The sequence below is a fragment of the Streptomyces sp. NPDC051018 genome (assembly GCF_044456085.1).
Taxonomy (GTDB): Bacteria; Actinomycetota; Actinomycetes; order Streptomycetales; family Streptomycetaceae; genus Streptomyces.
Window position 1 is genome coordinate 1 of sequence record NZ_JBITFN010000012.1, and the last position, 57473, is coordinate 57473.

Consider the following 57473-nt stretch of genomic DNA (forward strand, 5'->3'; position numbering starts at 1 on the left):
CTTCCGTTTCAGCTTCCGTTTCAGAGCCTTCCGGTTCCGACTCCCACCCCTTCCCGGAGACCCCATGTCCGCCCCCCCCCCCCCCCCCCCCCCCCCCCCCCCCCCCCCCGGCCAACCCCCCCCCCCCCCCCCCCCCCCCCCCCCCCCCCCCCCCCCCCCCCCCCCCCGCCCCCCCCCCCCCCCCCCCCCCCCCCCCCCCCCCCCCCCCCCCCCCCCCGCACTGGGGCTGCCCGCGTCCGGGAGCTGGCTCCCACATGGCTCCCATGAGCTGTCAGCAGCACACTCCTGACGGGGACTCCGCGCGCAAATGGCCGAAGGCCGGGTGACCGGTGCGATCGCCCGGCCTTCGGGTTTCACTCCCCTCGGTAGATTCAGTTCGGAGCCACACTCATGACCGAGGTACGAAACCAGTCCACTGTCGCGGAGACCCCGTCCTCCAGTGCTACCGGTGCCACCGTCGGGAAGAGAGCCCGTAGGCGGCTGCTGTCCGCCTGGGAGTGCGCGACATCTCCGGCGCGAGCGGTCACGTACTCCCGGTGGACGACGCGACCAGTCGCGGTTGCGATCTCTGGGATCAGCTCCAGCAGGGATACGCGGGTCCCGAGGGCCAGGTTCACAGGGCGGGGCTCGACGATTCGGTGGAGGAGGGCCGCGGTGAGGACACGGCAGACGGTGCCCACATAGGTGAAGTCGCGCGTCTGGGTGCCGTCGCCGTGCACGGTCACAGGTCGGCCGTCGAGTGCGGCGCTGATCCACTTCGGGATCACCGCCGCGTAGGCGTGGTCGGCGCGCTGGCCGGGCCCGTAGACGTTGAAGAAACGGAAGGGCAGCACCGGCAGATCGAAGCTGTGGTGATAGGCGCCCAGATATGCCTCCGTGGCGAGCTTGGTCACCGCGTACGGGCTCATCGGGGCCGTGGTGAGATCTTCGTGCTTCGGCAGGCGTGGGTTCGCGCCATAGACGGAGGACGAGGAGGCGGCGATCACATGCAGGCCGCCCGCGCGGCGTGCGGCTTCGAGGACTTGGAGGGTTCCGGTCGCGTTGGCCTGGTGGCTGGCCAGGGGGTCTCGTATTGAACGCGGCACGGAGGGCAGTGCGGCCAGGTGGACGACGGCGTCCGCGCCGCGGAACACCTGATCCAGGAGGCTGGCGTCCTGGATGTCGCCCTCGAAAAAGTCGATGCCGAGACCGGCGATGCTCGTCTTGGAGCCAGTGGACAGGTTGTCGATCACCTGGATTCGGGTGATCTTGGGCTGCTCGGTGAGGACCCGGGTGAGATTGCTGCCGATGAATCCGGCACCACCGGTGATCGCGATCTTCATGCGGCCCTCCTTTCAGAGAGAGTCGACATGGGCGTCGGCGAGCCGACGGCGGCAGTCGAGGATGTAGGGGGCGTACGCGGCGATCAGGGGATAGTCGAAGGCGTCGTGGTCGGCGAGGACGACGACGGCATCGGCTGCCGCGAGGCCGGTGGGAGTGACCTCGACCCGCTTGATGTTCGCCAGGCCGTCGGCGCGAGGGTGGGCGTCGTCGCTGACGTGGGGGTCGGCGGCCTGGACCTCCGCTCCCATGCCGATGAGCAGCTCCGCGATCCGTGCCGCCGGAGTCTCCCGAGCGTCCCCGGTGTTGGCCTTGTACGCGAGGCCGAGCAGTAGCACCCGGGAACCGTTGACGGGCTTCTTGCGTTTGTTGAGCCCCTCAATCAGTCTCCGGACCACATAGTCGGGCATGTGGTTGTTGACATCGTTGGCGAGCTCGACGAAGCGGAAATTCCGGCCCACGGTTCGCTGGACCCGCCAGGACAGATACGAGGGGTCTATGGGGAGGCAGTGGCCTCCGACTCCAGGTCCCGGGGTGAAGCGCATGAAGCCGAACGGCTTGGTGGAGGCCGCGTCGATGGCCGCCCAGACATCGATGCCCAACTCATGGGCGAAGATCGACAGCTCATTGGCGAGCGCGATGTTCACGTGCCGGAAGGTGTTCTCCAGCAGTTTCGCCAGTTCCGCTTCCTTGCAGCAGGCCACTGGGACGACCCTGTCGACGAGGGAGGCATAGAAGCGCCGGATCGTTTCCCTGGACGCCTCGTCGATTCCAGAGATGATCTTCGGGGTGTTCTCCAGCCTCCATGTGTGGTTGCCCGGATCGATGCGTTCAGGGCTGTAGCCCAGGTGGAAATCGGAGCCGGCGGTCAGACCGGAGGTGCGTTCGAGGAGAGGCCCGAAGACCTCCTCTGTGGTGCCGGGGTACGTGGTCGACTCCAGGACGACGGTCGCCCCGCGCGCGAGGTGGTGGCCGAGCAGTAGAGCCGAGTCCTCGACATGTGAAAGGTCCGGAGCTCCGTCGCGGAGCGGCGTGGGCACCGCGACGACCGCTATGTCGAATCCCTCGCACTCGGACGGATCGGCAGTGGGCCGATAGGCACCGGTGGCGAGGAGCGGCGCCAGACGCGCGTCGCTGATGTCCTCGACATAGGACTCTCCGAGCATGAGCCGTTTGACTCGCTGCGCGTCCACGTCGAAGCCGACGACCTGGTGCCCGACCTCGGCGGCCCTCACCGCGAGAGGCAGCCCGACATACCCCTGTCCCACGACGACTACGCGGAGCCGTTGGGCGCCATGCTTCTCGATCATGCTTTCAACCTCGTTGAGTGAGCGCGCGGATGCGTGCGGCGGGCGGACCTGTGACGGGTCGGCGGCTCTAAGATGGGGAGCGCCTCGGCCGTTCGAGACTCGCTTGGCCGCCTGTCTCGAACGGCCGAGTGTCTTTCTCCGCTGCCCGGGTCGGCCGGAAAACCCGTGGGATGGCGCGAGCCCCGGTTCGATACGATGGCGTGGACTTGCAGACTCGAATCGTCACTGTGCGTCACGGTGAGGTGTGATCCAGGTGATCGCGCTGGCTGTAGCTTCCCGACTTGGGCCCGCCGTGGCACTGCCGCCGGCGCCGTACGTACGAAATGGAGCATCCGAGGATGGCTCGACACCTGATCACCAGCGCGCTTCCCTACATCAACGGGATCAAGCACCTGGGCAACATGGTCGGGTCGATGCTTCCGGCGGATGTGTACTCCCGGTACCTCCGCCAGCGCGGTCACGACGTCCTCTACATCTGCGCCACCGACGAGCACGGCACCCCGGCTGAGCTGGCCGCCAAGGAGGCCGGACTCTCCGTCGCGGAGTTCTGTGCGCAGGCCCACGTTGCGCAGAGAGCCGTGTACGACGGCTTCGAGCTGGCCTTCGACTACTTCGGTCGGAGCTCCTCGCAGCAGAACGCCGAGATCACCCAGCACTTCGCACGCAAGCTGCACGAGAACGGCTTCATCGAGGAGCGCGCCATCCGGCAGGTGTACTCGCCTGCCGACGGCCGCTTCCTGCCGGACCGGTACGTCGTAGGCACCTGCCCGCACTGCGGCTATGACAAAGCCCGTGGCGACCAGTGCGAGAACTGCACCCGCGTCCTTGACCCGACCGATCTCCTCGACCCGCGCTCGGCGATCAGCGGTTCCACGGACCTGGAGGTCCGCGAAACCACGCACCTGTTCCTGCTCCAGTCCAAGCTTCAGCAGGAGGTCGAGGAGTGGATCGACTCCGTTAGCGCGCAGTGGCCGCAGCTGTCCACCTCCATCGCCCGCAAGTGGCTGACCGAGGGCCTGCACGACCGCGCGATCACTCGCGACCTTGACTGGGGCGTCCCTGTTCCCGCCGATACCTGGCCGGACCTCGCGGCCGAGGGCAAGGTCTTCTACGTCTGGTTCGACGCACCGATCGAGTACATCGCTGCGACGAAGGAGTGGTCGGACGCCACCCCGGACGGCGAGACCCGCGATTGGAAGTCTTGGTGGTACGCGGCCGATGACACCGTCCGCTACACGCAGTTCATGGCGAAGGACAACGTCCCGTTCCACACCGTGATGTTCCCGGCCACCGAGCTGGGCGTGCGGGAGCCGTGGAAGAAGGTCGACGTCGTCAAGGGCTTCAACTGGCTGACGTACTACGGCGGAAAGTTCTCGACCTCTCAGAAGCGCGGAGTCTTCACGGACGCGGCCCTGGAGATCCACCCCGCCGACTACTGGCGCTACTTCCTGATCGCCAACGCCCCTGAGTCGGACGACTCGTCTTTCACCTGGGAGCACTTCACCGCCACCGTCAACAAGGACCTGGCCGATACCCTCGGCAACTTCGTCAACCGTGTGCTGTCCTTCTCCCGCAAGCGGTTCGGCGACGAGGTCCCGGCTGGGCGTGCCGCCGGTGAGGCGGAGGTGAAGCTGGGCGAGGAGATCGCACGGCTGCTCGCCGATTACGAGGAGCACATGGAAGCGCTCCAGTTCCGCAAGGCCGCCGCCGCACTGCGCGCCCTGTGGTCCGCGGGCAACTCCTACCTTGAGGAGAAGGCTCCCTGGATGGAGATCAAGACCGACCCGGACGGCGCCGCGCTGACGCTGCGCACCGCGATGAACCTGATCCATCTGTACGCGATTGTCTCGGAGCCGTTCATTCCGGCCACGGCCGCCGCCATGCGGGGTGCCTTCGCGCTGGAAAGTGACACCGCGACCTGGGTGACGGCCGAGCAGGCCAAGGCCCTGGATGCTGTACCGGCCGGAACCGCGTTCACCGTACCGCCGGTGCTTTTCGCGAAGATTACGGACGAGGATCTGGAGTCCTACCGTGCGCGATTCGGCAGTGCCCCGGACGCTTGACCGTGTCCCCCGGGCCCGTACCGTCCGCGCTTTCATCGGGCGGTACGGGCATCGAGGAAGCCGGGTAGATTCGCGGGCGGCACGTTCATCAGCCGGATGCGGGAGGCCGTGCCGTCTGCCTCGACCCATGTGACACCAGCTGATCCGGGGACGTGCTGGAGGTATTGCTCAAAGCCGTTTCCCGTCAGCCACAGCAGCAGACAGGCGATGCCCCCACCGTGCCCGACGAGGGCGGTCGTACGGTGTGGTCCGGTGCGGACCTCGTTCCACAGGTCCACATAGCGGGTCTGTACGTCCTCCGACGACTCACCACCCGGCGTGCGGAGCTGGTGGATGGGCGTGCCGTGTCGTGCCGCCTCATCGGCGGCGAGTTCCCTGGGCCGACCGCCGAGGTAGCCGCTGTTCTTGGCTGCCAGGCGCCTGTCCACACGTACGTCGGCCGGACTGAGCGCCGCGGCCAGCAGCGTGACCGACTCACGGCAGCGGGACATCGGGCTGACGAGCATCTGGTCCGCGCTGATCCCGGCTGCTGCGAGGGCGCTGCCGACGATGCGGATGTCGTCTCTGCCCCGCTCGCTGAGCCTGCCGCCGACTGCCTGGCCCTGGTGGATGCCCCGCAGGTTCTCCTCGGTCTCGCCGTGCTTGATCAGGTAGATGTACTTGGTGTGCATGACGTGCGTCCTTTCTCGGGTCAGTCCCAGTCGCGGACGTCGACACGGGCGGAGACCGCTGTGGCGACCTGGTCGTGCTCGGCACGGCTCATGGCGGGGAACCGGTCGTGGTGCCACTCGATGTAGAGGACCGATATGAGGTTGATCGTTCCGTCGTCGAGCAGCTTGGTCAGTACGGGGTACTCAGCGCCTTCGATGTCCATCTTCACGACGACGTGATCGTCGGGACGGATGGTCCGTCGTAGCCAGGTGCTGAAGTCGATGGCGGGCACCGGTACTGGTGCGCTGTAGTCGATCTGCTGGTCGTACACGGGCGGCACGCGCTTGCCGGGCATCACGGTGGAGCTCTCGTGGTGGCCGAGGAAGAGTTCGATCGTTCCGTCATGGGTCCACACCGCGCTCTGGGAGACCTCGACACGGGCGGGGTGATGGGCCTGTTCGACGTACTGGCGGATGGAAGGGAGCAGCTCGGGGTTCGGCTCGAAGGCGTAGAAGTCGTGATCGGGAAGCTCGTGCATGAAGCGGTTCAGTACGACTCCGAGGTTGGTGCCGCAGTCGATGAAGATCTTGCGCATGAGGTGCTCCTGCGGTCGGGTCCGGGTCAGAGGAGGTCGATCTCGTGTACGACGTGGTTGGTGAGCCGGACGAAGTCGCCGGTCGACGGGCGGTAGCAGCGCTCCTCGTATCGGATGGTGATGCGGCGGACGGGTTCGTGGCCGCGGTAGGGAGGGAGGTCGCCCCACTGGTAGAGCTGGCCGCCGGGCGCTTTGAGCCGGCGCAACCACCAAGGCAAGGGGCCTTTCCGCGCACCACGGTTGAGGCAGCTGAACATGGTGGTCAGGAAGACGAAGTGCTCGTTCGCCTGCTGTTCGTCCTTCCATACGCGGCCGTAGGTCTCTTTGAGATGGCGAAGCCTCTCCGGGGCCCCGTCCGCCTGGAGGATGAGGTCGCGGAGCTTCCGGTCCCAGACGATGCCGAGGTGGTCGTGGAGGACGGGTTCGCTGGTCAGGAAGTAGCCCAGGACACGGCCGAACTCCCGCTCGTACGGGCACATGAAGTCGTTGTAGAGGCCCATCCGTCTGCCGGACGCGGTCTCCACCTGCCAGTGGATACGGGCGGTGAACGGGGAGTCCCACCACCCCAGGTGCCAGGGCTGCCACAGCAGATCTGCGGCGCTGAGTATGAACATCACGAGTGCCAGCAATACGGCCGGCCAGCCGAAGGCCGTGCTGTATGCAGCGTCGGGAAGTAGTCCCACGGTGATCGCGAGGGCGATGTTGGCGCTGATGTTCTCCCAGAAGAGGATGCCCGAGGCGAGGACGACGGCAACATTGAAGAGTGCCGTTGCTGCGAGGGCCGCGATCAGAAGACGGCGATCGAGGAACGCGATCAGACCGACTGCTTCCGTCATCATGGTGAGGACGTTGACTGGGCGATCCAGGCCACGTGCGCGGTGCAACACGCGGGACACGGTCTCGGGGCGCAGGAAGCGTGCCCAGCCCCAGGCGTATGCCGAAGCCATAAGGTAGTGCGTGCGGTTGTGCCAGGCCCATGACCAGGGGCGCGGCCCGAGCCGGGCTTTGCTCCACGCCGGCTTCACGTAGTGGGAGAACGAGACGCAGCCGAGTACGAGAACCAGTGCAGCTGCGGAACTCGAGGCCTCGAAGAACGCCGTCACGAGGAACCAGGCGAGGTACGCCTTGAGCAGGCGCAATGGCATCATCGCGTGGTGCTTCCAGCCTCGGAGCCTGCCGCAGTACACCCCCATCCAGGCCAGGAGAGCTGGGGGCCAGAAACAAGCGGCGGCGCCGAGGAGCAGGAGGAGCTGCTTGTCCAGGCGCTGCGGCCCGATGGGCTCCGTCACGTCGTAGTCGCTTGTCGCGCCCTGCCAGGTGAGCAGCGCGATCACGAACATGGCGAACCACCGGATTGTCCCCGGCCCCGACTCGGGCGACGGAAGGAAAGCGGTCAGCACTGCGGGCGGGACGCCCACGATGAGGATCACCGCGGTAGGCCGGCGTGCGACGCCCCGTACTGCGGGCGAGACCACGAATCGGTAGCAGACTGCTACAGCGGCGACGGTTATGGCAGTGTGCAGGTAAGCGGCGAGCGGTGACGTTCCCATGGTGCCTACCGAGTGGACGACGCGAGGGCCGGCGAGCTGACTGCGGGCAGATTCTCCAGGTACGAGGCGATCCGTTCCCGTGGGTCGACTGTGAGGTACTCGCTTCGGTGGCGTACGACATTCGAGCGGAGCTCACGGCTCCTGTTCAGGAAGTCGAGCACTGCTCCGCCGTCGACGCGGGGGGCTGATGTGCCCAGTTCCGCCTCATGGACGACCTTGGCGCACCAGTGCTGGTCGTACGTGGGCAAGGGGATCAGATGGACCGGCTTGCCGAGGACGAAGGCTTCGCTGATGAGGTTGAAACCGGCGTTGGAGAAGACGCCCTCGGATCGCGCCATATCTTTGATGAACGCCGCACGGTCGAAGAGGCGGATCTCGATCTTGCCGTAGGCGTACTGGCGCAACCCTTCGGCCTCTGCCGGCTGTACGTAGATCCGCAGGGCACGGCCCGGTACGTACTGGCGGAAGACGGCGATCAGGTTTCGGACGGATTTCTCGGGTCCGTGGTCGAAGTAGCGCGAGAAGTAGGCTGTGGCGACGGGCTCGGTGGTGACCGGCGTGGAGCGCACTGAGTCGGGGATGACCGGGGCGATGAACTCCACCTTTCGGTCGTTTGGTGCCAGCGGGACGTACGAGCAGATGAAGGACCGGTCGACGCGGGGCGCGAAGTGGCGGAGGCGCTGCTCATCGGCGGTCCGGGCGTAAGTACCGACAGCTGGCAGGTCGAGGTGTCGGTACTTGCTCTGCTGGTCAACGGAGATCAGCGGCCTGTCGAAGTGGTAGGCCAGCCGAGGAATGTTGGGCTCGTAATCGGTGATGAACGCGTCGGGGATACCCGTCTCGCGGATGATCCGGCGTAGCCGCATGTGCTTGGCGAGGCCAACGGGGACCTGCAAGAGGTTCGTGCGGACGGCGTCCCTCGCGTGTATACGGTCCGCGCGGGCGAGGAGTGTCGGCATCCATCCGTCCCACGCGGGGAAGCCGAGGTCGCGGAAGTACTCCACGCGGGCGGAACCGTTGGTGACGATGCGTACCGAGTGCCCGCGGTCGCGGAGATACTGAGCGATCACGCTCTGCCTGACGGAGTGCCCCATACCGATGCCGTTGACACCGATGATCACACTGAGTGGACGTATGTTTCCGGACAAGATCATCCTTTCGGTCGGGAGAGACGAGTGAGGACGTTGCGGGTGATGGCCGCGACCTGCGCATCGGTGGTCAGCAGACGGGCCCAGTCGGTCGTGGCGGCGGTGAAGACGGTGCCGTTCGCCGTATAGAGGCCGAGCGTCGCGGCCCGCGGGCTGTCCACCATCTCCCGAGCAGCGAAGTTCCAGTCGGAAGGCAGCGAGGCGATGCCGAGGATCTCGAAGTCCTTCGGTGTCCCGTCCTGGCCTGTCGGACGAGGTCGTCCGGATGCGGTGAGCTCGTACGCCGCCCCGTCGCATTCGTAGCCGACCAGCGAGCCTTCGCGGCCGATGATGTCGCCCGTCCGCAGGCTCGTGCCGGAGAAGAGCCAGTGGTCCGTGTCCGTGACGGTGAAGCCGAGTTGAGTACGCGGCCCGTCCCAGTGGCCGCCGCCGTTGCGGTAGCTCACGCCGAGGAGGGAGTTCTCGGGCTCCGACTCCCACCAGTGATCCGGGCAGCCGTGCGAGCTGTCAGGATCCGTTCCGGCGGGGGCTCCGGGCGGGAACTTGTCGCAGTGCAGGCCGGACCCGTCAGGGGCCACGCGCACTCGCCACCAGCAGCTATTGGCACCGAAGTTGGCGATGTTGCCCCCGCCGTCCCGAAACGCGGTGACGTTTCGGCGTATCTCGGTGCTCCAGTACTCGTCGTGACCGGCGGCGACCAGGAGGCGGTATCCGTCATGAAGGTGTCGGTCTTCATGAAGGTCCAGATCGGTGCAGTAGTCGCTTTCGATCCGGTTCTCCTCCATCCACCTGATGAAGGGGGCGTCCCAGTGGGCGAACGTCTGCCGCGGCGAGGCGGCGTCGTACGGGTCGGGCAGACCCTTGACGGGGCCGCCGGCACCGCCTCCGGGTCGGAGCATGCTGACGCCGGCGGCGCTGTAGAGACTGCCTCCCCCCGCTGTGTTGTAGGCGTGGTACGTGAAGGTCGGGATCTTGAAGAGGACCCTGCGGCCGGACGGAGCCGACGGTGTGACGACGAAGAGGATCCGAGCCCCACGGGAGTCCAGCGGCGGTATGCCCGATAGCGGCTCCGTGCTCAGCGTCGCGATGTAGACCCCGGACCTCCACTCGGGGGGTACGAGGAACTCATAGGCGGGCCACCGCCAGTCCGCGTCGAACGTGCCCGGCTCCGCGACGCGGCCGGGCCACTCGACGTGCCCCGCGTGGTGAGGCACCGCGCCCCAGCGGTAGAAATTCACGTGGCAGCGCGGGGCGGATGTGGCGATATGCAGCCGGAGCACTTCGCCGGCGCGGACGCTCGACCGGGTCGGGTACCCGTTGATGTCCGTCATTCGCTGGGCCGGGGGCGGGCGACACCAGCGATGTGGAAGCGGTCGACCGGCTCGATCCGGGCTTCCCATTCCAGGTCACGCAGCTGCGACGTGAGGTCGGCGGAGTCCCGCAGTACCTTCACTGCCAGGTGGTGGGACCCGTCGGCGAGCTTGCGGCGCACCGTGGGCACCTGGGCCTCGCCGACAACCTCCTCGATCTCCGCCTTTGCGGGTGCGTCGTCGAGGAACACCACCCGGCCGCCCGGTGCCAGCGCCCACCTCAGCAGGTCCCAGAATGCCTCCATCTCCACCGGCGGCACATGGCTCAGCCAGAAGGCGAAGAAGACGGTGTCGTACCGGCGATCCGGCTCCCAGCCGAATACGTCCGCCTCAAGGAAGCGGGTCGGTGTCCCGTGCAACCGCTCACGTGCCACGGACAGCATCTCCGGCGCGGCGTCCAGCGCGGTCAGGCTACGAGCACGGTCGGAGATCAGCCGGGTCCACTGGCCCGTACCGCACGCCAGTTCCAGCACATCACCGTGGATCGGCAGCCCGTCCAAGGCGTTCGCGAGGCGGGGCATGTGCATGCGCTCGCTGTAAGCGATGTCGTACTCGGCGGCTCGCGCTCGGTAGTACGCGATCTGGTGCTCAGACCACTTACCTGTGTCGCCATGCCGCTCTGTCGTCCCGGTCACTCGGTGACCACCCTTCCGTAACCATGCGGAGCGGTCGTGCTCCGTGGTGAGGAGACTGCCGTGGCATGCCGGACAGCGGGCTGCCGTTGTGTCGCACTCGCGTGGCAGCGCCATCGCGCACATGAGTGGTCGCCAATCCCTGGGCTCGGGCCCGCCGAGGCACCCCAGGTGCTGAACCCGTGCTGAACTCCTGTCGCAGCGAAGGCCCTACGCCGCTGGTCAGACCGCCCTACGCTGTTACCGTCGTTGGTGTCGGTCGAAGGAGCCTCGGTGGCCACAGTGCAGCGCTGGACCGGAAGGGAGGCGCGTGCTCTGCGACTCGCGACGCGTCGGAGTGTGCGTCGCTTCGCCGCCTACCTCGGCGTCAGCGGCCGGACGGTGTCCAACTGGGAGGCCCGGGGGGAGAAAATCGTTCTCGTTCCGGATTCCCAGGCGTTATTGGATACAGCGCTGGAGCGAAGCGACGCGGAGGTACAGCGGCGCTTCTGGGATTCTGTCGGTGCTCCCACTCCTTCCGACGCGCCCACACCGGATCACTACTTCCCCATTCCCGTCCCGGAGCCCGGCTTGGTGCACAGGTCAGATGATTTTGAGAGGCTCGTCTCCGTTCTGCGGGAGGCGTCTGCGGACGCCAGTACCGCCGCAGTCGCCCTGTGCGGTCCCGGCGGGTTCGGGAAGACGACGTTGGCGACGCAGATATGCGACGACCCTCGTATACGGAATTCCTTCTCGGAGATCCTCTGGGCGGAGACGGGCGAGGGGTGCACAGCGGCACGGGTCGTCGAACTGATCTCTGATCTGTGCGTTCATCTGGACGGCAACCGGCCGTCCCTCACGGATCCCGAGCAGGCCGGTTTTCACCTGGCCCGTCTGCTCCAGGGCCGGCGTGCTCTTCTTGTCGTCGACAACGTTTGGTCCGCGGCCGACCTCAGCCCCTTCCTTCTGGGCGGGGAGGACTGTGTGCGGCTCGTCACCACGCGGAACGTGCGCGTATGCCCCAGCGCCGCCCGGGTGGTGCAGCTGGGACCCATGGCACCGGGCGAGGTCAGGGAACTGCTCATCCGCACCGTCGGCACCTTGGACGAGACCGAATCTGCGCGGCTTGCCGACGTGTGCGGTGGATGGCCCCTGCTGGCGTCGATCGTCGGAGCGAATGTCTCACAGGAAGTCGTCTCCGGCGTCCCGGCCGGCCGTGTGGTCGCGGAGACAAGCGCGACGATCCGCGCGTACGGCCCCCAGGCATTCGATGTCTGGGACTCGGACCAGCGGAAGAACGCCATGGGGCAGGCACTCTCGTCCAGCCTCCGCAGTCTCGAGGAGAGCGTCTCGATCGCCGGGCACTCGGACCTCCGGGATCGGTATCTTTCGCTCGCGGTCTTTCCCCCGTCGGTGCCGATCCCCATGTCGGTACTCACCCACTGGTGGCAGACCGCACACGGGTGGGCGCCTCACGTCGTGCGGCAGTTCTGCCGACTGCTGTCCGACCGCTCCCTGATCAGCGCATATCTCGCCGACCGGAACGCCATTGTCCTGCACGATGTGTTCCGGTCATATCTGCGGCATCTGATCGGCGACCGCTGGGCGGCTCTTCATCAGTCCCTGACCGACGCGTACCGGCGGAGCACCGAGGGCGCGTGGACCACGCTGGACGGAACCGAGGGCTACCTCTGGCGACATCTTCCCTACCACCTGCGTGAAGCTGGCCTCGACGCCGAACTCGTCAGTCTTCTGGCCTCTCCGGCCTACGTCATACGCAAGGTCGGTCTTGTCGGACATCAGGCCCTGACCAGGGACGCCGCTGTGCTGGACGCTCTGTCCGGCCAGCCCGGCTCCGGCCATCCTCAGCACCAGGAGTGGCTGATCGCCCGTGCCCTGACCGGTGCCGGATACCTGCTGAGCGGAGTGGAAAGCCCGGCAGACATCGCCTCGACGCTCTCCATCGTGTTGCGGCGCTCTCCTCTGACCGCGGCCACCCGAACCGTCGATCGTGCCATCGGTGCGGAGGCCGTGTTCACCCCGAAGTGGCTGCTGCCGCCCGAGAGCGACAGCACGGAAGCGTCGGCACCCGGCCATATCGGCGCGGTCGTCAGCGTCTCCGCTGCCCGTGACCTGGTGGTGTCGGGCGGCGAGGACGGAGTGGTCAGGTTGTGGAACGTCAGCACCGGCCGATTGCTCCGAGCCCACCATGCCCACACGGGGTGGGTGTTCGCCACCGTGCTCTCCGCGGATGGCCTGGTCCTCGCGTCGGCGGGAGACGACGGGGCGATCCGGTTGTGGCGTACGGACACCGGGGACCCCATCGGGGTGCTGCCTGGGCACAATCGCCGCGTGCGGAGCCTCGCCTTCTCCCCCTCCGGACCCACCCTGATCTCCGGAGCCGAGGACGGAGCTGTGCATGTGTGGGACACGGACAGACTGGTGCTCGTGCGTTCGATGCGCACGGTTGGCACTCCCGTCTGGTCCGTGGCGGTCGGAGGAGACTCCCACTCGTTTGTGGCCGTGGCCGGCGAGGACGAGTTCGTCCGCCTCTTCGATCTTCGTACAGGCCGTCTCCTGGACGAACACGCGGCTCACCGGGGCTGGGTACGCTCCGTGGCCTTCGCGCCCGAATCCTCTGTCCTGGTCTCCGGATCAGGAGACCGCTCCGTCATCGTGTGGGACACGGCGGAAGGACGACTCACGCTCGTTCGCCGGATCGCTGGTCTCAAGGCACGCGTGCGCGCCGTCGCTCTGACTCCGCACGCCGACATCATCGTCGCCGCCACCGAGGAGCCGAGAATCCAGGCGTTCGCGGCGGAAGGCCCAGCGGGCGAGACCCAGCCGCCGCCGGGTGTCGACTGGGTGCGCTCACTTGCCAGAACCGGCGGCCGCACCGTGATCGCGGGATGCGAGGACGGCGCTGTTCGTGTCTGGACCGTGGGAAAAAGCAGGCTCAGTACGCTGGCCAGCGGTTCGAACACCGTGTGGTCCACACAGTTCGCCGCCGACGGCCGTACTGCTGCGGTCGGCGATGGAGCCGGTGGCGTCGGCATCATCGATACCTCGACCGGGACGGTCAGCCGGAGGCTTGCGGCGGCCCATGGGCGCGTCTGGTCCCTGGCCGGTGGCATGGAGCACATCGCGGCTGCGTGTGGCGACGGGGCGGTCAGAGTGTGGTCGCTGCTCGACGCGACATGGTCACTCACCCTGAATCAGGACACCTCGCGTACGTGGGCCGTGGCAATGGCCCGTTCGGCACCGCGCCTTGCCGCGAGTACAGGCGACGGACACATCCGGTGTTGGGACTTCTCCACAGGGGCACTGCTGTGGGGCCAGGATGTCCATGCCGGTCGACTGCGCTCGTTGGCCTTCGACGACAGCGGAGACCTCCTTGCCGCATGTGGCGGTGACGGTTCTGTACGTGTGTGGCACGCCCCCACCGGCGAGTTCAGAGGCCGCTTCTCCAGCCCCAATGGGTGGGCCCGTGCCGTCACTGTGGATGGACCGGGGCATCGCGTGGCGGTCGGGGCGGGAACCGGTGATATCGCGGTGCGACACCTGGGTACGGACAGGTTCACCTCTCACCTCTCCGGGCACACCGGACGCATCCTCATGCTCGGCTTCGTCGGCGACGAGGACCGCTTGGTGTCGGCTGCGGCGGACGGGACCGTGCGCCTGTGGTCGCTCAGTGAGCAGCGCCAGATCGCCAAGGTCAGGGTGGATGCCTCCTTGCACTGTGCGGCCTTCGAAGCCGGTACGGGCGAGGTGCTGGTTGGCAGCGCGGCGGGGGTCGTAGCCCTGGAGATCAAGGATTCATGAGCGATAAGCGAAGGGCTTGGACACTATGCCAGAGAACACTTCCCGCACTTCGGACGAAGGGGCCGACCGTGATTCCGGCCCGGCGGACGAATCCGGCTCGTCGGTCATCCTGAGCGACGAGACCGGCTCGTTCGCCTGGGGAGTCCTGGCCAAACGCCATCCGGCCCTGATCCAGCAGGTACGGGATGCCTTCCCGTACGGCCGCCGACAGCACGCGGCCCTCGATGCCCTGTTGGACGAGATCACCAACGGTGTCGTCGAACCGCTCGCCCCTTCGGCGCACGATCACGGGCAGTGGGCGGAATGGGGGCGGGGGCACTTCGGGCGGCCGTGGTTCGACGCTCCGTTCCTGTGGGCGGAGAGCTACTTCTACCGCAGGCTCCTCGGGGCCGTCGAGTACTTCGGTACGGGCCCGTGGCAGGGTGTCGATCCCTTCGCCCCCTTCAAGCAGGCGGAACTGCGTACTGCGGTGGTGGACGAGGAACTCGGGGCGCTGGACGCACTCGCCGACGTTTCGGCTGAGGAGAGGGCCACGGCCCTGCTCCACGCCTCGCTCTGGGGCAACCGCGCTGACCTGGGCTTCCGTGTCACGGAGGGGGATCCGGCGCCCGGAGATGCTACCGACGGCTTGGTCGCCGATGATGCTGCCGTGCTGTGGCGGCTTCTGCCTGCTGGAGCCGGTTCCACTGTCGCTGTGGTGGCGGACAACGCGGGGCGAGAGTTGATCCCGGACCTGATCCTCATTGACCATCTTCTCGTGCACCGGCACGCCAAGCGGGTCGTGCTCCACGTCAAGCCCTCTCCGTACTACGTGTCCGACGCGATGACGGCGGACGCCGTCGACTGCCTCCGCCGCCTCACCGAGGCACCTGGAGAGGCCGGCCGGATCGGCAACCGTCTCTGGGAGGCCGTGGCGACAGGCCACGTGGAGATCCGCACCCACCCGTTCTTCTGCGCGCCGCTGCCGTACGCGGAGATGCCGGACGATCTGCGCGAGGAGTTCGCGGCCGTCACCCTGACCATCCTGAAGGGCGATCTCAACTACCGTAGGCTCGTCGGCGACCAGAGGTGGGACGCGAGGACGCGATTCGCGGACCTCACGGCGTACTTCCCCGGGGCTGTAGCGGCGCTCCGTACCCTGAAGTCCGACGTCATCGTGGGGCTGGAGCAGAAGACGCTGGATGCTCTGGAAGGGTCCGGGAGGGCTTGGCGCACGAGCGGCACTCATGCCCTGGTGCAGGTCCGACGGTAGACCTGATTTCCGCACGACTCCTCGCTCACTCCATGAGCGGCTGGGCGCGGTATGTCCGGCCGCTCGATCTTCCACCAGGCGTCAGCCTCCCGTCGGAATCCCGGCGGGAGGAACAGACAGGAGGCAGTACGAGGTGGTGAGTACGCGGCATCGCCGTCGGCCCGGAGCAGGCCTCTGGGAGCGATCGAGCGGTCGGTCCGCTTGAAGCTCCGCAGTGATCTGCTGAGCCACGTGCCCCCGTGTGGTTGGGGTGGTCCCCAGAGGCTATCGGCGTGGACCGGACCGTGTCGTTGGGCTCAGTGGCGTTGCCGGGGCAGGCTCGGTCTGGTGCTTTGCCATCGGCCTTGGTGCTGTGGTTGAGCGTGCTTGGGCGGCGAGGGCACGGGTGCTGGGTGGTGGCCGGTGGGCGAGTCGGTGGATCTGCCAGGTGAGTACTTCTGCGGGGGAGTGAGCGTCGTCCAGCGTGCGCTGGTCGGCGGCGTTCTGAAGGAGGCGTCGGGGGTCGTGGCCGGAGTTTTCGGCTTCGGAGAGCGCGGTGGCCAGCGATGCCCAGGCGGGGTCGGTGAGGATCTCTTTGCTGTGGTCCGGAACGCTCGCTCGGATGTGCCGGGCCATCCGTTCCACGGTGCTGGCCGGCGGCTGCCGTGTGGCCAGGGCGGTGAGAGGTGCGGTGGCCGCCTGGCCGTAGGCGGCTCGGAGATGGACGAGGGCCTGTTCGGCGGCTACGACTTGCTGGTCGTGGTGGCGAAGCCGGTGCCAGCGGATGGTCGCGATGACGGCGACCAGAGCGATGTCGAGGAACATCGCCAGCCCGCTGCCGTCGCCGCCGGCTGGTGCGGTCCGCAGGGCGCGGATGGCTCCACGCAGGGCTCGGGCCTGGTCGTGCTGGGCTTGGATCCGAGATCGGGTCGCCCGTTCGAAGGCTGTGGCGGCCTGGCGGAGCTGGGGGCGGAGGCCGGCGGGGGCGACCAGGGGCAGGGCGTCGAGCGCTTCACCGAAGGCAGCGATGTGAGCCTGGGCGGTTCCGTCGTCGGCTTGGTCGAGGCGGTGGGGGATGCGGTCGGTCGCGGCGGTGGCCTGGTGCCATGCGTCGGGCTTGCGGTGGGTTCCGGCCGGGCCGGTCGATGGTGCTTCGGTGGCGTCGAGGCGTCGGCGGATCTGCGGATAGGAGAGGTCGGGGGCGAGTTTGGAGCCGGAGAACCAGATGGGTTCGCCCTGGGCGTTGGTGTCGCCCTGGAGAGCGATCTTGTAGCCGCGTACGTCACCTGAGGGGAAGCGCTGTACTTCAAGGAGGACGCCCTCCACGCCGGTCAGCACGCGGATGAACTCCTCTGGGCTGGTGGCGACGGCGACCACCGTGCGGACGGCGGTGCGCAGCTGTTCGCGGGTGGTCGTCTGCCGACCGTGGCGGCGGGCTTTCTCCTGTTCGGCGCGGGTGGGGCGTTTGGCGGCGGTGCGGTCTCCGCGGATGACGCGGTGGAGGCCGTATTCCTTTTCGATGGTGGCGAGTTCGTGGTCGGCGTGGAGGTAGTTGTTCCAGTGGCGGGCGGTGCGCAGGTCGCCCCGGACTTTGGTGGCGGCGATGTGGATGTGGTCGGGGGCATGGCGGACGGCGACCCAGCGGCAGCCGTCCGGGTCGCCTTCGGGGGCGATGCCGGTGGCGTGGACGATGCGGCGGGCGATGTCCGCCCATTCGTCGTCGGTCAGGATTCGGTCGTCGGGTGCGGCGCGGATGGAGCAGTGCCAGACGTGCTGCTCGGGTGCCCGGCCGAGGCGCCGAGCCTGCTTCACCCTCAGGTCGAGGTCGGCGACGAGGAGCTTGCGGGCGGTGTCGAAGTCGTCGGCGCGGCCGGGGTCGGGGGCGAAGCCGTCCCAGGAAGTGACCAGGTGAGGGTCGGTGTGGTCCTTGTCCTTCTTCGTGTCGAACAGGTACCGGATCAGCCCCATGGTGCTCTTCCCGCTGCTGATCTTCGCGATCATCCGGCCGCCTTCCCGATAGCGGCCTGGTTCGTGGCTGCCGCGATCTGGCGGACAGCGGTGCAGACGGTGGTCAGGGTCCGTTCGGCCTGGGCCAGGGTCGAGGCGTCTCCGGGGTGTGGATGGCTGCCGGAGTTGAGCTTGCGGGCAATCTGGTTGACGTTGTGGCCGATTTTGGCGACCTCGGTGCGGAAGGCGGTCAGCTCGTCGATGTAGTCGTCGAGCGGGGTGCGCTGGCCGGGAAGGGTGAGTTCACCGTCGAGGTAGGCCATGACCGAGGCACCGACCAGGTGGGCACCGGCGATGTTCATCGAGGCGGCCTTGGCGAGGATCTTGCACTTCTCTTCGATGCTGTAGCGGACGTCGACGCGCTCTTTGCGCTGGACGTCTTCACGGGTTCGGCGGCGGGCGACGCGACGGAGAGCGGCTTCGTCAGCGGCACGCACGAGCAGCGGTTCGGCGACGGCGACGGACTTCTCCTCCTCGGGCACCCCCTGGTGCCCAACCGTCTCCGCCGCCCCCGGGGCGGAGACGATCGCGTTGGACCGACCCTTGGACGGTCCAACGCCATACCTTGCTGCGCTGTTGGCTGAGGCCGTGGTCATCTCGGCCTGACCACCGGTATGTTCGCGCTGCGGGTCTTGCACGGGTCGGCTCTCCAGCGTGGTGTGCGTCGGACGGCGTCCATTGGATGTGGTGCCGTGGGGTTGAAGGGTTAGGCGGCTTCGGCTTCGGTCCTCTCCTGCTTGGCTTGGAGACTGCGGACGGCCTCCTCCGCGCGGTCCTTGCTGACGGCGAAGCCCTTTTCCCGGACCGCCTTCTCGACGGCGGGGCGTGAGACCCGGCCGCCGTGCTTCTCCGACATGGCGTGGACGACGGCGGTCAGTTCAGCGTCGGGCACGCTCGGCCGTCGGCCCACGGGTTTGGTGGGCGCCTCGTCGGTGGTCGCGGGCGTCGTCGTGTCCCGGGGCGGCCCCCCTGAGCCGTCTGCCGACAGTGCCGTGGGCTGGTGGCGCTGCGGCGCATTGCCAGGGCGTGTGGCGGGTCCGCCATGGCGGTGTTCCCTGGCGCGCTCGTCCTGAGCGAGGGGCCTCCGCTGGACGATCAGGTAGAGGTGGACGGCTCCGGCGAGGGCGAGTGGCGCGATGGCGGACAGCGCGCCGACGGTGAGGTCGTCGAGTCGCAGGCCGGGATGGCGGGTCTGCTGGTTGATGCGGACTGCGTGCAGGGCGTTGGCCCAGATGCTGGTTGCGGTGGCGAGGCCGACGAGCATCCACACGTATAGGCGGGAACGCAGTGGGGCGGTGCGCAGGATGAGCAGGGCGCCGATGCCGATGGCGATGAACCCGTCGATCACGAGGGGGAAGAGGTAGGTCAGCGGTTCGCTGATGTGCATGGCGGCGGCCATCCGGCGCAGGGCGTCGTAGGAGAGGGCGAATCCGACGGTGCCGAGGAGGGCGATGCCGAGGCGGATCAGGCTGGTTCCGGGTGTTGCTGAGGGCATAGCGGGGGTGTGCTCCGGGGTGGTGCGGGCTGTGGGCGGGGCCGGGGCGCTTACGCGACCCCCTCTTTAGGGAGGGGGCCGCGCGTAAGCGGCGGGCGCCGGATGCGCCGTACAGCAGTGCGTACGCGTTTGACCTGCTGTTTTGCGGGATTCGTACGCGCTGTGAGCGGTGCGTGGGCGCTCGGCGGGGGACGGGGCGCGTACGGGTGCGTGTACGCGCCCCAGGGGGTCAGGAGACGACGCTGATATGGCGCGCGGTCGCCCGCCATCGGCTGGCCTGGCCGCCTCCCGCGCCGCCGCCGGTACCGCTCTCCTGCGTTGCGTGGCCGCTCTTGGCGAGGGCTTCGAGCCGCCGCCTGGCCTTGGCGACGTCGGCGGGCCTGGGGTTGCGGTCGCCGGTGATCTGCTCGGCCAGCTGGCGGGCGGTGAGTCCGCCCGTGGTGGCTTGGCGCAGCAGGGTGAGCGGGTCGAGAGAGGTGTCGACGCGCGAGGTGCCCCGGGGGTGGTCGTGGACGACGGGGAAGGGGCCGATCTCGCCGTTGACGGTCTTGAGGTGGTGGAGCTGGACGATCGGGTCGCCCGCCGCGCCGCTCAGGAAGAGGACACTGCCGGCCCCGGCGGTGAACCAGGCCGAGCCGTAGACCTGGTCGAGGACGGGGCGCTGGTTGCGCGGGGTGTCCTGGCCCTGTTTGCGCTGGTGGTGCAGCTCCAGCAGTTCGACTCCGTCGCGCAGGAGCTGCTGGCGGGCGTTGTTGTAGGCGAGGCCGGCCTCGTCGTCGGTGAGCTTGCCGACCACGTCCTTCAGGCTGTCGATCACCACGGTGTCCGCGCCGTGCTGGGCGGCCAGCTCGGCGAGAAGCTGGGGCTCAGCGTTGAGAGACGCGGGCAGCGGGCCCGACCAGAAGACCAGCTTCCGTCGCAGGATCGCCTCGTCGGCAGGGCGCACGATCCGGGAGAAGGCCCGCGCGAGCTGGCTGGGCCGGTCGGCGGCGATGTAGAGCACCTTCTCACCCGGCTGTACGGGCATATCCAGGACCATGGAGAGCAGGCCGAGGCGGCTCAGGACGATCTGCTGGGCGATGGTGGACTTCCCGACTCCGGGCGGTCCGACGAGCATCAGGCTCTCCCCGGACGCCCACGCGGCTTTTCCCGGCTCACCCCAGATGGGGGTGGCGTCGGTCGCGGTGTCGGTGACGAAGGACCAGCCGTCCACGGCGTATCGCTCCAGCCGCCCGCCCGAGCTGCGCCGGGAGCGGTCGGAGACTTCCTGCACCGAGTGGTTCATGAGGGCGCGGACCTCATCGGGGTCGGCGCCCTCCGCACTCGCTCCCTGAAGGAGCCGTACCGCCATGGCCTGCATGGCGCGGAGGTCGGCGTCCTTCCGGACGATGTCGGCGTAGTACTCGGCACCCGAGCCTGCGGCGGCGTGGGACGCGAGGGCGTGCACGTACGGGGAACCGCCCACCCGAGTGAGGTCGCCAGTGCGCTTCAGCTGATGACAGACGGCGATGGGGTCGGTCGGTGCCTCCAGCCGCCGCAGCTCCAGCAGGGCGTGCCAGATGGTGGTGTGGGCGGGCCGGTAGAAGTCGCCCGGCTCCAGAACGAGGCGGACGCGATCGACGGTGTCGCCGACGAAAAGGCACGACCCCAGAACAGCCAGCTCGGCATCCAGATTGTGCGGTGGGTTCAATGTCGAGCCGGTGCCGCCCGGTGCCGACAGGGGGTGGGGGAAGGACGCGGTCAGGGGTGCGTCGCCGGGCCCGATGGCCGTAGGCTGGGGCATGGATTCCCTTTCCGGAGTGCATACGGCCCTGGCAGGCCGCACTCCGGTTGATCGTCTTGATGGGTGGTCATGCTGGGGTCCACGGCCCTCGGTGCGCTAACACCGGGGGCCACTCTTTTGGGCCCAGCAGGATGATCACCACATCCGCCCCGCACAGTCAAGCGCACAAGTTGATTGATGGAGAGATGAGTATTGTGCTCACGGCGCACAACATTCTCTTGATCTTGTGTGTTCGTCGAGCTAGCGTAGAGGTATGACGCAGAACGACTGGCAGGGACGGCTGACGGGTCACGTGGCCGACACCGTGCGCCGCCACCGCAAGGAGCGGGGGCTCAGCGCACAGGGCCTCGCGGACGCCTGCGCCGCCCTCGGTTACGAGATCCCGCGTACCGCGATCGCCAACCTGGAGAACGGACGTCGTTCCAGCGTGGAGATCGCGGAGATCTTCGTGCTCGCCAGGGCGCTGGGCATTCCGCCGATCGTGCTGTTGCTGCCCATCGGGACGGCCGGGGCCGCAGAGGTGGTTCCCGGGCAGTCCCTGCCGATCTGGGACGCGGTGGCCTGGTTCACCGCCGAAACGCTCATCGGCGACGAGCCCGAGCCGGGCACGGTCGACGAGATCATCTTCGAGCTCCGCTCCCATGCCGCTGGGCTCAACTCCCTGCGGAAGGCCATCGCCTTCGCCGAGGAGACCAGACGCGGCACCAGCTTGATGCGCGATCCGGCCCAGCGTGCCCGCAACGCGGACATGCAGGCCAAGCTGGACGACTACGTCCGCCAATACATCATCGATGTGCAGGACTTCCGCGCGAGACTGCGCCAGCGTGGAATCGAGCCCCCGGTCCTCCCTGAAGACCTGGACTACCTCGACCTGACCGTCGACACGGACGGCGAGATCCATTCCGTGGACGGCACTCGCTAGTACGACTCTCCCGGGAACTCCACCTGTCTCGCCTCGGTGTTAGCGCGCCGTGGGGCAGGCGGCTTCCTCATGACCACCCATCACACGATCACGCCGCAGGGGTGCCAGCCCCTCGCAGGCGGTGAGGACTCCCATGTCTTCCTCCAGCGCGCCCGAGCGCTATCTGACCGTCGCCGAAGTCGCCGAGGTCCTCGGCACGACCGAACGGTTCCCCCGGCGGCTCATCGCCGAGCGCCGTATCCCCTTCGTCAAGGCGGGCAAGCATGTGCGCATAGCCCGCAGCACGCTGGACTCCTACATCCAAGCGAACACCGTGCCCAGCATCACCCCGCGCCGGAACGGCCTGCGGAGGACCGTCTGATGGCGAGGAAGAAGGCACCGACCCGCCGTCGGTTCGGAGCGATACGCCAGTACCGCTCCGGGCGTTGGACCGCCAGCTACCGCGACCTGTCAGGCCGACTCCACCGGTCGCCCGAGACCTTCGAGACCAAGACCGACGCGGGCGTCTGGCTCTCCCAGATCGAAGCCGACCTCACCCGTGGCACCTGGATGGACCCCGATGCCGGGGCGATCAACTTCGATCGCTACGCACTGCGCTGGGTACAGGAGCGCGGACTGATGCCGACCACGGACGAGCTGTACCGGCGGCTGCTGCGGCTGCACATCCTGCCGACCTTCCGTGACCGCGATCTCGACCAGATCACCGCGCCCATGGTTCGCACCTGGCGCACCGAGCGACTGGACACCGGTATCGGTGCCACGACCGTCGCGAAGTCCTACCGGCTGCTCAAGGCGATCCTCCAGACCGCCGTCGACGACGAGGCGATCCGCCGCAACCCCTGCCGTATCCCGGGCGCGGGCAAGGAGAACGCCGACGAGCGCCCGGTCGCCACCGTGGAACAGGTATTCGCGCTCGCCGAGGCCATCGGCCTCCGCTGGCGCTTCATGGTCTTCCTCGGAGCGTTCGCCACCCTCCGCCCGGAGGAACTGGCCGAGCTGCGCCGCGCGGATGTCGACCTGGAGAACGGCACCCTGAAAATCACCATGGCCTCTCCCGAGCTGACCAGCGGCAAGCGCGCGACCGGGCCGACCAAGTCGGCCGCCGGCAAGCGCACAGTGGTCCTGCCCGAGTTCCTCCACACCGAGCTGCGCCGCCACATGGCCTGGTACGCGGAAAAGGAACCCGATGGCCTGGTCTTCGTCGGTGAGAAGGGGGCGCCCTTCCGCCGGTCCACCTTCGGCCGTATATGGCGGGCGGCACGGGCCACGGTCGGCATGGAGCAGGGCTTCCGCTTCTACGATCTGAGGCACACCGGCAACACCCTGCTCGCCGAGACCGGGGCCAGTACCAGGGACCTCATGGTCCGGATGGGCCAGTCCTCGGTCCGGGCCGCGATGATCTACCAACACTCCACGGCCAAGCGGCAGAAGGAACTCGCGGGCAAGCTCGACGACCGCGTGCGCACCGAGATCGGCCGCTCCCGGCCGGGCGGGGACGCACCCGTCAGTGGTGCGCGAGTGGTGCGGCCTTCCTGACGACTCCGCCAAGCCGCCCAGGGCGCCGGATCAGCCGTGCTCTGGGCGGCTTCGCGCTGTCCGCGATCGGGATGTCGGAGACTGCGCTCAACGGGCGAGGTCGGCCCTGACCTGCGAGGTTGAGTGAGGGAAGCAGCGCCGACGGGCCCTCACGCACCCGCCTGCGGACGCTGGTTGCTGTGGTCGGGGTCACATGAAATCGATCTCGGGATGCGAGATATCGGCGGGGAAAGTCGCCCGGCGGGATGCCCCGCACCTCGCTGTGAACGCTCCCCGGGTGCTTAGTGGTGCGCCAGTGGTGCGAGGTCCTGGAATTGGTCTAGACAACAAGAAAGGCCCCGGTCGCTGACCTGGGCCTTATTCGTGGAGCGGGTGACGAGAATCGAACTCGCGCTCTGAGCTTGGGAAGCTCATGTTCTACCATTAAACTACACCCGCGCGGCGGGCCGGGATCGGCAGCCGCAGCGTCGCTCACTCTACCCCATTGCAGGCCCCTGGAGTATGACTCCCAGGGGCCTGAGTGTTGTCCGGGCGGGTGGGCGGGGGCGCGTCGGGGGTGCGGCAAGGGGCGAGGGCCGAGGGGGAGGGGCTGTGGGGGATCCGGCTCGGGAAGAGATCGGGCGGAGAGTGGACAGGGGTGCGGGGGTGGGGAGTTGAGGCGTAGCGTGGCGCGCGGAGTGCCGCTCGGTGGTGGGGCGGGTTCATGCCTTAATGTGGGCCTTCGTCCGCATTTGTTGGGGAAGGGGCCCGATGGATTTGATGGAGCGCACCGTCGTCCGCTGTGCCGAGGGGCACGTTTTCACCACTGCTTCGCTGCCGATGCAGCAGCTCGGGGCCCGGCGGATCGGGCCCGGGAGGCTCATCAGGTGTCCGCGCTGTGCTCGGTTGCGCAATGTCGTGCGGGTGGAGGCCGCCAAGTGACACAGGACGGCAGGGCGCGCGCCGGTCGGTAGCGTGCCGTGGAGGCGCACGGGCCGTCCGAGTGGGGTGGCTCCGTGCGCTCTGCGTATCCTCGGGGGGTGCTTCTCTCAGACAAGGACATCCGGGCCGAGATCGACGCCGGACGGGTGCGCATCGACCCGTACGACGAATCCATGGTGCAGCCCTCGAGTATCGATGTGCGGCTCGACCGCTACTTCCGGGTGTTCGAGAACCACCGCTATCCGCATATCGACCCCGCCGTGGAGCAGGCCGATCTGACGCGTACGGTCGAGCCGGAGGGGGACGAGGCGTTCATCCTGCACCCCGGCGAGTTCGTGCTGGCGTCGACGTACGAGGTCATCTCGCTGCCCGACGATCTGGCGTCCCGGCTGGAGGGGAAGAGCTCTCTCGGGCGGCTCGGGCTGGTCACCCACTCGACCGCCGGATTCATCGACCCCGGGTTCTCGGGGCATGTCACGCTGGAGCTGTCGAATCTGGCGACCCTGCCGATCAAGCTGTGGCCGGGAATGAAGATCGGCCAGCTGTGCATGTTCAGGCTCAGCTCGCCCGCGGAGTTCCCGTACGGGAGCGAGCGGTACGGGTCGCGCTACCAGGGGCAGCGGGGGCCGACGGCCTCGCGGTCGTTCCAGAACTTCCACCGGACGCAGGTGTGACGGCTGTGGGCGCCGTACGGGAGAACCTGACGTACGAGCGGTTCGGGACCGCGATCCGGGAGCTGGCGCAGAGCGTCGCGGACGACGGGTACGAGCCGGACGTCGTGCTGTCCATCGCGCGGGGCGGGGTCTTCGTGGCGGGCGGGCTGGCGTACGCCCTCGACTGCAAGAACCTCCATCTGGTCAACGTCGAGTTCTACACCGGGGTCGGGCAGACGCTGGAGATGCCCGTCATGCTGGCGCCGGTGCCCAATGTCGTGGACTTCTCGAACAAGAAGGTCCTCATCGCCGACGATGTCGCCGACACCGGCAAGACCCTCAAGCTGGTGTACGACTTCTGCCTCGACCATGTCGCCGAGGTGCGCTCGGCCGTCATCTACGAGAAGTCGCACTCGCTGGTGAAGTGCGAGTACGTCTGGAAGCGCACCGATGACTGGATCAACTTCCCGTGGTCCGTGGAAGAGCCCGTCGTACGGCGTCCGGGGCAGGTCCGCGACGCCTGACCCCGGTCTCCTGTCCGGGGGTCCGCCGTCCGGTCGGGGGCCCGGTCGGTCTGCCTGCGCCCGGTGGGGCCCCCAACCTGGTGGGCCCGGGCTCGCGTAGGGCGGCCGGTGGGACCCGCAGCCCGGTTGAGCCCGGGCCGGGTGGGCCCGCGCCCGGCGCCCGCGCCCCGTGGAGCCCCGGCCCGGCGCCTCGGCCGGGTGCCCCGGTGCAGCGGCACCCGGCGGAGCATCGTTCGGAGGCGCCCCGGCCCGGTCAGATCGTGCCGAGCTTGATGATCGACAGCAGGGCGATCAGCTGGATCGCGGACGCGCCCAGGGCCTTCGGCCACGGCAGGTCGTGTGACTTGCTCACCATCGTGGTGAACAGGGCGGCCGCGCCCAGCCAGGTCGCCCAGCCGATCAGCTGGACCAGGGAGTTCTCGCCGCCGAGGAAGAGGGCGAAGACGAGGCGCGGGGTGTCCGTGATGGCCATGATCAGCATGGAGAGGCCCACCGTCGGCTGCCATGCGCCCGTGCCGCCGAACTGGCGGGCCAGGGTGTGTGTGACCGCGCCGAGCATCATCGAGCCGATGACGAACGCGACCGCCGTCGTGAGGACGAACGGGATCGCCGTGGACAGCGTCGCGTTGATCGTCTCCTCGCGCGGCTTGTCCAGGCCGAAGATCGCCAGCAGGCCGTAGAGGAAGGTTACGGTCAGCGCCGGGCCCCAGACCGGGTAGTCCCGCATCTGGAGGAACGTCTGCCCGGGGCGCAGGACGACGCCGCTCAGCAGCTGCTTCCAGTGCAGCCGGGGGCCCACGGGCGGGGCGGGGGCACTGCCCGCCTGGTAGGTCGCGCCCTGGCCATAGGGGTCGTTGGTGCTGAACACCTGGGTGTGGCCGGGGTTGTTGGCGTACGGGTCCTGGTAGGGGGCGCCCTGGTGCTGCTGCTGGTACGGATCGCCGTAGTACTGCGGTTCTCCGTACGGGTCCTGGGGGTGATGTCCGCCGGGGTGGCCGCCGCCGGGGTGCCCGCCCGGGTGGCCGCCGCCCGCCTGGGGAGGCCACGGCTGCTGCCCGTGAGGCGGCGGTGCCTGCGGTTGCTGCTGCTGCGTGCGGTTGTCCCGGCCGCGTCCGATCCTGAATCCAGCCACCTTGTGAACGTACCCGGTCCCGCTGTGCGGCGGAGCGGCCGGACAGTGTACGTGGCCCTTTGCGGCCGACCTGTGACATCCCCTAAGGGGTCCCCGGGGGGTTGTCCCCAGGCTCCCGGGACCCCGTCGGATCAGGTCCTCGGGGGCGGGGGAACCTGCCCGGGGGCGTGCGCCCGGTCGGCGTAACCGGAGCGGGTACGCGCAGCCGGAGCGGGGCTGCGTACGGGCGCCCGGCCCCTGCCCCGGAGAGCCGCCCCGGAGAGCCGCCTCGGGAGGGCGGGCCCGGAAGCGGGCGCAGATACGGGCGCGGGCCCCGGCCCACGGAGAGCCCCCGTCCCGGAAGGGCTCGAAAGGCGGGCGAGCCCGCTCACCGAGGTGAACGGGCCTGCCCACTGTCCGCGGGGGAGTCCGCGGGTACGGATTCAGACGCGCCCGCCGCCGGTACGTACGGGACACGGGACACGGGACACGGGGACACCCGGAGGTGTCCCCGTGTCTCCGGCTCCCGCGGTGTCACCCGCTCCGGCGCGCCCTCACGTCACCGGCTCCGGCTCCGGCGTGCCCTCCGGGGACTCCGATTCGGTCGGGTCGGCCGGGGGCGTCTTCACCGAGTCCAGGAGCAACTGCGCCACATCCACGACCTGGAGGCTCTCCTTCGCCTGGCCCTCGTTCTTCTTGCCGTTGACCGAGTCGGTGAGCATGACCAGGCAGAACGGGCACGCCGTGGAGACGATGTCGGGGTTGAGGGACAGGGCCTCGTCGACGCGCTCGTTGTTGATGCGCTTGCCGATCCGCTCCTCCATCCACATGCGCGCGCCGCCGGCGCCGCAGCAGAAGCCGCGTTCCTTGTGGCGGTGCATCTCCTGCTGGCGCAGGCCCGGGACGGCGGACATGATCTCGCGCGGGGGTGTGTAGACCTTGTTGTGACGGCCCAGGTAGCAGGGGTCGTGGTAGGTGATCAGACCGTCGACCGGGGTCACCGGGAGCAGCCGGCCCTCGTCGATGAGGTGCTGGAGCAGCTGGGTGTGGTGGATGACCTCGAAGTGGCCGCCCAGCTGCGGGTACTCGTTCGCGATGGTGTTGAAGCAGTGCGGGCAGGTCGCGACGATCTTCTTCGACGACTTCGGCTTGCTGGTGGCCGGGTCGACCTTGCCCTCGTCGTCGAGCTCCTCGCCGAACGCCATGTTCAGCATCATGACGTTCTCCTGGCCGAGCTGCTGGAACAGCGGCTCGTTGCCCAGGCGGCGGGGGGAGTCACCCGTGCACTTCTCCTCGCCGCCCATGATCGCGAACTTCACACCGGCGATGTGGAGCAGTTCGGCGAAGGCCTTCGTCGTCTTCTTGGCGCGGTCCTCCAGGGCGCCCGCGCAGCCGACCCAGTACAGATAGTCGACCTCGGTGAGGTCCTCGACGTCCTGGCCGACGACCGGGATCTCGAACTCGACCTCCTTGGTCCACTCCAGGCGCTGCTTCTTCGCCAGACCCCAGGGGTTGCCCTTCTTCTCCAGGTTCTTGAGCATCGTGCCCGCCTCGGACGGGAACGCGGACTCGATCATCACCTGGTAGCGGCGCATGTCGACGATGTGGTCGATGTGCTCGATGTCGACGGGGCACTGCTCGACACAGGCGCCGCAGGTGGTGCAGGACCACAGCACGTCCGGGTCGATGACGCCGTTCTCCTCCAGCGTGCCGATCAGCGGGCGCTCGGCCTCGGCCAGCGCGGCGGCGGGGACGTCCTTCAGGGCCTCGGCGGACGCCTTCTCCTCGCCCTCCATGCTCGTGCCGCCGCCGGCCAGGAGGTAGGGGGCCTTGGCGTGCGCGTGGTCGCGCAGGGACATGATCAGGAGCTTGGGGGAGAGGGGCTTACCGGTGTTCCAGGCGGGGCACTGCGACTGGCAGCGGCCGCACTCGGTGCAGGTGGAGAAGTCGAGGATGCCCTTCCAGGAGAAGTGCTCGACCTGGGAGACGCCGTAGACGTCGTCGTCGCCCGGGTCCTCGAAGTCGATCTCCTTGCCGCCGCTCGTCATGGGCTGGAGCGCTCCGAGCGCCACGGCGCCGTCCGCGTTCCGCTTGAACCAGATGTTCGGGAAGCCGAGGAAGCGGTGCCAGGCGACACCCATGTTGGTGTTGAGCGAGACCGTGATCATCCAGATCAGAGAGACGCCGATCTTGATCATCGCGGTGAAGTAGATCAGGGTCTGGAGCGTGGGAACGCTCAGCCCGTCGAAGAGCAGGACCAGCGGGTACGAGACGAAGTACGAGGCCTCGTAGCCGCCGATGTGGTGGATCGCGCCCTCCAGTCCGCGCAGGACGAGGATCGCGAGACCGATGGTGAGGATGACGTACTCGACGAAGTACGCCTGCCATGCCTTGGACCCCGCGAAGCGGGACTTGCGGCCGGCCCGGGAGGGCAGGCTGAGCAGCCGGATCGCCATCAGGACCAGGATGCCCGCCACCGTCATCAGGCCGATGAACTCGATGTACATCTCGAACGGCACCCAGCCGCCGATGACCGGCAGCACCCAGTCGGCCTTGAAGAGCTGGCCGTACGCCTGGAGCAGGGTCGGCGGCAGCGTGAGGAAGCCGATCGCGACGAACCAGTGGGCGAAGCCCACGATGCCCCACCGGTTCATCCGGGTGTGGCCGAGGAACTCCTTGACCAGAGTGGTCGTGCGCTGCTTGGGGGCGTCGGTGCGGCTGCCCGCAGGCACGGGCTGGCCGAGCTTCACGAACCGGTAGATCTGCGCGACGGCTCGGGCGATGAGCGCAACGCCGACCACCGTCAGGACCAGCGACACGATGATCGCGGCGAGTTGCATTTCGGGGCTCCTCGGGCCTGCGAGGGAGTGGGCGACAGTAGGAACAATCCAGCACAGCCGGGGCGGTCAAGCACCGTGTGCTGTATCACTACTGCACTACTAAGCGGTAACTTAATCAGTCCGTGCTGAGACTACCCACTTCTGTCTTCGCACTGTAGTTACCCGGCCGGTGATCTGTGTCGCTCAGGCTTGCCTCAGCCCGCAGGCGCGCCGCGGGCCCCGGCCGCGGGTGGTCGCGGGCAGGGTCCGGGCCAGGATCGCGAGGTCCATTCCCAGCCAGTGCTCGCGCACATAGTGCGCGTCCAGAACGGCCATCTCCTCCCACGGCAGCCCGGTGCGCCCGCCGATCTGCCACAGGCCGGTGATTCCGGGGCGTACGGCCGTACGGACCCGGTCGGCGCCCGTGAGCGCGGCGGTGCGCTCCGGTGTCAGCGGCCGGGGGCCCACCAGGGACATCTCACCGCGTACGACATTGAGCAGCTGGGGCAGATGGTCGAGGTAGTGGCGGTGCAGCAGCTTGCCGACCCGGGTGGCGGGGGTCATCCGGAACGTCAGCATCGGGAACGGGCGGCCGTTCAGGCCGGCGCGCTCCCGGCGGAGGAGCACGGGGCCCCGTGAGGTCGCGGCGACCGCGGCGGCGAGGGCGAGCAGCGGTACGGCGAGCAGCAGCAGGAGGGCGGTGGAGGCGAGGAGGTCGACGGCCCGCTTGGCAGAGGGGGGTACGGGTCCCCAGGCCGTCGGCGGGGCGGGGTCCGGAGCGCTGTCCGGGGTGGCCGGGGCGGTGTCGTCCGGGGCGCTCCTCGGGGCGGCCGGCGCGGTGGGGTCCGGGGCGGGTCCCCGGTCCGGTGCGTGCCCCGGGTCCTCCGTGGCGGTGCGGTTCGGTACGTGGCCCCGGTCCGTGGGGTCCGGGGTGCGTTCCCGGCCGGCCGCGGCTTCCCCGTTCACGCGCATCCTCGTTCGCCGCCCGTCCCTCGTTCACCGCCCGGCCCGCTCGGCCCGCTCGACATCGGGGCCTTTACCGGTTTCACTGCCTCTGTGGTGCTCTGAGGCTTTTGGAAGTACTTGCGGTGCCTGACTCTCGCAGATGGGTGCCGGTGGGGCGGGTGCGCCACGCGCGCGTGGCGCACCCGGAGTGCCCGTGCGGTGCCCGTAAGGGCCCGGGCGCGCCGCGGGCGGTGATCCGCGGCCCGTACCGGCGCGGGGCCGGGGCCTCGCCGGCCGGTCGGCCGAAGCGCCGGGCGCGGGTCGGAATGGCGGGCGCGGGTCGGAATGGCGGGATCCGCATAGAGGCTGCATCGAAGGTGCCTCGAGGGTGCGGATAAGTGCTGGATAAAAGTTGAGTGGGGTCGACTCAGGTCCTTTGACTCCGGGAGGGTAGTCGTGCATCCTTGAGCCAGATCCACTCAAGTAGTCAGCTGGAGGAATTGACATGGCACGTGCGGTCGGCATCGACCTGGGCACGACTAACTCCGTCGTCAGCGTTCTGGAGGGCGGCGAGCCCACCGTCATCACCAACGCCGAGGGTGCCAGGACCACGCCGTCCGTCGTCGCCTTCGCGAAGAACGGTGAGGTGCTGGTCGGCGAGGTGGCCAAGCGCCAGGCGGTCACCAACGTCGACAGGACCATCCGTTCGGTCAAGCGCCACATGGGCACCGACTGGAAGATCGAGCTCGACGGGAAGAACTTCAACCCGCAGCAGATGAGCGCGTTCATCCTGCAGAAGCTGAAGCGGGACGCCGAGTCCTACCTGGGCGAGAAGGTCACCGACGCGGTGATCACCGTCCCGGCGTACTTCAACGACTCAGAGCGCCAGGCCACCAAGGAGGCCGGTGAGATCGCGGGTCTGAACGTCCTGCGCATCGTCAACGAGCCGACCGCCGCCGCTCTGGCGTACGGCCTGGACAAGGACGACCAGACCATCCTCGTCTTCGACCTCGGCGGCGGCACCTTCGACGTGTCCCTCCTGGAGATCGGTGACGGTGTCGTCGAGGTCAAGGCCACCAACGGCGACAACCACCTCGGTGGTGACGACTGGGACCAGCGTGTCGTCGACTACCTGGTGAAGCAGTTCGCCAACGGCCACGGAGTGGACCTCGGCAAGGACAAGATGGCTCTCCAGCGTCTGCGCGAGGCCGCGGAGAAGGCGAAGATCGAGCTGTCGTCCTCCACCGAGACGACGATCAACCTCCCGTACATCACGGCGTCCGCCGAGGGCCCGCTGCACCTGGACGAGAAGCTCACGCGCGCCCAGTTCCAGCAGCTGACGACCGATCTGCTGGAGCGCTGCAAGACCCCGTTCCACAACGTCATCAAGGACGCGAACATCGCGCTCTCCGAGATCGACCACGTCGTTCTCGTCGGCGGCTCGACCCGTATGCCCGCCGTCGCCGAGCTCGTCAAGGAGCTGACCGGCGGCAAGGAGGCCAACAAGGGTGTGAACCCGGACGAGGTCGTCGCCATCGGCGCCTCGCTCCAGGCCGGTGTCCTCAAGGGCGAGGTCAAGGACGTCCTGCTCCTCGACGTGACCCCGCTGTCCCTCGGTATCGAGACCAAGGGCGGCATCATGACCAAGCTCATCGAGCGGAACACCACGATTCCGACGAAGCGCTCCGAGATCTTCACGACGGCCGAGGACAACCAGCCGTCCGTGCAGATCCAGGTCTACCAGGGCGAGCGTGAGATCGCCGCGTACAACAAGAAGCTCGGGATGTTCGAGCTGACCGGTCTGCCGCCCGCCCCGCGCGGTGTGCCGCAGATCGAGGTCTCCTTCGACATCGACGCCAACGGCATCATGCACGTGACCGCGAAGGACCTCGGCACGGGTAAGGAGCAGAAGATGACCGTCACCGGCGGCTCCTCGCTGCCGAAGGACGAGGTCGACCGCATGCGCCAGGAGGCCGAGCAGTACGCGGACGAGGACCACCGCCGCCGTGAGGCCGCCGAGACCCGCAACCAGGGCGAGCAGCTCGTCTACCAGACCGAGAAGTTCCTCAAGGACAACGAGGACAAGGTCCCGGGCGAGGTGAAGACCGAGGTGGAGGCCGCGGTCGGCGAGCTGAAGGAGAAGCTCAAGGGCGAGGACATCGCCGACATCCGTACCGCCACCGAGAAGGTCGCGGCCGTCTCCCAGAAGCTCGGCCAGGCGATGTACGCCGACGCCCAGGCGCAGCAGGCCGCGGGCGACGCCCAGGGTGACGCGGGCGCCGGCGCCGGTGCCGGCCAGGCGAAGGCCGAGGACGACGTGGTGGACGCCGAGATCGTCGACGACGAGAAGGACACCAAGGGCGGTGCGGCGTGACGGAGGAGACTCCGGGCTTTGACGAGAAGCCCGACGTTCCTTCCGGCGCCACACCTGACGACGCCGCCGAGACCGCCGCGTCCTCCGGCAAGGAGGACAAGGCGGCCCCGGCAGGGGACGCAGACAGGATCACCGGTCTGACGGCCGAACTGGACCAGGTCCGTACGGCGCTCGGCGAGCGCACCGGCGACCTCCAGCGGCTTCAGGCCGAGTACCAGAACTACCGCCGCCGTGTGGAGCGCGACAGGATCACGGTCAAGGAGATCGCCACGGCGACCCTTCTGACCGAGCTGCTGCCCGTGCTCGACGACATCGGCCGCGCCCGTGACCACGGGGAGCTGGTGGGCGGTTTCAAGTCGGTCGCCGAATCGCTGGAGACGGCGGTGGCGAAAATGGGTCTTCAGCAGTTCGGCAAGGAGGGCGAGCCCTTCGACCCGACGATCCACGAGGCGCTGATGCACAGCTACGCGCCGGATGTCACCGAGACCACGTGCGTCGCGGTGCTCCAGCCGGGGTATCGCATCGGCGAGCGAACCATCCGCCCCGCGCGGGTCGCGGTGGCCGAGCCCCAGCCGGGCGCGGCCCCCGCCTCCGGCAAGGAGTCCAAGGACGGCAAGGACGCCAAGGACACCCAGGGGACGGCGGCTGACGGCGAGGAGAGCGGTGGCCCGGAAGAGGGCTGACGCGGCTGAGGCAGTGAGCGTCCGGAGGACAGTCCGGAAGGAGGGACGTCGATGAGCACGAAGGACTTCGTCGAGAAGGACTACTACAAGGTCCTCGGCGTCCCCAAGGACGCCACCGAGGCGGAGATCAAGAAGGCGTACCGGAAGCTCGCCCGCGAGTTCCACCCGGACGCCAACAAGGGTGACACCAAGGCCGAGGAGCGCTTCAAGGAGGTCTCCGAGGCCAATGACATCCTCGGCGACCCCAAGCGGCGCAAGGAGTACGACGAGGCCCGCGCCCTCTTCGGCAACGGCGGTTTCCGGCCGGGTCCCGGCGCGGCCGGCGGTTCCTTCAACTTCGACCTGGGCGACCTCTTCGGGGGCGCCCAGGGCGGGGGCCAGCAGGCGCCCGGGGCCGGCGGCTTCGGCGGCGGCCTGGGCGATGTCTTCGGCGGTCTGTTCAACCGCGGTACGGCGACCGGGACCCGGGTCCAGCCGCGCCGCGGCCAGGACATCGAGTCGGAGGTCACGCTCAGCTTCACCGAGGCGGTCGACGGGGCCACGGTCCCGCTGAGGATGTCCAGCTCGGCGCCGTGCAAGGCGTGTTCGGGCACCGGCGACAAGAACGGTACGCCCCGGGTGTGCCCGACCTGTGTCGGCACCGGACAGGTCTCGCGCGGCGGCAGCGGCTCCTTCTCGCTGACCGACCCGTGCGTCGACTGCAAGGGCCGGGGGCTGATCGCGCAGGACCCCTGCGAGGTCTGCAAGGGCAGCGGGCGTGCCCGCTCCTCGCGGACCATGCAGGTCAGGGTCCCCGCGGGTGTCTCCGACGGCCAGCGGATCCGGCTGCGCGGCAAGGGCGCGCCCGGTGAGCGCGGCGGCCCCGCCGGTGATCTGTATGTGGTCGTCCATGTCGGCACACACCCCGTGTTCGGCCGCCGGGGCGACAATCTGACGGTCACCGTGCCCGTCTCGTACACCGAGGCGGTGCTCGGCGGTGAGGTGAAGGTGCCCACGCTCGGCGGCCCTCCGGTGACGCTGAAGCTGCCACCCGGCACCCCCAATGGACGGACGATGCGCGCCCGTGGCAAGGGGGCCGTCCGCAAGGACGGGACCCGTGGTGATCTGCTGGTCACCGTCGAGGTCGCGGTTCCCGAGGATCTGAGCGACAAGGCGAAGGAAGCGCTGGAGGCGTACCGCGAAGCCACCGCGGACGAGGACCCGAGGGCCGAGCTGTTCCAGGCCGCGAAGGGAGCATGAGACCCGTGAACGGAAGGGACGCCAGGGACGGAAGGCGCCGTAACCCCTTTCAGCTGACCGATGAGTCGCCGGTGTACGTCATCTCGGTGGCGGCCCAGCTCTCGGGGCTGCATCCGCAGACCCTGAGGCAGTACGACCGGCTGGGCCTGGTCTCCCCGGACCGCACCGCGGGCCGGGGCCGGCGCTACTCGGCCCGGGACATCGAACTGCTGAGGACCGTCCAGCAGTTGTCGCAGGACGAGGGCATCAACCTCGCCGGGATCAAGCGGATCATCGAGCTGGAGAACCAGGTCGCCGCGCTGCAGTCCAGGGTCGCCGAGCTGTCGGCCGCCGTGGAGGGCGCGGCGGCGGCGATGCAGCAGCGCGAGGCCCAGGTGCACGCCTCGTACCGGCGTGATCTGGTGCCGTACCAGGATGTGCAGCAGGCGAGCGCGCTGGTGGTGTGGCGTCCCAAACGGGGCGAGTAACCCCCGGGGGCGCCGGCCCCTCGGCACGGTGGTTCTTTGAAGGGCCCCGGGCTCGTGGGGCAGTAGTCCTTACGGGTCCCCCGGGCCCTCCGCAGGGCGAAAGCGGCTGCCCCGGGGGTGCGGGGCCGCGTTGTGCCGGGACCCGGCCGCCGAGCGGACTTCTCGGCTGCCCCATGGTCGGGGGCCCGCGGGGTGACGGCCGGTGCCGTACCTGATGTGGGCCCTCAACGGCCCTGTTCCGCCGGGCAGATGGGACGCCCGGAGCCCCACCGGCAGCCGCCCACCGGTCCACGTCCCAGAGCAAGCGCGACCCGCACCCACTCGCCCCAAGAGCCCTTTGTGGGGCCTGTGTTGCCCCTGTGGCGCTCTCGTACGCCTGTACGCCAGTTGTGGCGGGTACGCGCCAACGCCGGCCTCAGACGGGCTTCTGCGGCCCCGGACCTGCGGCGTGGGCCGTGGCGGGCCGCCGGGTGCGGGGTCCGGCCCCGCCCTTCGACCGGAAAACGCCGCCCCGCAAGGGCCCCGTCGCGGATGGGGGCTCCTGTGGGGCCGGCGGCTTCAGGAATCGTGTTCCAGAATGCCCGACTGGGCGATGAGATAGCCCAGTTGGGTCCGGCTGCCGCTGCCGAGTGACGACCCCAGTTTGGCGATATGGGCCCGGCAGGTCCTGACGTTCATCCCGAGCCGGCGCGCGATCGCCTCGTCCACGTGCCCCTCCACCAGCAGCTTGGCGATGGAGCGCTGCACCCCCGTGACGCCGTCCAGATCGGGTCCGTACGAGATGGGCTGCTCCCACGGCAGTCCGTGCAGCCAGAACTGCTCGAAGACGCCGACGAGATACTCGACGATCCCCTTGTGCCGCAGCTCCAGCGCGAAGAGCCGGTCGGTGCTCGCCGGGATGAAGGCCACCTGCCGGTCGACGATGATCAGCCGGTCGATGATCTCCTCCAGGGTGCGCACCTCCACTCCGGAGGGCGCCACCTTCTCCATGTAGGAGAGCGTCGCGGGATGGTGCCGGGCGGTGTGCTGATAGAGCGTGCGCATCCGCACACCCCGTTCGATCAGGGGTTCCACCCGCCGCAGCGCCTTCTCCAGGGAGTGCGGCTGGCGCCCGCTGCCGGGCTGGACGGTGAGAAGCTCCTGGGTGCAGCCGGCGGTGACCTGATCGAGAGTCGCGTTGATGCGGTTGAGGCCCTCAAGGACGGTTATCCCCTGCGGGACGGTGGAATTCTGAGCGGTGAACGCCATGAATGGCTCAAGAGAGTCGGCGAGGGCCACCGCCCGGCGTCTGCGCTCCTGGATCTCCCGCTCGATGGGGTGAATCAACTGTGACAGAGCGGTCGTCGGCGGCACGGGCCGCAGCCACTGACCGTCGTAGGGATCCGGGTCGAGCAGGGCGAGGTCGAAGAGACACGGTGTGGATTCAGCTTCTGACCGGGCGATACGCCCGGTGCGCAGAGCGGTGATGTAAAGACTCTTTCCCGCCTCGCACAGCTTGCCGTCTGCGTGAGGGTGTCCGTGTTCGCCCTCAATAGACGTCATATGTACCCCCTCATGTTCCTGCAATACAGGAACATGATGCCTGCGGTCGCTGGTGCAAGCGTTCGGAGTGAGACATCGTCTTATTCGCGGGGGAGGACGAATGATCAAATGAGGTGGAGATCACCCATGTCTAGGACGGTACGTGCTCTATGTGCCCTTGCCATGGCGGCGGCCGCGTTCGGCGCGGTGGCTGCCGGCGGTGAGCTCTCCGGGGAAGGCCGCTCCGTCCCGACGGTGGCGGTGACCCAGGGTGAGCCCTCGTGGGAGTCCGCTCCCGCGGACACCTCCCGGGAAGGCGGCGCGCCGGGTCGAGTGCGTTCCGGTGAGCCCTCCTGGGAGCTCCTTTCCGAAGGTCCGGAAGCATGACCGTTCCACCGGACGACCGGGTCTTCCGGCGTGAGATGGCCACGGCCTACCGCTCGGGGTGGCACTTCATCGACCTCGTCACGGCGATTCCCCACCGTGGCGACTCGTTGATGGTGACCCTGTTCGGAGAGCCCATCGTCGTGGCCCGCGAGGAGGACGAGGACGTCCGCGCATACCGGTGCCTCCGACGGCCGCGCGGTGCGCCGCAGCCGGTCGGCTGTGCCATCCGCTACGGCATGATTTTTGTCAATCTGGACCAGCGCGACCATCAGATGGCCGAGCCCGACGCCACCACCGCCACCCCCCGCAGTGCCTGAGCGATTCCCCCGTCGCACCACGTCGCTCCGGCACTTCCCCCACACAGCGGCGCCATCGCGGACCTGAAACGCGATGGCGCCGCTGTGCTGCGCGCGCTCCGGCGCCGCCCGGTAGCCCCTCCGAGTCCTCAGCCCTCAGCCCTCCGAGTCCTCAGCCCCTCAGGCCCGCCCGAGCGCCCGGCTCACCGCGATCTCGATGACCACCCGGTCCGGGTTGGGCCCCGGCATCCGCCCGTAGCGCTCCGCGTAGCGGCGTACCGCGTCCTCGACCACGTCCGGCTCGGTCCGCACCCGCGCCACGCCCTCCAGCGTCGCCCAGCGGCCCCGGTCCACCTGGCAGACCGCCACCCGGGCACCGCCCTCCCGCGCCGACTCCACGATGTTGGCGACCTTCCGGCTGCCCTTGTTGGTGATGATCCGCGCGATGCCCTCCCCGGGGTCCAGCGTCACGCCCACCGGTACGACATGCGGGCTGCCGTCCTGCCGCAGAGTGGTCAGGGTGCACAGGTGGTACTCGCGCCAGAACGCGAGGTAGTCGGAAGTGAGGTCGAGTACGTCTCCGGTGGCCATGACCCCCAGCGTAGGGACGGAGTCGGTGGCGCGCCTACAGTTGAGTGGAATAGACTCAACTTTATGCAGGTTGACTGAGTCAGTGTGTGAGATACGTGTGAGATGGGTGTGAGATGCCCGAAAGCAGTCAACCCGTGTCGAGAGCCAGGAGGAGAGACCGCACGTGGACGCCGAGCTGACCAACAAGAGCCGGGACGCCATCAACGCCGCCACCAGCCGGGCGGTGTCCGCAGGGCATCCCGACCTCACTCCCCCGCATCTGCTGCTGGCGCTGCTGACCGGCCAGGACAACGCGAACATCATCGACCTCCTGGCCGCCGTCGGGGCGGACCAGAGTGTCGTACGGGCGGGGGCCGAGCGCGCCCTGGCCGCGCAGCCCAGTGTCACCGGCTCCACCGTCGCACCGCCGCAGCCGAACCGCGAGTTCCTCGCCGTCATCGCCGACGCCTCGCGGTACGCCAAGGAACTCGGCGACGACTATCTCTCCACCGAGCATCTGCTGATCGGCCTCGCCGACAAGGGCGGAAAGGCCGCGGAGGTGCTGGGCGAGCAGGGCGCGACGGCGGAGGACCTGCTCGACGCCTTCGAGACGATCAGGGGAGGACGCCGGGTGACCACCCCCGATCCCGAGGGGCAGTACAAGGCGCTGGAGAAGTTCGGCACGGACTTCACCGCGGCGGCCCGTGAGGGCAAGCTCGACCCGGTCATCGGCCGTGACCAGGAGATCCGCCGGGTGGTGCAGGTGCTCTCCCGGCGCACCAAGAACAACCCCGTCCTCATCGGCGAGCCCGGCGTCGGCAAGACCGCCGTCGTCGAGGGCCTCGCCCAGCGGATCGTGAAGGGCGACGTTCCCGAGTCGCTGAAGAACAAGCGCCTCGTCGCCCTCGACCTCGGCGCGATGGTCGCGGGCGCCAAGTACCGCGGTGAGTTCGAGGAGCGGCTGAAGACCGTCCTCGCCGAGATCAAGGCGAGCGACGGCCAGATCATCACCTTCATCGACGAGCTGCACACCGTCGTCGGCGCGGGCGCCGGCGGCGACTCCGCCATGGACGCGGGCAATATGCTCAAGCCGATGCTCGCCCGCGGCGAGCTGCGCATGGTCGGCGCGACCACGCTCGACGAGTACCGCGAGCGGATCGAGAAGGACCCGGCGCTGGAGCGGCGCTTCCAGCAGGTGCTGGTCGCCGAGCCGACCGTCGAGGACACCATCGCCATCCTGCGCGGGCTCAAGGGCCGTTACGAGGCCCACCACAAGGTGCAGATCGCCGACTCCGCGCTCGTCGCCGCCGCCACCCTCTCCGACCGCTACATCACCTCGCGCTTCCTGCCGGACAAGGCCATCGACCTCGTCGACGAGGCCGCCTCCCGGCTCCGGATGGAGATCGACTCCTCCCCCGTCGAGATCGACGAACTCCAGCGGTCCGTCGACCGGCTGCTGATGGAGGAGATGGCCCTCAAGAACGAGTCCGACCCCGCCTCCCGCCAGCGCCTGGAGAAGCTGCGCCGCGACCTCGCCGACCGCGAGGAGGAGCTGCGCGGTCTCACCGCCCGCTGGGAGAAGGAGAAGGAGGGCCTCAACCGCGTCGGTGAGCTGAAGGAGAAGCTGGACGAGCTGCGCGGCCAGGCCGAACGCGCCCAGCGCGACGGCGACTTCGACTCCGCCTCCAAGCTGCTCTACGGGGAGATCCCGGCCCTGGAGCGGGAGCTGGCCGCGGCCTCGGAGGCCGAGGAGGAGGCCCGTACCGACACCATGGTCAAGGAGGAGGTCGGTCCCGACGACATCGCGGACGTGGTCGGCTCCTGGACCGGTATCCCCGCCGGGCGGCTGCTGGAGGGCGAGACCCAGAAGCTGCTGCGGATGGAGGAGGAGCTGGGCCGCCGGCTCATCGGCCAGACCGAGGCGGTCCGGGCGGTGTCCGACGCGGTACGGCGTACCCGCGCGGGTATCGCGGACCCCGACCGGCCCACCGGCTCCTTCCTCTTCCTCGGCCCGACCGGTGTCGGCAAGACCGAGCTGGCGAAGGCCCTCGCGGACTTCCTCTTCGACGACGAGCGGGCGATGGTCCGGATCGACATGTCGGAGTACAGCGAGAAGCACAGCGTCGCCCGGCTGGTCGGCGCCCCTCCCGGCTATATCGGGTACGAGGAGGGCGGCCAGCTCACCGAGGCCGTACGCCGCCGTCCGTACAGCGTGATCCTGCTCGACGAGGTGGAGAAGGCGCACCCGGAGGTCTTCGACATCCTGCTCCAGGTCCTCGACGACGGCCGGCTCACCGACGGCCAGGGCCGGACGGTCGACTTCCGCAACACGATCCTGATCCTCACGTCCAATCTGGGCAGCCAGTTCCTGGTGGAGCCGCTGATCGGCGCGGAGGAGAAGAAGCAGCGGGTCCTGGAGGTCGTACGGGCCTCCTTCAAGCCGGAGTTCCTGAACCGGCTCGACGATCTGGTGGTCTTCTCCGCGCTCACCAAGGACGAGCTGGAGCACATCGCGAAGCTCCAGATCGGCCGGCTCGCGGCGCGGCTGGCCGACCGCCGGCTGACGCTGGACGTCACCCCCGCGGCCCTGGAGTGGCTCGCGGACGAGGGCAACGACCCGGCGTACGGCGCCCGCCCGCTGCGGCGGCTGATCCAGACGGCGATCGGCGACCGGCTCGCCAAGGAGATCCTGGCCGGTGAGATCACGGACGGTGACACCGTACGGGTGGACCGCTTCGAGGACGGCCTGATCGTGGGCCCGGTTCCGGTCTCCGGGAAGACCCTCTAGGCGCCCCGGTCCGGGGGCGGGCCGGGGCCTTCGGAACCGCGGGGCCCCGGGCCCGTGGACACCCTCCCGGGCCCGCCCCGGGACTCGGCTGTGGGCCGGCTGTGGGCCCGCTGTGAAGGCGCGGATCCCGGGGACGGCGGCGGTCCCCGGGATTTACCCATCCCTGGTGGCAAACAGGACGGCTCATGGGGTGGGGGTTGCCACTCCCGGCCCGGGATGGGGGAGGATGGCGGCATCCGTACGAAGGGAAATCCACGGTGACCATCGATCCGTCCTCGATTCCGAATTTCGGGGGCCAGCCCCAGCCCCAGGCCGAAGGACCGGCGGGCCCCGTCGTTCCCGACCAGGACCTCGTCAAGCAGCTCCTGGACCAGATGGAGCTGAAGTACGTCATCGACGACGAGGGCGACCTCGCCGCCCCGTGGGAGGAGTTCCGCACCTACTTCATGTTCCGCGGTGAGGCGGAGCAGCAGGTCTTCTCCGTGCGGACCTTCTACGACCGGCCGCTGCCCGTCGACGACCGCAACCAGATCCTGGAGGCGATCGACGACTGGAACCGCCGCACCCTGTGGCCCAAGGTCTACACGCACCTCCACGAGGACGAGGAGGGCGGCGCCACCATCCGCCTCATCGGCGAGGCGCAGATGCTGATCGGTACGGGCGTGAGCCTCGACCACTTCGTCCAGTCGACCGTCGGCTGGGTCAGCGCGTCGATCGAGTTCGACAAGTGGTTCGCCGAGCACCTCGGTATCAAGCCGGCGCAGGACGGGGGCGACGAGCCCTCCGCCGACGCCTGATTCGCATTGGATGGAACGCTCGCTCCAATGGCGTAACCCCCTCGCGGAGGGCCGTGCGGTCCGCGAGGTTCCCGAGGTCCGCGAGGTTCCGGGGCCAGGTACCCCGCGTACCCCCGGTCCCTGCTCCGGGCGAGCCTCCGGCCCTTGCTCCGGGCGGGCCCCGTCGCTCCGGAGCGCGATGTCCTACAGCGCGATCGGGGACAGCGTCAGCAGATACGTCCCATACGCGAACGAGAGCCCGGCCAGCGCGACGGTCACCGCGACCGCCGCCGGTGGCCGGGCTCTCGTCAGCGCCAGCGCGATCGGCAGCAGCAGCGGGAACGCGGGCAGCAGAAAGCGCGGCTTCGACTCGAAGAAGCCCGAGCCCCCGATCGTGATCAGCACCAGCACCCCGGTGTAGACGACCAGCGCCGCCGGCGGCCGCTCCAGCACCAGCACGGCGAACAGCGCCACCGACACCGCGACGATCAGCAGCGCCATCACCAGCGGGAGCACGGTCGGCCGCAGCACGATGTCCCGCACCACCCGCAGGGCCCCGGCCCCGAAGTCGAACGTGGACGTCCAGCCGCGCTGCACCGCGAAGTACCCTCCCAGCGGATCGCCCTTGCGGAAGCCGACGTAGAGCACATATGCGCACCAGCCGAGCGGTGCCAGGACGGCGCCGAGCCAGATCCGCAGGCTCGCGGGCTCCTCCGCGCCGCCCGCCCGGCCGAGCCCGGTCCGCAGCCCCAGCAGCCGCTCCCGCCTCCGGTGGCGCCGGATCAGCTCCCAGCAGGCGACCCCGGTCACGGCCGCCGCCACCGCGATCCCGTTGGGGCGCGCCAGGCCCGCCAGCGCGGAGAGCGCCCCGGCCCAGACCCAGTGCCGGGTCAGCACCGCGTACAGCGACCAGGCGGCGAACGCGGTGAGCAGCGGTTCCGTATACGCCATGGTCAGCACGATCGAGTGGGGCAGCAGCCCCCACAGCAGCACCAGCACCGTCGCGGCGCGCCGCCCGTGGAGCCGTTCCCCGATCGCGTAGATCCCGAGGGCCGCCGCGCCCGCCGCGGTCCAGGAGATCAGCAGTCCGACCGTCCCGCTGGTCACCGGCAGCACCGCCGACACGGTCCGCACCAGCGCGGGGTAGAGCGGGAAGAACGCCAGATCGCTCTGGACCGCGCCGTCGGGCCAGGTCAGCGTGCGGCCGTAGCCGTGTTCGGCGATCAGCATGTACCAGTCGGAGTCCCAGGCCCTGCCGAGGATCGCGCGCGGTCTGCGGCCGATGTGCCAGGCCCAGCCGGACATCACCAGCAGCCCGGTCAGCCGTGCCGCCGCGAACAGCCCGAGCGCGGGGGCCGCCCGTGACAGTCCGGCGCGCAGACGCGGGAGGGGCGGTGTGCCCGCCGCCGCTGCTTCGTCGAAGGTCTCGGCGGACAGGGGGCACCTCCGGGCGCGCGGTTGTGTCGTCCGACATCGTCCGACACAACATGAGTGGCCCGGACGGCTCAGGCGAGCGCAAGAGAGCCGACAGGCCCGGTTGCCGCCGGAATCCCACCCGGACGTGTGAACCCGCCCGTGTCCCGGCCCCCGGCCGGGCACCCACGGGTGACGGACCTTGCCCCACCACCCCGGAGGGAGGATCACCGCAGGGGCGCCCCCAGGGCCTTGAGCCGGGCCACCGCCTCCTGGAGCACGCTCTCGCGCTTGCAGAAGGCGAACCGTACGAAGGGCGCGCCCTCGGTCCGGTGGTCGTAGAAGACCGCGTTGGGGATGGCGACGACTCCGCAGCGTTCGGGCAGCGCCCGGCAGAAGGCGAAGCCGTCGCTCTCGCCGAGCGGGCGGATGTCGGTGGTGACGAAGTAGGTGCCGGACGGGCGGTAGACGTCGAAACCGGCGTCCGCGAGACCCGCGCTCAGCAGATCGCGCTTGGACCGCAGATCGTCGCGCAGGGCGTCGAAGTACGCGGGCGGCAGCCGCAGCGCCTCGGCCACCGCGTACTGGAACGGTCCGGCGGACACATAGGTCAGGAACTGCTTCGCCGAGCGGACGGCCGTCACCAGTCGGGGTGCGGCGGTGACCCAGCCGACCTTCCAGCCGGTGAACGAGAACGTCTTTCCCGCGCTGCCGATGGTGACCGTGCGCTCCCGCATCCCGGGGAAGGCGGCGATGGGGGTGTGCTCCCCGTCGAAGACCAGATGCTCGTAGACCTCGTCCGTGACGACGAGGAGATCGCGTTCGACGGCGAGGGCGGCGACGGCGGCCAGCTCCTCACGGGTGAGGACCGTGCCGGTGGGGTTGTGCGGGGTGTTCAGCAGGATCAGCCGGGTGCGGTCGGTGACGGCGTCCCGCAGCTCGTCCAGATCGAGGTGGTACGCGCCGTCCCGGGGGCGCAGGGTGACCGGTACGCGCCGCCCGCCCGCCATCGCGACACACGCGGCGTACGAGTCGTAGTACGGCTCCAGCGCGATGACCTCGTCACCCGGCTCGACGAGGGCGAGGAGGGCCGCCGCGATGGCCTCGGTGGCCCCCGCGGTGACGAGGACACCGGTGTCCGGGTCGTGGTCCAGGCCGTAGCGGGTCCGCTGGTGGTCGGCGATCGCGGTACGCAGCTCGGGGACGCCCGGCCCCGGCGGGTACTGGTTGCCCCGGCCGTCGCGCAGGGCGCGGACGGCGGCCTCGCGGATCTCCTCGGGGCCGTCGGTGTCGGGGAAGCCCTGGCCCAGGTTGATGGAGCCGGTCCGTGCGGCCAGCGCCGACATCTCCGCGAAGATCGTCGTGCCGAACTCCGCCAGCCGGCGGTTGAGCAGGGGCCGCTCGGAGGCGGGACCGGTGGGCCGGGGAGGCCGGGCGGCCGGAGTGGACCGGGCGGGTCCTCCGGCGGTTGCCGCGGGGCCGGCGGGGCCGGCGGGGGTTCCGGTGCGCCGGTCGGGCCCGGCGGTGGGGTCCGGGGGGCCTGTGGGGTCGGCGGAGGGGGACAGCGGGGGGCCGGGAACTGCGGTGGGGCCGCTGTGGCCTGCGGGTTCGCCGGGGCTCTGGGGGCCGGCAGCACGTTCGTCCATGGTCGCCATGGCGTCATCCTGTGCGGAAGCTCTGGAGTAGCTCAAGTCGGCTTTGGCGCCGGAAGCGGGAGGGCATCCCCCTGTCACGCGAGAAGGGGTCCCGCCCGCAAGGGCGCGAGGGGGGGGCTCGTTCGGGGGATCGACAAGGACGGTGAGAGCTATGGGGGCTTTCCTGGGAATGCTGATCGGCCTGGTTCTGCTGCTGGGAGCCTTGGGGGCCGTACTCGTCTGGGCGAACAGGACCCGCCGGTACGCGGGCGGGGCCGACGACGCGGCGGCCCGGCCGGCGGCCGCCCGTGCGGCCGGACGCAAGAAGCGACGCAGTGGCGCGGAGGCGTCCGGCGGTGGGGACGGCGGCTGGTGGCCCTGGAGCGACGGCGGTTCGTCGGGCGGCGACGGCGGCTCCTCGGGAGGTGACGGCGGGGGCGGCTCCTCCGGCGGACACAGCTGCGGTGGCGGCGGTGGCGGCTGCGGCGGAGGCGGCAGCTAGGACACGGCCCGGCCAGGTCCCGTAACCGCTGCGACCGCCCGTGACCGCGGGGACGGTTCTCACCGCCGGGGGAGGCGTGGAGGGCCAGGGGACCATCGGGGGGAGCCGGTGCGGCCGGACGGCACTCGTCCGGCCGCACGGCAGACGACGCACGGACGCACGGCACGCGATGTGGCTTATGTCACCGATGAGTCGGTACGGCGGAAAGAGTCGATACCGCAGGAGCGGAGGCGGCTGACACGGGGCAGCCGGTCCGCCACCGGGAGGGCACCTGACGGGAGGGAACTCCCGTCAGGTGCCTCTTTCTGTGAACAGATGAACCAGCAGGGCCCCCTAGGGGATGGAAACCCCTCCAACTTGGGTAAAAACGCTGTGGGCCGCGCGTACTTCGTGGTTCCCTCGCTGACGGAACCTGTGGGAACCATCCGGCCCTCGGGCCGGCTTGGAGCCGAGACGGCGGTCCCCCTCATCAGTTGTTCATTGCCGCTCAGGGGCGCCCAGGTCCACGTATCCACCGCCGAAGCGTGTTTGCGGAGCCGATCCATGCTCACGACCCTCCATACCGCCTACACAGACACCCGTGCCGATGACCTCGCCTGGGCGCTCGGCCGGGAGCCCCTGCCCGCCCTGGCCGTGCTCGACCTCGAACTCGGCGGCGCACGGCTCCAGCTCAGACTGCTCGGCGCATCCCATCAGGTGCTGCTGGAGGACGCGTACGGCAGCTGCTCCGAGACCGTCGCCTGCATGCCCGGGAGCAGCACACCTCTTCCTCTGGGGGTCGCCAAGCAACTCGGCGACCGGGAGTACGAGTTCGCGGCCCGGGTCGAGACGCTGTCGGAGGGGTCGTTCGCCGGGCGGGCGCAGGAGCTGCTGGCCCTGGTCGCCGACCATCCGAACTCCCTGGCGGGAACGTTTCCCGGCTCCCCGCACGCCTTCACCGCGATGATGGCGCAGCGCCTGGACCAGCAGGTGCTGTGGCGCACCTGGCACGCCTACCCGCAGGAAGGCCGGCTTGTCGTCACCCGCACCCGGGTCGGGGCCCTCTCCCGGAGCGCGGGAACGGTGCGCCGTTCCGAGCCGGCGCTGCTGTAGTCCGCCCGCGCGCGCCGGGCGCCAGAACCTCGCTGTCACCTCCGTCTCGCATGCCCCGGGGATACGCGTGTGGGTGACAGGATGTTCGAGAGGGCTCACGTAGCGTGACCACATGATCGACCAGTCGCAGCAGCTGTCACCGCCACCTGTCGGGGTGCGCCTGCCGGTGCGCCCCGACGCGGGCCGGTATCTCGTGCTGCTGGTCGTCTTCGTCTGCGCCGCCTGCGGACTGGTGTACGAGCTGGAGCTGGTCGCCCTCGCCTCCTATCTGATCGGCGACTCCGTCACCCAGGCATCCGTGGTGCTGTCCCTGATGGTGTTCGCGATGGGTATCGGCTCGCTGCTCGCCAAGCGGCTGCGCTGCCGGGCCGCGTTCGGCTTCGGTCTGCTGGAACTGGCCCTCGCGCTCGTCGGCGGCTCCTCCGCGATGGTGCTGTACGCGTCCTTCGCCTGGTTCGGGGGGTCACGGGCCGTGCTGGTCGCGTTCTCCCTGGCCATCGGGGTGCTGATCGGGGCGGAGATCCCGCTGCTGATGTCCCTGATGCAGCGCATCTCCCGGCGGGACGCCGACGGCACGGTCGCCGATCTGTTCGCCGCCGACTATGTGGGCGCCCTCGTCGGCGGACTCGCCTTCCCCTTTCTGCTGCTGCCCTGGCTGGGCCAGCTCTCCAGCGGTCTGCTGACGGGCGCGGTCAACGCCGTTGCGGGCGGCTCGCTGGTGCTGTGGCTCTTCCGCCGGGAACTGACGGCCCGCTCCCGGGGCTGGCTGCTCGCCGCCAATGCGCTGGTCCTCGCGCTGCTGGCGACCGCGACGGTGATGGCCGACGACTTCGAGCGGGCCGCGCGCCGGGCCGTCTACGGCGATCAGGTGCGGGTCGCCGTGCAGACCGGTGTGCAGGAGGTGGTGCTCACGGGAGGCCGCTCGGGGCCGCTGGAACTGTTCCTCGACGGGCGGCTGAAGGTCAGCGGCCGGGACGAGTACCGCTACCACGAGGCGCTGGTCCACCCCGCGATGACCGGCCCGCACACCCGCGTGCTCATTCTCGGCGGCGGCGACGGGCTCGCGGCGCGCGAGGTCCTGCGCTACCGGGGTGTGGAGGAGGTGACGGTCGTCGAGCTGGACCCCGGACTCGTACGCCTCGCCCGTAGCGACCCCGCGCTCTCCGCGCTGAACGAACGGGCGTACGGCGATCCCCGGGTGGGTGTGGTGACGGCGGACGCGTTCGGCTGGCTGCGTGAGCCGGGCGCTCCGGGGAGGGGCGCGGACGGCAGCCCGGGGCGCGGGCGGGCGGCTTCCGCGTACGACGTGGTGATCGCGGATCTGCCCGGTCCCGGCCTCACTCCGAGCACCAAGCTCTACTCCCAGGAGTTCTACGGACTGGTCACATCGGTCCTCGCCCCCGGTGGGCGGCTGGTGGTGCACGCCGGAGAGATGGGCTCCCGTCCGCGTACGTACTGGACGGTGGACGCGACCCTGCGCGCGGCCGGATACGGCACCAGCCCGTACCGTTCCGGTGACGAGGGACTGCTGCTCGCGGCGGCGGGCCGGACCCCCGGGCTCGGTCTCAGTGCCGGCGCGCCCCCGCTGCGGTCGCTGACGCGGGCCGCGCTCGCCGACAGCGCGTGGCGGGCGGAGCGCACGAGGATGCCGGGCCTTCCGCCGTCGACCCTGGTCCATCCGCGCTACGGGAGCTGAGGGGGCGCCGCCGGGAGTCCGGACCCCCGGACGGGTGCCGATCCCGGTGGGCGGGCCGGGTGTGCGGGGCGATTCGGGTACGCGGGGCTTCGGCGCGGCCCGGACTCAGCAGGGAACGCCGTGACCCGGGTGCACGCTGACACGGACGGAAACGCAGACGCCGGGGGGCGCTCTGAGTACCCTCGGGTCCCATGGACCATGAGGTGTTCGTTCCGGTTGCGGCAGAGACCGTTCGAGAGGCTCTGAGGGACCCCGCACGGGTGGCCCGCTGCGTCCAGGGGCTTCAGCGGAACGCCGATGACGTGTCCGCGGGCCCGCTGTCCGGGCGGCTCAAGGTCCGTATCGGCAGCCACACCATCACCTACCGCGGCGCCCTGCGGATCGTGGAGCGGGACGGTGTCTTCACCGTCGAGGGCGAGGGCACCGAGGCCCGGGGCACGGGCTCGGTGACCTTGACGCTCACCATCGGCACGACCGAGTCCGAGGGCGGTACGACCCTGGCGTTCAGGGGGACGGCCCGCGCGGAGGGGCGGCTCGCGGAGCTGCCCGGCGCCTCGACCGAACAGACCGCCCACCGGCTGCTGGACCGGTTCGCCGAGCGGCTGGCGGCGGTCGCGGCGGAGGAGGCCCCCGCCGACGGGAAGCCGGTCGCGGGCGCCGAGTCGTCGGAGGAGCCTGAGAGGCCCGAGTCGTCGGAGGAGCCCGGGAAGCCCCGGGAATCCGGGAAGCCGGAGCGGGACAGGGCGTCGGAGGTGTCCGGGGAGGCCGGTGGGCCTGCCGGGCCCGGCCCCGGGGAGCCCGACCAGGCCGCTGCACAGGCCGACCAGTCCGACCAGGCCGGGGAGCCCGGGGAGCAGGACGCGGTCTCCGGACCCTCCGGCGCGGACGGGGAACCCCCGGCCCCCCGGACGCCCTCCGTGTTCGAAACCCCGGTACCGCCGCCCTCGCTCGGGGCCGACGCCGAGGACGAGTTCGACGCGTTCGAGCAGCTCGACGAGGAGCAGCGGCTCAATGAGTTCGTGGACGACGGAACCGACGAGGACGAGGACGACGATGAACTGGTCGAGTTCGGCGACCTTCCCGACGGTCTTCCCGACGAGCCGCCCGCCGAGGCCGCGCACGCCCGGCGCACCATGATCGGCCGCAGCGCCGAGGAGGTCGACCACGCGCCGCCGCGCGGCCGGTACGCGCCCACCCCCGCGCCCGACTCCGCCGCCGCGGGTCTGCCCCTGCGCTGGATCGCCCCCGCCGCCGCGCTCGCGGTGGCGTCCGCAGTGGTCGTCGGCCGGGCCCTGCGCCGCCGGAGGTAGCCGGCCGGACCGCCGCCCCCGCTGCCTCCCCGGGGCCGGGGCGCGGCCGGATGTGTGCGCGGCCAGTACTGTCGGGGTGTGAGCAGCAGCGAAGAGAGCGTCCGGCTGGCGGCCGGAGACGTCGAGTTGACCGTGGATCCGCAGGGCGGCTGCCGGGCGGCGAGCCTGACGATCGGCGGCGTCGAGCTGCTGCGCCAGGGCGGGCGATATGGATCGTTCCCGATGGTCCCCTGGTGCGGCCGGGTGGAGAACGGCGTCTTCCGCAATGGCGCCGATGTCCATCAACTCCCGGTCAACTCCCCGCCGCACGCCATCCACGGCACGGTCCGCGACATCCCCTGGCGCACCAACCGCGCGGGCAAGGACGAGGCGGTCTTCACCTGTGAGCTGGGCGAGCCCTGGCCGTACCCCGGTCGTGTCACCCAGATGTTCCAGCTCTCGGACGACTCGCTGACCCTGACGACGGCCGTCGAGGCGTATGAGAACTCCTTCCCGGCGCAGGCGGGCTGGCACCCCTGGTTCCGGCGCAACCTCGGGCACGCGGACGCGCGGCTCGTCTTCGACCCGGCGTGGCAGGAGGAGCGCGGAGGGGACCATCTGCCGACCGGCCGCCGTATCGATCCGAAGCCCGGCCCCTGGGACGACTGCTTCGGTATGCCCGACGGTGTCTCGGTCACGCTCAGCTGGCCCGAGCAGCTGGAGCTGACCGTCACCAGCCGGGCCGAGTGGGTCGTGATCTACGACGAGCAGGCCGACTGGATCTGTGTGGAGCCGCAGTCCGGCCCGCCGAACGGCCTCAACACCCTGCCGAGACTGGTGACCCCCATCGACCCGCTGGAGATCTCCACCACCTGGAGCTGGCGCCCGCTCTGACCGGCCCCGGCGCGCACGCGGCACCGGCTCCGAGCCGAGGCCGGTCCGCGCGCCGACTCGCACCGGGTCGGGGCCGTACTTGGCCAGGTCCGGCCGGTCGGGGCACGCCTCCGAGCCGAGGACGGTCCGCGCGCCGACTCGCACCGGGTCGGGGCCGTGCTCGGCCAGGTCCGGCCGGTCGGGGCCGGCCGGTCAGGGCCGGCCGGTCGCGGCGTACCCGTCCGGGCCGTACCCGGCAGTGGGCAGTACGCCGGACCCGTCCCGAACCGGGCTCGGCCCCGGGGCCCCACGCCCGCTCCCCGACTCTGCTTCTGCCCCGGGCCCGGCCGCCGTGCCCGGATCCGGCCCGTACCCGGATCCGCCCCGGCCCTCGTGGCCGAGCCCGGATCCGGGCCGGGCCGGTGGCGGTGCCGCCCAGGGTGGCCCGGGCCTGCGGCCCCGGGGCCGGTCTCGTACGGACGCGCCCGCCCCCGGGTCCGCATCAGATGCGGGGCGGCCCGGCGCGGGCCGGGGCAGGTCCTAAGCTCGGGGGCATGACTGACGCTCGCGCTGACCTGCTCCAGCAGATCAAGGACAAGGCCGTGGTCCACGGCAAGGTGACCCTCTCCTCCGGCCTGGAGGCCGACTACTACGTGGACCTCCGGCGGATCACGCTGGACGGCAGTGCCGCTCCGCTCGTCGGCGAGGTGATGTCGGAGCTGACCGCCGATCTCGACTACGACTGTGTCGGCGGTCTGACCCTCGGCGCGGACCCGGTGGCGACGGCGATCCTGCACGCGTCCGCCGCGCGCGGACGCCGGGTGGACGCCTTTGTCGTACGTAAGGCGGCCAAGGCCCATGGCATGCAGCGCCGGGTCGAGGGCCCCGACATCAAGGGCCGCCGCTGCCTCGTCGTCGAGGACACCTCCACGACCGGCGGCTCCCCGCTGACCGCCGTCGAGGCGGTGCGGGAGGCCGGCGGCGAGGTGGTCGCGGTGGCGACGATCGTGGACCGGGCGACGGGCGCGGGCGACAAGATCAGCGGGACGGCCGGGGTGCCGTATCTGTACGCGTACGCGCTGGAAGAACTGGCTCTCGGCTGATCCCGGCTCCGTTTCACGTGAAACGGCCGCCCGGGGGGCGGTGCACCCTCGATCGGGGGTCCCTGCGTATGCCCGCAGACCGGGCAGGGTAGTCCCGTCGGGAGTCTGGAAAGATAGGGCCCGACGATGACGTCGCCCCAAGGTCAGGGCCAGTTCATATCGCCAAACCGCACATCACAAGGAGCGGACAGATGCCCATCGCAACCCCCGAGGTCTACAACGAGATGCTCGACCGGGCGAAGGCAGGCAAGTTCGCCTACCCGGCCATCAATGTGACCTCCTCCCAGACGCTTCACGCCGCACTGCGCGGCTTCGCGGAGGCCGAGAGCGACGGCATCATCCAGATCTCCACCGGTGGTGCGGAGTTCCTGGGCGGCCAGCACAACAAGGACATGGTCACGGGCGCGGTCGCCCTCGCCGAGTTCGCGCATATCGTCGCCGCCAAGTACGACATCACGGTGGCGCTGCACACCGACCACTGCCCCAAGGACAAGCTGGACGGCTATGTCCGTCCGCTGCTCGCGATCTCCGCCGAGCGCGTGGCAGCCGGGAAGAACCCGCTGTTCCAGTCTCATATGTGGGACGGCTCCGCCGAGAACCTCGCCGACAACCTGGCCATCGGCCAGGAGCTGCTGGCGCAGGCCGTCGCCGCCAAGATCATCCTTGAGGTCGAGATCACCCCGACCGGCGGGGAGGAGGACGGCGTCTCCCACGAGATCAACGACGAGCTGTACACCACCGTCGACGACGCCCTCCGCACCGCCGAGGCGCTGGGTCTCGGTGACAAGGGCCGTTATCTGCTGGCCGCGTCCTTCGGCAATGTCCACGGTGTCTACAAGCCGGGCAATGTCGTCCTCCGCCCGGAACTGCTCAAGGACCTCCAGCAGGGCGTCGGCGAGAAGTACGGCAAGGAGTCCCCGTTCGACTTCGTCTTCCACGGCGGTTCCGGCTCCACGGCCGAGGAGATCGCCACCGCGCTGGAGAACGGCGTGGTGAAGATGAACCTCGACACGGACACGCAGTACGCCTTCACGCGTCCCGTCGCCGCGCATATGTTCAAGAACTACGACGGCGTCCTGAAGGTCGACGGCGAGGTCGGCAACAAGAAGACCTACGACCCGCGCACCTGGGGCAAGCTCGCCGAGGCCAGCATGGCCGAGCGCGTAGCGGAGGCCTGCGCGGCCCTGCGCTCCACGGGCACCAGGCTGAAGTAGCAGCTCTTTCCCTCAGGTGAAGGCCTGGCTTTCCGTCAATGGAACGCCGGGCCTTCACCCGTATGAGTGGTCGATGGGATGCGCGACGCGCAGGGGTTCGTCGGCCTACGATGATGCTCTCGACATCAGCCATCAGGAGGTTCACATGTCTGCCGCAGCAGTCGAGCGCCCCTGTGACGGCGAGCCGGTACTGACCCTGCTTGAGGAAGCCGATCGCCTCGCGGAGCAGCTTCCCGGCCACCGCGTCGAGATCATCGGAGGCATCCTCACCGTGACCCCACCCGCGGACTTCCGTCATGCCCACGTCTTGACGGATCTGATGGTTGCCTTCATCTCCGCCGGTCTGCACGGCAAGGAGTCGACCGTCGTCCAGGCTGTCGGTGTCTGGTTGCCGGGCAGTCCGTTCGACTACGCCATCCCCGACCTTGCCGTGGTGGACGCCGACTACGCCGAGCACATCGCCGAGCACAACTGTGCCGACCCGGCGATCGTCCGTCTGGTCGCGGAAGTGACGTCCAGCAACTACAACAACGACCTGCGGCACAAGGTCAACGCCTACGCGGAAGCCAAGATCCCCGTCTATCTGATCGTCAACCGCAAGCACAACCGGGTCCATGTCCTCACCGACCCCGTCGGCGACGAGTACGGAAGCCACCAGGTGTACGCGCCCGGTCAGCGGATCTCCCTTCCCGCCTCGATCGGCCACGAGGGGACGCCCGAGATCACCCTCGATGTCGCTGAGCTGCTCAAGGCGTGAGGTTCCGGCGCTCGCGGGGTCGCCCGGCGGGCGTGCCGCTGGGATGATCCGGATATGGACTCCGCCCCGGGGAACATCCGGATCTCCTCCGCCACCGGTCGCTGGGTGATCCTGACGACCGTCCTCGGCTCCAGCATGGCCCTGCTGGACTCGACCGTCGTCAATGTCGCCCTGCCGCACATCGGGGAGGACCTCAACACCGATCTCGCGACCCTCCAGTGGACCGTCAACGCCTATATGCTCACGCTGGCCGGGCTGATCCTGCTCGGCGGGGCGCTCGGCGACCGCTACGGGCGGCGGAAGATCTTCATCCTCGGGGTGATCTGGTTCGCCCTCGGCTCGCTGCTCTGCGGACTCGCCCAGGACGGACTGTCGCTGATCATCGCGCGTGCTCTCCAGGGCATCGGGGGCGCGCTGCTCACCCCGGGCTCCCTGGCCATCATCCAGGCCAGTTTCCATCCCGACGACCGGGCCCGCGCGGTCGGTCTGTGGTCCGGGCTGGGCGGGGTCGGGGCCGCGATCGGGCCGTTCGTCGGCGGCTGGCTCGTCGACGGGCCGGGCTGGCGCTGGGTGTTCCTGATCAATGTCCCGCTCGCCGCGCTCTGCGTCCCGGTCGCCCTGCGCCATGTGCCCGAGTCCCGGAACCCCGCCGGCCGTACCGGGCGCTTCGACATCCTCGGTGCCGTGCTCGGCGCGAGCGCGCTGACCCTGGTGACGTACGCGCTCATCGCCGCCCACTGGTGGGCGGGGATCGCGGGGGTGCTGGTCGGGGTGGCGTTCGTCCTCCTGGAACACCGGCGGACCGATCCCATGCTGCCGCTGTCGGTCTTCAGGTCCCGGCTGTTCACCGTGGTCAATGTGGTCACGCTCTGTGTGTACGCGGCCTTCGGCGGTTTCTTCTTCCTGGTCGCGCTCCAGCTCCAGGTCGTCTCCGGCTACTCCGCGCTCGAGGCGGGCCTGGCGCTGCTGCCGACCACCGCGCTGATGCTTCTGTTCTCCGCGCGCTCCGGTGAGCTGGGCCAGCGCATCGGGCCGCGCATCCCGCTGACCGTGGGCCCGCTGCTGTGCGCCGCCGGGATGATGCTGATGCTGCGGGTCGGGCAGCACACCTCGTACCTCCTCGATGTGCTGCCCGCGCTGCTGGTCATGGGGCTGGGCATGGTGACCCTGGTTGCCCCGCTCACCGCGACCGTGCTGGCGTCCGTCGAGACCGCCCGCGCCGGTATCGCCAGCGGTATCAACAACGCGGCCGCCCGCGCGGCCGGGCTGCTCGCCGTGGCCGCCCTGCCGCTGCTCGCGGGGATGGGCCCGGAGGCGTACCGCTCGGCCACCGAGTTCGGGGACACGTTCCGGCGGGCGATGCCGATGTGCGCGGGAATCCTCGTGGTGGGGGCGATCGTGGCGGCGGTGTGGGTACGCAGGCCCGCCGTGGACGAGGAGCCGGCGGCGCAGCCCGAGTGCAGGATCAACTGCGGAGTGGGCGCGCCGCCGCTGGAGCCGGGCCGGGCCGGACGGCACCCGGAAGCCCCGTCGAAGGCCCCGTCGGCGGGACCGGGGGTGGGTCCGGGGGCGGACCCCGGGGGCGGTTCCTCCGTACGGGACGAGTAGCCCGGGGAGCCGGGCGGACGGGTGGGGCGGGCCGTGGCGCCAGGGGCGGGCACCCGGCGGACGGGAGCGGCACGGAAGCCACCGGCCCCGGCCTCGGCCCCGCGCCGCCCGCTGCATCCAGACCCGTGCCCCAGACCCGTGCCCCAGACCTGCGCCCGGCTTCGTCCCCCGCTCACCGGCTCCGTACGGGCCCGGGAGTCAACGGCAGATGTTCTCGGGCCCCTTCACGCCCGGCCGGACATGGAACTCCACCCGGTGCCCGGCCTGGTCCGTGAAGACCGCCTCCGTGGGGGAGAGCACCGTCATGGTGCCCTTCTGGTGGGGGTTGTCCCAGCCTTCGGGCGGGTTCCCGGAACCGTCGGAGAGCGGTGTCCTCGCCACGAAGTACGTCGAACCGATCTGCGCTCCCTCGATACCGCAGTGGGTGTAGAGCTCGAAGGGGATCTCCCGGGCGGCCGGTGCCGCCGGACCGTCCTTTGTCCCGCCACCTCCGCCGGGCGCGGCGGCCGTTCGCGTGGAGGTATCCGGCGAGGGCTCGCCGCAGCCCGTCAGTACCGCTGTGGCCAGCGCCAGAGCGAGAAGTATCCGTGCACCCTTGTCCGTCATGGCCCTTGGACGCCGGAGCCCGGCCAACCGTTCAGTAGCAGTCGGGAGCCTGCGGACAGTGGGAATTCCCGGGAGTCTCCGGCGGTACACGGCGCCCGGTTGCGTACGGCCCCGGCGGCGCTCGGGCGGGGAGTTCCGTGAGGCCCCGCGGTACTCGGGGGCGCTCCCTTCCGCAGAGCCCGGGCGTTACTCGGCGGCGCCCCCTCCCGTACGGCTCCGGCCGCTCCGCACGGCTTCGGTGGCGGCTGGGTACGGCTCCGGCGGCGGCTCGGCCGGGGGACCCCGGGCCGATGGCTCCGGTGCGGATCCGCATGGCCGCGGTCCGGGCGGGTGAGGGAGACTGGAACCCATGGGCATCCATGAAAATCTCCTCGGGGGACCGCCCCCGACGCACCTTCCCGACGACCCCGAGCCGCGTGAGCTGCTGGCCTCCGGGGGCGACCCCGCCGATGTGGCCGCGAAGTATCCGACGTCCTCGCTCGCCTGGGCACGGCTCGCGGACGACGCGTTCGAGAACGGACGGGTCGTGGAGTCGTACGCGTACGCCCGGACCGGCTACCACCGGGGGCTGGACGCGCTGCGGCGGAGCGGCTGGAAGGGACACGGTCCCGTCCCCTGGGAGCACGAGCCCAACCGGGGGTTCCTGCGGGCGCTGCACGCGCTGGCGCGGGCCGCTCAGTCGATCGGTGAGCAGGAGGAGTACGAGCGCTGCTCGACCTTCCTGCGGGACTCGTCGCCGACCGCCGCGGACACCCTGGGCTGAAGCCCTCGCGGACACCCTGGGCCGACGGCCCCGCGCACGCCCTGGGCTTGACGGCCCGGGGCACCGTGAGCCGGCCGCCCAGGGCCCCGGGAGGCTCTTATGCCGGCCGGGTCCGCCACCCGGTCGAAACAACAGAAAAAGGTCCGCGCCCCTCGGAAACAGAGCCTGGAGAGGGCGCGGGCCTTGAGTTAAGGTGCGCGTGGGGACCGGGGCTCCCTAACCAGCAGGAAGGGGCGGACCGCTACCCGGAGACGTCGAGGAGACAGCGATGTCACATGACGCTGCCCCGCATCTGGATTTCGCGGGAACCACGCCGTACGAGGACTATGTCCAGGCGGATGTCCTGACCCACCTCCAGCACCCCCTCTCGGACGATCCGGGAGAGATGGTCTTCCTGGTCACCACCCAGGTCATGGAGTTGTGGTTCACCGTCGTCGTCCATGAGTGGGAGACCGCGACCCGCGCCCTGCGCGAGGACCGCGTACCCGTGGCGATAGACGCGCTCAAGCGGTCCGTACGGGAACTGGAGGCACTCAACGCGTCCTGGAAGCCGCTCGGACAGCTGACGCCCGCGCAGTTCAACGCGTACCGCAGCGCCCTGGGTGAGGGGTCCGGGTTCCAGTCGGCGATGTACCGGCGCATGGAGTTCCTGCTCGGCGAGAAGTCCGCGTCCATGCTGGTCCCGCACCGGGGTGCCCCGAGGGTGCACACCGAACTGGAGAAGGCGCTGCACGAGCCGAGTCTCTACGACGAGGTGCTGAGGCTGCTCGCCCGGCGCGGCAAGGCCGTGCCCGAGGCCGTGCTGGAACGCGATCTCTCCCAGCGGTACGAGCCGGACGACGCCGTGGAGGCGGTCTGGGCCGAGGTGTACGCCGACCCCGACCAGCACACCGAACTGGTCCGGCTCGGCGAGGCGTTGACCGATGTCGGCGAGCTGGTGTGGCGCTGGCGGAACGACCATCTCGTGGCGACCCGGCGGGCCATGGGCTCCAAGGCCGGTACGGGCGGCTCGGCGGGGGTGGCCTGGCTGGAGAAGCGGGCGCGCAAGAACGTGTTCCCTGAGCTGTGGACGGCGCGCAGCCATGTCTGAGCCCGAGCAGCGGAACGAGCGGCGCAACGAGCGGCGCAACGAGCGGCGGCAGCCCGGCCGGCAGCCGCGCCAGGAGCACCAAGCGGACCGGCAGCCGCAACCGCAGCCGCGACCGCAGCCGGAGCCGGGGCACCGGCCGGACGGGTCCCGGCAGTCTCAGCAGGAGCGCCGGGAGCGCCAGGCAGACAGGCCACAGGACCAGGAACTCCGCCCGCAGGACGACCGGCAGCCGCGGTCGCGGAGGAAGCCGCTGGACCGGGCGAGATCCCTGAGGGAGCGGGCCTCGGTACTCGACGCCGCCGATGAGCTGGCGCCCGCGCGCAAGCTCTTCAGCCTCGACGAGGG

General features: G+C 69.8%; 47 protein-coding genes and 1 tRNA gene (1 of these 48 running past the window's edge). 27 read left to right on the forward strand and 21 right to left on the reverse strand.

The window, feature by feature from the left end:
- Nucleotides 1-371: 371 nt before the first annotated feature.
- Nucleotides 372-1322, reverse strand: coding sequence for an NAD-dependent epimerase/dehydratase family protein (locus ACIBCM_RS21170; RefSeq protein WP_399245380.1), 951 nt, complete (start codon nt 1320-1322; stop codon nt 372-374).
- Nucleotides 1323-1334: 12 nt separating this feature from the next.
- Entirely contained in the window at nt 1335-2630 is a 1296-nt protein-coding gene (locus ACIBCM_RS21175) for a nucleotide sugar dehydrogenase (RefSeq protein WP_399245382.1), read from the reverse strand.
- Nucleotides 2631-2968: 338 nt separating this feature from the next.
- Here ACIBCM_RS21175 and metG point away from each other — a divergent pair, with 338 nt between their 5' ends.
- Nucleotides 2969-4693 carry a methionine--tRNA ligase gene (gene metG, locus ACIBCM_RS21180; RefSeq protein ID WP_399245384.1) on the forward strand — a complete coding sequence of 575 codons (1725 nt, stop codon included), beginning with the start codon at nt 2969-2971 and terminating at the stop codon, nt 4691-4693.
- A gap of 32 nt (nt 4694-4725) precedes the next feature.
- Here metG and ACIBCM_RS21185 read toward each other — a convergent pair whose 3' ends face one another.
- From ACIBCM_RS21185 to ACIBCM_RS21210, 6 genes are all read right to left on the reverse strand, one after another.
- Nucleotides 4726-5364, reverse strand: a complete 639-nt coding sequence (locus ACIBCM_RS21185) for a histidine phosphatase family protein (protein ID WP_399245386.1) — start codon at nt 5362-5364, stop codon at nt 4726-4728.
- 20 nt (nt 5365-5384) lie between these two features.
- The gene (locus tag ACIBCM_RS21190; RefSeq protein ID WP_399245388.1) at nt 5385-5939 is read right to left on the reverse strand and encodes an FkbM family methyltransferase; all 555 of its coding nucleotides are present in this window, start codon (nt 5937-5939) and stop codon (nt 5385-5387) included.
- A gap of 26 nt (nt 5940-5965) precedes the next feature.
- Nucleotides 5966-7369 (reverse strand): hypothetical protein, encoded by a 1404-nt coding sequence (locus tag ACIBCM_RS21195; protein WP_399245390.1) that lies wholly within the window; start codon nt 7367-7369, stop codon nt 5966-5968.
- 125 nt (nt 7370-7494) lie between these two features.
- Nucleotides 7495-8643, reverse strand: a complete 1149-nt coding sequence (locus ACIBCM_RS21200; protein WP_399245392.1) for a glycosyltransferase family protein — start codon at nt 8641-8643, stop codon at nt 7495-7497.
- Nucleotides 8640-9968, reverse strand: coding sequence for a N,N-dimethylformamidase beta subunit family domain-containing protein (locus ACIBCM_RS21205; protein WP_399245393.1), 1329 nt, complete (start codon nt 9966-9968; stop codon nt 8640-8642). The genes ACIBCM_RS21200 and ACIBCM_RS21205 overlap by 4 nt, the downstream gene beginning before the upstream one ends.
- On the reverse strand, nt 9965-10534 hold the full coding sequence (locus tag ACIBCM_RS21210) for a class I SAM-dependent methyltransferase (protein WP_399245395.1): 570 nt from the start codon (nt 10532-10534) through the stop codon (nt 9965-9967). Before ACIBCM_RS21210 ends, ACIBCM_RS21205 begins: the two co-directional genes overlap by 4 nt.
- 387 nt (nt 10535-10921) lie before the next feature.
- On the opposite strand from ACIBCM_RS21210, the gene ACIBCM_RS21215 reads away from it, so the two are divergent.
- Together ACIBCM_RS21215 and ACIBCM_RS21220 are read left to right on the forward strand one after the other, a co-directional pair.
- Nucleotides 10922-14440, forward strand: coding sequence for an NB-ARC domain-containing protein (locus ACIBCM_RS21215; RefSeq protein WP_399245734.1), 3519 nt, complete (start codon nt 10922-10924; stop codon nt 14438-14440).
- A gap of 25 nt (nt 14441-14465) precedes the next feature.
- Nucleotides 14466-15692: a damage-control phosphatase ARMT1 family protein gene (locus tag ACIBCM_RS21220; RefSeq protein WP_399245396.1), complete on the forward strand. Its 1227-nt coding sequence runs from the start codon at nt 14466-14468 to the stop codon at nt 15690-15692.
- Nucleotides 15693-15956: 264 nt separating this feature from the next.
- Here ACIBCM_RS21220 and ACIBCM_RS21225 read toward each other — a convergent pair whose 3' ends face one another.
- From ACIBCM_RS21225 to ACIBCM_RS21240, 4 genes are all read right to left on the reverse strand, one after another.
- Nucleotides 15957-17672 carry a relaxase/mobilization nuclease domain-containing protein gene (locus tag ACIBCM_RS21225; protein WP_399245398.1) on the reverse strand — a complete coding sequence of 572 codons (1716 nt, stop codon included), beginning with the start codon at nt 17670-17672 and terminating at the stop codon, nt 15957-15959.
- Nucleotides 17669-18316, reverse strand: coding sequence for a plasmid mobilization relaxosome protein MobC (gene mobC / locus ACIBCM_RS21230; protein ID WP_399245400.1), 648 nt, complete (start codon nt 18314-18316; stop codon nt 17669-17671). Before mobC ends, ACIBCM_RS21225 begins: the two co-directional genes overlap by 4 nt.
- Before the next feature lie 68 nt (nt 18317-18384).
- Nucleotides 18385-19173, reverse strand: coding sequence for a DUF2637 domain-containing protein (locus ACIBCM_RS21235; RefSeq protein ID WP_399245402.1), 789 nt, complete (start codon nt 19171-19173; stop codon nt 18385-18387).
- A gap of 229 nt (nt 19174-19402) precedes the next feature.
- On the reverse strand, nt 19403-20956 hold the full coding sequence (locus ACIBCM_RS21240) for a DnaB-like helicase N-terminal domain-containing protein (protein WP_399245403.1): 1554 nt from the start codon (nt 20954-20956) through the stop codon (nt 19403-19405).
- A 253-nt stretch (nt 20957-21209) separates the two neighbouring features.
- On the opposite strand from ACIBCM_RS21240, the gene ACIBCM_RS21245 reads away from it, so the two are divergent.
- The 3 genes from ACIBCM_RS21245 to ACIBCM_RS21255 all read left to right on the forward strand — a co-directional run bounded on the left by ACIBCM_RS21245 (nt 21210) and on the right by ACIBCM_RS21255 (nt 23414).
- Nucleotides 21210-21878 carry a helix-turn-helix domain-containing protein gene (locus ACIBCM_RS21245; RefSeq protein WP_399245405.1) on the forward strand — a complete coding sequence of 223 codons (669 nt, stop codon included), beginning with the start codon at nt 21210-21212 and terminating at the stop codon, nt 21876-21878.
- Between the two features lie 133 nt (nt 21879-22011).
- Nucleotides 22012-22239, forward strand: coding sequence for a helix-turn-helix domain-containing protein (locus tag ACIBCM_RS21250; protein WP_399245407.1), 228 nt, complete (start codon nt 22012-22014; stop codon nt 22237-22239).
- Nucleotides 22239-23414, forward strand: coding sequence for a tyrosine-type recombinase/integrase (locus tag ACIBCM_RS21255; RefSeq protein ID WP_399245409.1), 1176 nt, complete (start codon nt 22239-22241; stop codon nt 23412-23414). Before ACIBCM_RS21250 ends, ACIBCM_RS21255 begins: the two co-directional genes overlap by 1 nt.
- Nucleotides 23415-23778: 364 nt before the next feature.
- Here ACIBCM_RS21255 and ACIBCM_RS21260 read toward each other — a convergent pair.
- Nucleotides 23779-23852, reverse strand: a tRNA-Gly gene (locus ACIBCM_RS21260).
- Nucleotides 23853-24433: 581 nt separating this feature from the next.
- Between ACIBCM_RS21260 and dcd the strand changes: the two genes are divergently transcribed.
- Entirely contained in the window at nt 24434-25009 is a 576-nt protein-coding gene (gene dcd, locus ACIBCM_RS21265; RefSeq protein WP_399245410.1) for a dCTP deaminase, read from the forward strand.
- Between the two features lie 5 nt (nt 25010-25014).
- A complete protein-coding gene (locus ACIBCM_RS21270; RefSeq protein ID WP_399245736.1) occupies nt 25015-25512 on the forward strand; it encodes a phosphoribosyltransferase in 498 nt (165 codons plus the stop codon).
- Between the two features lie 253 nt (nt 25513-25765).
- Here the strand turns inward: ACIBCM_RS21270 and ACIBCM_RS21275 are convergent, their stop codons facing one another.
- The 3 genes from ACIBCM_RS21275 to ACIBCM_RS21285 all read right to left on the reverse strand — a co-directional run bounded on the left by ACIBCM_RS21275 (nt 25766) and on the right by ACIBCM_RS21285 (nt 30408).
- Entirely contained in the window at nt 25766-26644 is an 879-nt protein-coding gene (locus ACIBCM_RS21275) for a Yip1 family protein (RefSeq protein WP_399245412.1), read from the reverse strand.
- Nucleotides 26645-27177: 533 nt separating this feature from the next.
- Nucleotides 27178-29463 (reverse strand): (Fe-S)-binding protein, encoded by a 2286-nt coding sequence (locus ACIBCM_RS21280; RefSeq protein WP_399245414.1) that lies wholly within the window; start codon nt 29461-29463, stop codon nt 27178-27180.
- Nucleotides 29464-29646: 183 nt separating this feature from the next.
- A complete protein-coding gene (locus tag ACIBCM_RS21285) occupies nt 29647-30408 on the reverse strand; it encodes a sugar transferase (RefSeq protein WP_399245415.1) in 762 nt (253 codons plus the stop codon).
- Between the two features lie 484 nt (nt 30409-30892).
- Between ACIBCM_RS21285 and dnaK the strand changes: the two genes are divergently transcribed.
- Genes dnaK through ACIBCM_RS21305 form a run of 4 tightly spaced genes read left to right on the forward strand, consistent with a single transcriptional unit; the run spans nt 30893 to nt 35150 of the window.
- Nucleotides 30893-32761 (forward strand): molecular chaperone DnaK, encoded by a 1869-nt coding sequence (gene dnaK, locus ACIBCM_RS21290; protein WP_399245416.1) that lies wholly within the window; start codon nt 30893-30895, stop codon nt 32759-32761.
- Nucleotides 32758-33444, forward strand: a complete 687-nt coding sequence (grpE, locus tag ACIBCM_RS21295) for a nucleotide exchange factor GrpE (protein ID WP_399245418.1) — start codon at nt 32758-32760, stop codon at nt 33442-33444. Before dnaK ends, grpE begins: the two co-directional genes overlap by 4 nt.
- Nucleotides 33445-33495: 51 nt before the next feature.
- Nucleotides 33496-34683, forward strand: coding sequence for a molecular chaperone DnaJ (gene dnaJ / locus ACIBCM_RS21300; RefSeq protein WP_399245419.1), 1188 nt, complete (start codon nt 33496-33498; stop codon nt 34681-34683).
- 5 nt (nt 34684-34688) lie between these two features.
- Nucleotides 34689-35150, forward strand: coding sequence for a heat shock protein transcriptional repressor HspR (locus tag ACIBCM_RS21305; protein ID WP_399245421.1), 462 nt, complete (start codon nt 34689-34691; stop codon nt 35148-35150).
- A 558-nt stretch (nt 35151-35708) separates the two neighbouring features.
- On the opposite strand, the gene ACIBCM_RS21310 is transcribed toward ACIBCM_RS21305, so the two are convergent.
- Entirely contained in the window at nt 35709-36692 is a 984-nt protein-coding gene (locus ACIBCM_RS21310) for a helix-turn-helix transcriptional regulator (protein WP_399245423.1), read from the reverse strand.
- Between the two features lie 362 nt (nt 36693-37054).
- Between ACIBCM_RS21310 and ACIBCM_RS21315 the strand changes: the two genes are divergently transcribed.
- Nucleotides 37055-37375 (forward strand): (2Fe-2S)-binding protein, encoded by a 321-nt coding sequence (locus ACIBCM_RS21315; protein ID WP_399245425.1) that lies wholly within the window; start codon nt 37055-37057, stop codon nt 37373-37375.
- 159 nt (nt 37376-37534) lie between these two features.
- Here the strand turns inward: ACIBCM_RS21315 and ACIBCM_RS21320 are convergent, their stop codons facing one another.
- Nucleotides 37535-37945 carry a pyridoxamine 5'-phosphate oxidase family protein gene (locus ACIBCM_RS21320; protein ID WP_399245427.1) on the reverse strand — a complete coding sequence of 137 codons (411 nt, stop codon included), beginning with the start codon at nt 37943-37945 and terminating at the stop codon, nt 37535-37537.
- Between the two features lie 163 nt (nt 37946-38108).
- Between ACIBCM_RS21320 and clpB the strand changes: the two genes are divergently transcribed.
- Both clpB and ACIBCM_RS21330 read left to right on the forward strand, forming a co-directional pair.
- The gene (gene clpB, locus ACIBCM_RS21325; protein ID WP_399245429.1) at nt 38109-40712 is read left to right on the forward strand and encodes an ATP-dependent chaperone ClpB; all 2604 of its coding nucleotides are present in this window, start codon (nt 38109-38111) and stop codon (nt 40710-40712) included.
- Between the two features lie 257 nt (nt 40713-40969).
- Entirely contained in the window at nt 40970-41509 is a 540-nt protein-coding gene (locus ACIBCM_RS21330; RefSeq protein WP_399245430.1) for a YbjN domain-containing protein, read from the forward strand.
- A 183-nt stretch (nt 41510-41692) separates the two neighbouring features.
- On the opposite strand, the gene ACIBCM_RS21335 is transcribed toward ACIBCM_RS21330, so the two are convergent.
- The gene (locus tag ACIBCM_RS21335; RefSeq protein ID WP_399245738.1) at nt 41693-42925 is read right to left on the reverse strand and encodes a hypothetical protein; all 1233 of its coding nucleotides are present in this window, start codon (nt 42923-42925) and stop codon (nt 41693-41695) included.
- 203 nt (nt 42926-43128) lie between these two features.
- On the reverse strand, nt 43129-44556 hold the full coding sequence (locus ACIBCM_RS21340; RefSeq protein WP_399245432.1) for a pyridoxal phosphate-dependent aminotransferase: 1428 nt from the start codon (nt 44554-44556) through the stop codon (nt 43129-43131).
- A 151-nt stretch (nt 44557-44707) separates the two neighbouring features.
- Here ACIBCM_RS21340 and ACIBCM_RS21345 point away from each other — a divergent pair, with 151 nt between their 5' ends.
- The 9 genes from ACIBCM_RS21345 (at nt 44708) to ACIBCM_RS21385 (ending at nt 54669) form a co-directional block, all read left to right on the forward strand.
- Entirely contained in the window at nt 44708-45037 is a 330-nt protein-coding gene (locus ACIBCM_RS21345; protein WP_399245434.1) for a hypothetical protein, read from the forward strand.
- Between the two features lie 543 nt (nt 45038-45580).
- On the forward strand, nt 45581-46129 hold the full coding sequence (locus ACIBCM_RS21350; protein ID WP_399245435.1) for a DUF2617 family protein: 549 nt from the start codon (nt 45581-45583) through the stop codon (nt 46127-46129).
- Between the two features lie 112 nt (nt 46130-46241).
- Entirely contained in the window at nt 46242-47825 is a 1584-nt protein-coding gene (locus ACIBCM_RS21355; RefSeq protein ID WP_399245437.1) for a polyamine aminopropyltransferase, read from the forward strand.
- A gap of 191 nt (nt 47826-48016) precedes the next feature.
- Nucleotides 48017-49135: an SRPBCC domain-containing protein gene (locus ACIBCM_RS21360; RefSeq protein WP_399245439.1), complete on the forward strand. Its 1119-nt coding sequence runs from the start codon at nt 48017-48019 to the stop codon at nt 49133-49135.
- 78 nt (nt 49136-49213) lie between these two features.
- Entirely contained in the window at nt 49214-50008 is a 795-nt protein-coding gene (locus ACIBCM_RS21365) for an aldose 1-epimerase (protein ID WP_399245441.1), read from the forward strand.
- 533 nt (nt 50009-50541) lie between these two features.
- A complete protein-coding gene (gene pyrE, locus ACIBCM_RS21370; RefSeq protein ID WP_399245443.1) occupies nt 50542-51090 on the forward strand; it encodes an orotate phosphoribosyltransferase in 549 nt (182 codons plus the stop codon).
- Nucleotides 51091-51281: 191 nt separating this feature from the next.
- Nucleotides 51282-52304, forward strand: a complete 1023-nt coding sequence (gene fbaA / locus ACIBCM_RS21375) for a class II fructose-bisphosphate aldolase (RefSeq protein ID WP_399245444.1) — start codon at nt 51282-51284, stop codon at nt 52302-52304.
- Nucleotides 52305-52449: 145 nt separating this feature from the next.
- The gene (locus ACIBCM_RS21380; RefSeq protein ID WP_399245446.1) at nt 52450-53061 is read left to right on the forward strand and encodes a Uma2 family endonuclease; all 612 of its coding nucleotides are present in this window, start codon (nt 52450-52452) and stop codon (nt 53059-53061) included.
- Between the two features lie 54 nt (nt 53062-53115).
- Entirely contained in the window at nt 53116-54669 is a 1554-nt protein-coding gene (locus ACIBCM_RS21385; RefSeq protein ID WP_399245448.1) for an MFS transporter, read from the forward strand.
- Between the two features lie 198 nt (nt 54670-54867).
- Here ACIBCM_RS21385 and ACIBCM_RS21390 read toward each other — a convergent pair whose 3' ends face one another.
- A complete protein-coding gene (locus ACIBCM_RS21390) occupies nt 54868-55275 on the reverse strand; it encodes a hypothetical protein (RefSeq protein WP_399245450.1) in 408 nt (135 codons plus the stop codon).
- Nucleotides 55276-55624: 349 nt separating this feature from the next.
- On the opposite strand from ACIBCM_RS21390, the gene ACIBCM_RS21395 reads away from it, so the two are divergent.
- The 3 genes from ACIBCM_RS21395 to ACIBCM_RS21405 form a co-directional block, all read left to right on the forward strand.
- Nucleotides 55625-56038 (forward strand): DUF3151 domain-containing protein, encoded by a 414-nt coding sequence (locus ACIBCM_RS21395; protein ID WP_399245451.1) that lies wholly within the window; start codon nt 55625-55627, stop codon nt 56036-56038.
- Nucleotides 56039-56306: 268 nt separating this feature from the next.
- On the forward strand, nt 56307-57128 hold the full coding sequence (kynA, locus tag ACIBCM_RS21400; RefSeq protein WP_399245453.1) for a tryptophan 2,3-dioxygenase: 822 nt from the start codon (nt 56307-56309) through the stop codon (nt 57126-57128).
- Nucleotides 57121-57473, forward strand: partial view of a kynureninase gene (locus ACIBCM_RS21405; RefSeq protein ID WP_399245454.1) — the start only. 1120 nt of this gene lie beyond the right edge of the window; the window shows 353 of its 1473 coding nt (coding positions 1-353); it begins with the start codon at nt 57121-57123; its stop codon lies beyond the right edge, outside the window. The genes kynA and ACIBCM_RS21405 overlap by 8 nt, the downstream gene beginning before the upstream one ends.

What these genes read in the sequence shown, in the direction of transcription:
- pyrE (WP_399245443.1), top strand. Translation starts at nt 50,542, where the DNA reads ATGACTGACGCTCGCGCTGACCTGCTCCAGCAGATCAAGGACAAGGCC.
- ACIBCM_RS21245 (WP_399245405.1), top strand. Translation starts at nt 21,210, where the DNA reads ATGACGCAGAACGACTGGCAGGGACGGCTGACGGGTCACGTGGCCGAC.
- ACIBCM_RS21190 (WP_399245388.1), bottom strand. Translation starts at nt 5,939, where the DNA reads ATGCGCAAGATCTTCATCGACTGCGGCACCAACCTCGGAGTCGTACTG.
- metG (WP_399245384.1), top strand. Translation starts at nt 2,969, where the DNA reads ATGGCTCGACACCTGATCACCAGCGCGCTTCCCTACATCAACGGGATC.
- ACIBCM_RS21315 (WP_399245425.1), top strand. Translation starts at nt 37,055, where the DNA reads ATGACCGTTCCACCGGACGACCGGGTCTTCCGGCGTGAGATGGCCACG.
- ACIBCM_RS21220 (WP_399245396.1), top strand. Translation starts at nt 14,466, where the DNA reads ATGCCAGAGAACACTTCCCGCACTTCGGACGAAGGGGCCGACCGTGAT.
- ACIBCM_RS21390 (WP_399245450.1), bottom strand. Translation starts at nt 55,275, where the DNA reads ATGACGGACAAGGGTGCACGGATACTTCTCGCTCTGGCGCTGGCCACA.
- ACIBCM_RS21175 (WP_399245382.1), bottom strand. Translation starts at nt 2,630, where the DNA reads ATGATCGAGAAGCATGGCGCCCAACGGCTCCGCGTAGTCGTCGTGGGA.
- ACIBCM_RS21340 (WP_399245432.1), bottom strand. Translation starts at nt 44,556, where the DNA reads ATGGCGACCATGGACGAACGTGCTGCCGGCCCCCAGAGCCCCGGCGAA.
- dnaK (WP_399245416.1), top strand. Translation starts at nt 30,893, where the DNA reads ATGGCACGTGCGGTCGGCATCGACCTGGGCACGACTAACTCCGTCGTC.
- ACIBCM_RS21255 (WP_399245409.1), top strand. Translation starts at nt 22,239, where the DNA reads ATGGCGAGGAAGAAGGCACCGACCCGCCGTCGGTTCGGAGCGATACGC.
- dnaJ (WP_399245419.1), top strand. Translation starts at nt 33,496, where the DNA reads ATGAGCACGAAGGACTTCGTCGAGAAGGACTACTACAAGGTCCTCGGC.
- ACIBCM_RS21240 (WP_399245403.1), bottom strand. Translation starts at nt 20,956, where the DNA reads ATGCCCCAGCCTACGGCCATCGGGCCCGGCGACGCACCCCTGACCGCG.
- ACIBCM_RS21210 (WP_399245395.1), bottom strand. Translation starts at nt 10,534, where the DNA reads ATGCACATGCCCCGCCTCGCGAACGCCTTGGACGGGCTGCCGATCCAC.
- ACIBCM_RS21395 (WP_399245451.1), top strand. Translation starts at nt 55,625, where the DNA reads ATGGGCATCCATGAAAATCTCCTCGGGGGACCGCCCCCGACGCACCTT.
- ACIBCM_RS21235 (WP_399245402.1), bottom strand. Translation starts at nt 19,173, where the DNA reads ATGCCCTCAGCAACACCCGGAACCAGCCTGATCCGCCTCGGCATCGCC.
- ACIBCM_RS21280 (WP_399245414.1), bottom strand. Translation starts at nt 29,463, where the DNA reads ATGCAACTCGCCGCGATCATCGTGTCGCTGGTCCTGACGGTGGTCGGC.
- ACIBCM_RS21345 (WP_399245434.1), top strand. Translation starts at nt 44,708, where the DNA reads ATGGGGGCTTTCCTGGGAATGCTGATCGGCCTGGTTCTGCTGCTGGGA.
- ACIBCM_RS21350 (WP_399245435.1), top strand. Translation starts at nt 45,581, where the DNA reads ATGCTCACGACCCTCCATACCGCCTACACAGACACCCGTGCCGATGAC.
- fbaA (WP_399245444.1), top strand. Translation starts at nt 51,282, where the DNA reads ATGCCCATCGCAACCCCCGAGGTCTACAACGAGATGCTCGACCGGGCG.
- ACIBCM_RS21320 (WP_399245427.1), bottom strand. Translation starts at nt 37,945, where the DNA reads ATGGCCACCGGAGACGTACTCGACCTCACTTCCGACTACCTCGCGTTC.
- ACIBCM_RS21200 (WP_399245392.1), bottom strand. Translation starts at nt 8,643, where the DNA reads ATGATCTTGTCCGGAAACATACGTCCACTCAGTGTGATCATCGGTGTC.
- ACIBCM_RS21385 (WP_399245448.1), top strand. Translation starts at nt 53,116, where the DNA reads ATGGACTCCGCCCCGGGGAACATCCGGATCTCCTCCGCCACCGGTCGC.
- ACIBCM_RS21250 (WP_399245407.1), top strand. Translation starts at nt 22,012, where the DNA reads ATGTCTTCCTCCAGCGCGCCCGAGCGCTATCTGACCGTCGCCGAAGTC.
- ACIBCM_RS21380 (WP_399245446.1), top strand. Translation starts at nt 52,450, where the DNA reads ATGTCTGCCGCAGCAGTCGAGCGCCCCTGTGACGGCGAGCCGGTACTG.
- ACIBCM_RS21185 (WP_399245386.1), bottom strand. Translation starts at nt 5,364, where the DNA reads ATGCACACCAAGTACATCTACCTGATCAAGCACGGCGAGACCGAGGAG.
- ACIBCM_RS21355 (WP_399245437.1), top strand. Translation starts at nt 46,242, where the DNA reads ATGATCGACCAGTCGCAGCAGCTGTCACCGCCACCTGTCGGGGTGCGC.
- ACIBCM_RS21170 (WP_399245380.1), bottom strand. Translation starts at nt 1,322, where the DNA reads ATGAAGATCGCGATCACCGGTGGTGCCGGATTCATCGGCAGCAATCTC.
- ACIBCM_RS21310 (WP_399245423.1), bottom strand. Translation starts at nt 36,692, where the DNA reads ATGACGTCTATTGAGGGCGAACACGGACACCCTCACGCAGACGGCAAG.
- ACIBCM_RS21225 (WP_399245398.1), bottom strand. Translation starts at nt 17,672, where the DNA reads ATGATCGCGAAGATCAGCAGCGGGAAGAGCACCATGGGGCTGATCCGG.
- kynA (WP_399245453.1), top strand. Translation starts at nt 56,307, where the DNA reads ATGTCACATGACGCTGCCCCGCATCTGGATTTCGCGGGAACCACGCCG.
- ACIBCM_RS21205 (WP_399245393.1), bottom strand. Translation starts at nt 9,968, where the DNA reads ATGACGGACATCAACGGGTACCCGACCCGGTCGAGCGTCCGCGCCGGC.
- ACIBCM_RS21360 (WP_399245439.1), top strand. Translation starts at nt 48,017, where the DNA reads ATGGACCATGAGGTGTTCGTTCCGGTTGCGGCAGAGACCGTTCGAGAG.